The sequence below is a fragment of the Olleya sp. AS48 genome (genome assembly GCF_038900355.1).
GTDB lineage: Bacteria > Bacteroidota > Bacteroidia > Flavobacteriales > Flavobacteriaceae > Olleya.
In genome coordinates this window covers 57672-113899 of the sequence record NZ_JBBMRD010000010.1, presented here as the reverse complement: position 1 = coordinate 113899, position 56228 = coordinate 57672, and the positions used below count along the sequence as shown (strand labels likewise).

The window sequence follows — 56228 nt, the reverse complement described above, 5'->3', positions numbered from 1 at the left end:
TACTGTAGACAAACCAATATCACAAACCTTTATAAACAGAATGGCAAGTGGTATTTATCTAGAAGATTTAGATCGTACGACTAAAAAATGTTCGGTTAAAAAAATAGACTCACATACCTTCAGGATTATTTTAACACAAGGTTTAAATAGACAGATTAGACGTATGTGCGAATATTTAACCTATGAAGTAACCTCATTAAGACGTGTTAGAATCATGAATATTAAGTTGGATGTTCCTGTTGGAGAATACAGAGAATTTACAGAAAAAGAGTTAAAAACACTGCATTTGCTTTTAGAGGATTCGACCAAGATACACGAAGCTAAAACAGCAAAAGACAGTCCCTCTAGATCTGGTAGACCTGTTAAAGAGGCACCAACTAAAGACAGAGCCAAACCAAAAGATCAACCAAGTAGAGAATCGTTTAAAGGAGAGCGACCTAATCGTGAGCGACCAATAAGAAACAGACGCAAAGACCATTAAATAATGAGTAGAGTATCACCTTTTCATTTAGCCATTCCTGTTCACAATTTACAGGACTGTCGCGAGTTTTACAGAGATATTTTAAACTGCGAAGAAGGAAGAAGTAGCGACCAATGGGTAGACTTTAACTTTTTTGGTCACCAGTTAGTAATACATTATAAAGCAAAAACTAACGACGTTGAAACTGCTAACCAAGTGGATGGTAAACACGTACCAGTACCACATTTTGGTGTGGTTTTAGATTGGGACGCTTTCGCGGAATTTGAAGCACACTTAAAAAATAAAAATATTCAGTTTATTATTGAACCTTATGTAAGATTTGAAGGTTTAGTTGGCGAGCAAAAAACAATGTTTTTCAAGGACCCTTCTGGTAATGCTTTAGAGTTTAAAACATTTAGAGATCAGTCACAGTTGTTTGCAAAATAAATTTCACTGGCTTTAGTCAAGGCAAACCCAACTAGTATTATAAAATTTAGACCTCACAGATTTTAAAAACCTGTGAGGTCTTTTTTATACATTTAAACTTAACCAAAACTGACTATAAAAATTGTCAGTTTTAATAATTGTTAAAGTGGTTAGTATTTTAAGTCCAAACAAAATATTCGGTTTTTGTTATAAATCCAGACTCGTTTGTTTCTAAAACAAATGCACAACAATCACCAGACGGTTTAGTGTATATAATAGATTTTGTGCCATCAGTATTATTTCTAATTTGAAGTGGACCTCCTAGAATAGAATAGTGATTATTTATACTTATGCTAATACTTTTTATTTCAATAGAATTTGTTTTTAAATAGAATAACTCGGGATTAAATTCATCTGAGTTTATATTAGTAAAAACAAATTCTAAACTTGAATTAACCAATACTTTTTTTGTTCCTTCTCCATTTGAATCATCATTATTGTCAAAAAAAGTAATATCAGGACACAATACATGTGTTAACAACGTCTCATTTCCATTAGTGTTTTTAATATCAGTAAATAATACATCACCAATTTCTATTGATTCAAATTCCTCGATAGTCAGTTCATTGTTTTGTGCTACACCCTATTGTGCCCATTATCAATAGTATAATAAATAATAAATTTTTCATTTTAAGTAATATTAATATATGTTGTTATTGTTGTTTTTTGTCTTATAATATTTGTTAGACCAAAAAAAAGGTAAGTAAATCAGCAAAAACAATGGTAATAAAGCTAATTGGACTACAATTACATAGTTTGGCCAATCACCCAACAAATCCAGTACTGATCCAGAAAGTGGTTTATTATTTAAATAAGAATAGTTGGCATCCAACAGGTAGTTAATTACCATAATTATCAAAACATAAACCTGCAGTACTACAAAAGATTTAAATACACTTTTAAATTTTGGTCGCATTTTTAAGACCACTATAGCATAGGCTATAATTGTTAAAAGTCCAAGATGAACGATCCAATACCTTACATAATCATAACTAGGAAAACCTACCTCAATATCTGGTGTAATAACGCCTTGAGACGTACCTACTATGGTCCAAAAAAATAAGATTTCGAAGAGTAAAAATCGTCTTGTTAAAGTGAATATAAAAATAAACAAAGCCATAAAGCTACATAAAAACAAGGGTAAATCTGTTTGTAAACTGTAACCGCCTTGTCCAATTTTATACAAATGAAAAATAGCCATAAAAGCAGATACAAAAATACCTAAGCCTTTAAATACTTTAAACTTTAGATGATCTGATTGTGTTTTGATTTGATAAAATAAAAACCAACACAAAATTACAGCCACAACTATTGGCAGAAGATGCTCTAAACTTCCAAACTGAACACGAGATAGTATTTGCATAAAAAAACCTGAAATGATTAATTTCAGGTTTAAAAATAAGTAATTAATTTTTATTAGATTTTCTGTGACGTTCTCTAGCTAATAAGGTGTTTTTTAATAACATGGCTATAGTCATTGGTCCTACTCCACCAGGAACAGGTGTGATGTGACTAGCTTTTTTGCTAACATTTTCAAAATCAACATCACCAGTAATACGGTAACCTCTTTCTTTAGTGTCGTCCGGAACTCTAGTAATACCTACATCTATAATAACAGCATCATCTTTTACCATTTCTGCTTTTAAAAAGTTTGGTACACCTAACGCAGAAATTATAATGTCTGCTTGACTTGTAATTTGTGTAATATTTTTAGTGTGACTATGTGTTAAAGTTACTGTACTGTTACCAGGAAACCCTTTACGACCCATTAAAATACTCATAGGACGACCAACAATATGAGAACGACCAATAACCACTGTGTGCTTACCTTTAGTGTCTACGTTATATCTGTCTAATAATTCTAAAATACCAAATGGTGTTGCTGGGATAAAGGTAGACATGTCTAATGCCATTTTACCAAAATTCATTGGATGAAACCCATCCACATCCTTATCTGGATGCACAGCCATTAAAACTTTTTGTGTATCTATTTGGTCTGGTAATGGTAACTGAATAATAAAGCCATCAATATCAGGATTATTATTAAGCTCGTCAATTTTATCTAACAATTCAACTTCACTGGTTGTATTAGACAATCTAACCATAGTAGATTCAAAACCAACACGCTCACAAGCTCTAACCTTACTTCCTACGTAAGTCAAACTTGCTCCATCGTTACCTACAATAACTGCTGCTAAATGAGGAACTTTTTCGCCATTAGCTTTCATCTTGTCGACTTCAGCTTTGATTTCGTTTTTAATATCGTTACTGACTTTTTTACCGTCTAGAATTGTCATATTTTATAGTTGTGTGTGTTAGTTAATTATATAAAATAAAAAAACATGAGTTACCTCATGTTTTTCATTGCATTCATCATTGCTTTTCCTTTTCCACCTTGCATCATTTTCATCATCTTACTCATTTGATCAAATTGCTTAAGTAATTGGTTAACTTCTTGAACCGAAGTACCAGATCCTTTACCAATTCGTTTTTTACGACTAGCATCAATAATAGATGGATTAGTACGCTCTTTAACTGTCATCGAGTGGATAATAGCTTCGATACCTTTAAAAGCATCGTCGTCTATATCTATATCTTTCATCATTTTTCCAGCACCAGGAATCATTCCAATAAGGTCTTTCATATTACCCATTTTCTTGATTTGCTGAATTTGCTTTAAGAAGTCGTCAAAACCAAATTGATTTTTAGCGATTTTCTTTTGTAATTTTCTAGCTTCTACCTCATCAAATTGTTCCTGAGCTCGTTCTACTAAAGAGACAACATCTCCCATTCCAAGAATACGATCTGCCATACGAGAAGGATAGAATACATCAATCGCTTCCATCTTCTCTCCTGTACCAATAAACTTAATTGGTTTATTTACTACAGATTTAATAGATATTGCTGCTCCACCACGTGTATCTCCATCTAATTTTGTTAAGATAACACCATCAAAGTTTAAAACATCATTAAAGGCTTTTGCTGTATTTACAGCATCTTGACCTGTCATAGAGTCTACTACAAATAATGTTTCTTGTGGTTGTATTGCTTTGTGAATGTTAGAAATTTCTTTCATCATCGCTTCATCCACAGCTAAACGACCAGCTGTATCAATAATAACGACGTTATGTCCATTTTGCTTTGCATGTGCAATACCTGCTTGTGCAATAGCTACTGGATCTGTGTTTCCTTTATCACTATAAACATCAACTTTTATTTGATCTCCTACAACGTGTAACTGATCAACAGCTGCTGGACGATAAACGTCACATGCAACTAATAAAGGTTTTTTAGTTTTTTTGGTTTTTAAAAAGTTGGCTAATTTACCAGAAAAAGTAGTTTTACCAGATCCTTGTAAACCAGACATTAATATAATAGTTGGTGTACCAGACATGTTTATGCCTTCTACATCTCCTCCCATTAATTCAGTTAATTCGTCTTTAACGATTTTAACCATTAATTGTCCTGGTTGTAACGTTGTTAATACGTTTTGACCTAGTGCTTTTACTTTTACTCTATTAGTAAATTCTTTAGCAATTTTAAAGTTAACATCGGCATCTAAAAGTGCTCTACGTACTTCTTTTAGGGTTTCGGCAACGTTTACTTCTGTAATGCTACCATGTCCTTTTAGTACGTGTAACGCTTTATCTAACTTTTCGCTTAAATTATTAAACATAATTTTTTCTGTTTTTAAGAAGCACAAAAATAGCAATTTGAAGCGTATTTACGAAGTTTCATATATAAATAATTCCATAAAAAAAGGCTACTAAAATTAGCAACCTTTTAAACATGATAATAATTAACTTAATTAAAACTAAATTTTTAATAGTTAGACTATCTAATGACTATAATATAATTATGTGATTATTTAATTATGTGCAGTCTTCAACCGTTATAACTATTGTAAATATTTGATATATATCTGGATTACTATATTGCGCTACCCTAACATAAATGGTCTGCGGATTTGTAACATTTGTAAAGGTCGATGTCAATGAATTGGCGTTAATAACAGCATCATCATAAGATATATGATAACTAATACCAACATTACTTTGATCGCAATCTTGATAAAATTCATCTAAATTAAACGTCTCTATTAAATCTCCATCCGCATCACAAATAGTGAGATTTATATCTTCAAAACAGCTAAATGGGTTAGGACTGCAATTTTGGGTCAATATTAGTTCTAAATCTTCCTGTTCTAAAACTAATTGTTCTGATTCACATTGTACAACTTCCCACTGTCCATTATAATTGTCTAATCCGCTAATTGTAATAAACACATACACATTCCCTTCTATAGTCGTAATATCCCAAGCACCATTAAATAACATATCGCCTTCATATAAAACAGTTATGTTATTATCTTCCTGAAAATTAAAATGGGTCAAGTTAGGTGAAAGCCCATTTATTGTTGGCAACTGATCACAATCCATTAAATAATTAGCTATAGCTGTTTGGGTACAAGAATTGACACTGTCGCAACTACTACCCTCTAAGGTTATAATAGATTGTAAGGCTTGATTAGAATTTACTACAATTTGTTGCTCATCAGGTAAAACCATGGTGATAGGAAAGTTTAAACTAGCTACAATAGAGGTGTCTAAAGTTTGCAAAAACAAATATAATGCGTCATCATTATCTATAGTTACGATATCTGCTAACTGGAAATCTGCCTCATAAATGGAAACAGTCAATGGATATTCAAAATCCATACAATTAATGTCTTCATCCAATGCAATTGTGCTAATTAAATTGAATAATGTAGAGTTATACTCAAGTGTTTCACTTTGTTGATCAACACTATTAATAGTTTCATTTTGACAATTAAAAAACAAGCCAAACACTAGTAATATTCCAAAAAGAGGTTGTTTAATTTTCATTAATATTACATTTTTAATACACTAGTAGTCAGTATATGTTTTACATGGTTTCAAGTATAAAACAGTTGTTTATTTAAAATACCTACCTAATTATCAAAAAAAATAGTCCTATTTTGTAGTACTTTAATAAAATTATGTCAAAACAGTTATATAAAAATATTTGTGATAAATCCCGATTCGAGGCATTTTTTAAAAAGCACTCAAAAAGCTTACATAGCTTTTTATATTACAAGTTTGGAGACCGCTTAAATCCCGAAGACAAAACCCAAGAAGCTTTTATAAAGCTGTGGGAAAATTGTAAAAAAGTAAGTCCTGAGAAAGCTAAAAGTTATGTTTTTACAATTGCAAACAACTTAATGCTAAATGAGGTTGCACACCAAAAAGTAGTCCTAAAACACCAACAGACAAAAACAACACATCAAACAAATGTATCTCCAGAATTTTTAATGGAGGAAGATGAATACCGTAAAAAGCTAGAAAAAGCTATAGCTAATTTAACTGAGGCTCAACGGGTTGCCTTTTTAATGAATCGTGTGGAAGGTAAACGTTTTAAAGAAATTGCTGCACTTTTGGACATTAGTACCAAAGCTGTAGAAAAACGCATTTATGGTGCCTTAAAAAAATTAAGACAAGAGATAGATGGGTTATAAATTTTATTTTTTTACCTAAGGGTAGGAATTTTCCGGATGGTCTTGTTATATAGTTAGATTAAAGTTATGAATAAAGAAGTACTAATATTAAAATGGTTGGACAACGACCTAACTCCTCAAGAACTTGAAGCGTTTAAAGCGCTTGAGGACTATGAGGCTATAGTAAAATTATCTAATTACAGTCAAGGGTTTAAAGCGCCAGAGCTTAACACTGACCAGGCTTTAAAAACAATTCTTACCAGTATTGAACAACCACCAAAAAGACAAACTAATTGGCTATCTCCTTTACTTAAAATTGCAGCTATTTTAGCAATATGTTTTGGCGCCTATTATTATACCACAACGTTAGACACCACTATTAACACATATTATGCAGAAAAGTCATTAATCCAACTACCTGACAACTCTGAAGTTAATTTAAATGCGTTATCTAAAATCACCTATAATCCAAAACAATGGGCAGACAATACACGCAGTCTTAAATTAGAAGGCGAAGCCTTTTTTAAAGTTAAAAAAGGAAGCTCCTTTAATGTTGTTACAACATCAGGAATAGTAACCGTTTTGGGAACAGAATTTAATGTTAAGCAACGTCAAAATTATTTTGAAGTTACTTGCTATGAAGGCTTAGTTAATGTAACTTTTAACAGTGCTGAAACAAAATTAAAAGCAGGAGATTCCTTTTTAATAATTAACAATAAGCCTATTGAGCGGTTAACTTTAAATGCAAAAAAACCAGATTGGCTAAACAGTCTAAGTAGTTTTATTAGCGTACCTTTAAGCGAAGTTTTAGACGAGTTTGAAAGACAGTATAATGTAAAGATTGATGCTAAAACGATTAAACAAGACGAATTGTTTTCGGGTAAGTTTACACACAATGACATTAATATTGCATTACAGTCCATAACACAACCACTACAATTACGCTATAAAAAAGTTAACAAAACCATTATTTTAACGCGTGAATAAATCGTTAAAAAAGACTCTATTATTAATTATTGCATTAGCCTTTAGCTTTTCTTTTTATGCCCAAACTAAAAAACTCCCTTTATTAGATGTCCTATCTACAATAGAGTATCAGTATAAAGTTAGTTTTTCTTATGCAGACAAAGTAATTAAGGGTGTTTTTGTGACGTTTGACAGCAAGGATTCTTTGGATGATATGTTATCAAAAATAGAACTCCAAACTGATATAAAATTCAACAAATTAGACGACCATTTTATTACCGTTACAGGCAATATAAATGGTTTTTCTTTTCAAAAATTAGACGAAATTACTATCTCTAATTACTTAACCACTGGTATTGACAAAAACAAATCTGGTCATATAACCATATCACCAAAATCCTTTGAAATTTTACCTGGTTTAATTGAACCTGATATATTACAAACCATACAAGCCATACCTGGTGTTTTAAGTGTAGATGAAACCGTATCTAATATTAATGTTAGAGGAGGAACACATGATCAAAACCTTATTTTATATGATGGAATAAAAATGTATCAATCAGGACACTTTTTTGGATTAATCTCGGCTTTTAATCCGTATTTAACAAAACATGTCTCTGTAATAAAAAATGGAACAAGCGCACGATTTGGTGACGGAATTAGTAGTATGATTGACATGAAATTATCGGATAATATAGATGCCGATTTTAGCGCTGGAATAGGCATAAATATGATTACTGCAGATGGTTTTGCTATTATACCATTAACACCAAAAACACAACTACAATTAGCAACTAGACGCGCTATTACTGATATACTAAATACACCAACGTATAATCAATATTTTAAACGTGTGTTTCAGGACTCTGAAGTGTCTAACACAGAACATTCGTTTAAAGACAACCAAACCTTTAGGTTTAGTGATATCTCATTAAAACTCTTACACAATATTACAGAAAAAGATAAATTACGTTTTACATTATTAAATGTATTTAATCAACTAGATTTTGAGGAGTCCTCAAATAGTGATGCCTCAGTAAATAACAGTAATCAACTAAAACAACAAAACAGAGCATCTGCTATACAATATCAACATATTTGGAATAACAAATTCAACACCACAATTAAAGGGTATTACTCAAATTACGATTTAAGATCTTCGGATTATGATATGGCAAATAACCAACGTTTAATACAAGAAAATAAAGTAGTTGATACTGGTTTTAATATTGATGCTTACTATGATTTTAATACCTATTTTTCAATTAATGGAGGTTATCAATTTAACGAAGTTTCGGTAAGTAATTTAGAAGAAACAAATGACTCTTTTTTAGATGTTAACCTAAAGCGAAACTTAACTGCACATAGTGTCTATGCCGAAACGATATTACAATCCAAAAACAAAAAATCTTTAATTAAACTAGGGTTTCGTCATAATTACTTCAAAAATTTTAAAATAGGTGTGTTAGAACCAAGGTTACATATTAGTCAACGCTTTTTAAAACATTTTAGAGCCGAACTTTCAGGTGAATATAAAAGTCAAACCACTTCACAGTTAATAGATTTACAAAACGACTTTTTAGGTGTAGAAAAGCGTCGATGGGTTTTGGCTAACAATAATACCATTCCAATTCAAAAAAGTAAGCAGTTAGGTTTAGGGCTAACTTATAATAAAAACAAATTATTATTAAGTATTGAAGGCTATTATAAAACGGTTAATGGCGTGACTACCCGAAGTCAAGGATTGCAAAATCAATATCAATTTATTAATGTTAATGGAGGTTATAATGTTAAGGGTATTGATGTATTAGTTAACAAACAAATTAATCGTTTTAGTACGTGGATAGGCTATAGTTATAGCAATAATAATTATACGTTTAAAGACTTAAATAACAGTAACGCTTTCCCTAGTAATTTTGATATAAAACATCAAATTAATTATGGTAGTACGTATAGTTGGCAACAACTAAAATTAGCTTTTGGTGTCAATTGGCATTCTGGTAAACCTTACACGCAAGTCAATGACAATACGCCTATAATTAATAACACTATTAATTATAATGCACCAAACAGTAGTAGGTTAAGCTCCTATATTAGAGCAGACCTATCTGCTACATATCAATTTAAATTAGGCGAAAATAAAGCTGTTATTGGAGCGTCGGTATGGAATATTCTTAACAGAGAAAATATACTAAATACCTATTATACTATTGATAATAATCAAGTCACTACTATTGAAAACACATCATTAGGGATAACACCAAATCTTAGTTTTAGAGTTTCGTTTTAGTTTGACTTTCTGAAAAAAATCCTATAATTTCGTTAACTCTTATAATAGTCTCTATAATTTTATGAGGCTAGATAAACATTATAAAAACATATAGATACTAAAACAATTATGGAACATTTAAAAAATAGAAAAGCAATAATTACAGGAGGAAGTAAAGGTTTAGGTAAAGCTACTGCTATTGCTTTTGCTAAAGAAGGGATTGATGTTGCAATTACTGGAAGAAATGAAGCAGACTTGCAGGAAACCGTAACCCAATTAAAAGCATTAGGTGTCAATGCAATTTATGCTGTTTTTGATGTAGGTAATTACGAGGCTGTTAAAACCGGAATCAAAACTATTATAGACCAATTAGGAAAAGTAGACATTTTAGTTAACAATGCAGGAATAGCTGCTTTTGGATCTTTAAATGACATGGAGGTTGACCAATGGAGTAAAATTATTCAAACCAACGTCATGGGAATGTATTACGTCACTAAAGAGGTTTTACCATATTTAATAAACCAAAACGAAGGAGATATCATTAATATATCATCAACTGCTGGATTAAATGGTAACGCTAACACGTCTGCCTATTCTGCATCAAAATTTGCTGTGATTGGTATGTCTGAGTCCTTAATGAAAGAGGTTAGAAAAAATAACATTAGAGTTTGTACTTTGACACCAAGTACTATAGCTTCAGATATGTCTATTAACTTAGGCATTGCAGATAAAAACTCTGAAGATAGTGTTTTACAACCAGATGATTTTGCCGAATTAATTGTAGCTGGATTAAAATTACCTAGAAGAGCAATGCTTAAAAGTGCTGCGTTATGGTCTACAAATCCATAATATCTATTTTACTAAAAATAAAAAAAAAGCCTCTTTTAATTAAAGAGGCTTTTTATTTATAAATATTGTCTTTTAATCCCTAATTAAAGGCATTGTACTGCATCTTAGTAAACCTTCTTGTTTTGCTATTTCGGCATAAGGTACTTCTTCAACTGTAAATCCTTTGTCGCGCAACCAAGTATTAAGTCTAATAAAGTTTTTTTCTGAAATAATAACATCTTCAGAAATACTAAAAATATTACTATTCATATTAAACATTTCTTCTTTAGAAATAATAAAACAATTGTCTTTTCCAAAGTAATTTAACAACCATTCATACTCAGTTTGGTCTCTAAAACCTTCTTTATGTAAAATTGCTTTATTAGTGCCTATTGGTTGAAAACAACAATCTAAATGCAATGCATTATCATAAGCATTGGTTTGCGATTTATTTAAATCAAAACTTTTAACTTTTTTATGCGGAAACTGTTGTGTTATATAATCTACTCCTGCTTGATTTGTTCTAGCTACGATATAGTCTGAATAATCGTCACCTCTATAAGTTCCAATAAAGATATAGTCGTTGCATAGCATTACGTCTCCTCCTTCGATGTGTACTTCCACTGGTGGACGTATCACTTTTTTAGGATCTATTGTATCAATTAAGTATTGAATAGCATCTAATTCATTTTCTCTTTCGGGTAGTATGTTTGCTTTTACAAAAACATCATCAATTACAAAAGCAATATCTCTAGCAAAAATCTGATTGCAATCCTTTATTAATTCTGGTCTGTAAACTTTTACATCGTATTTTTCAAAAATCTTAGCTACAGACTCCATTTCATTGACCATATCTGCTTCAATTGGGTAAGTACCTGCTTTGATATGCAAATACGATTTTGGGTCGTATGCTTCTTCTAGTTTTGGTGTTGGACCATTACTAACTGCTGTTCCTAAAACGACTGCTCTTAATCTAGAGGTTTCGTTTTTTACGTTTAGTTTTAACATAAAGTAAAGATATAAAAAAGCTCCATAATGATTTATGAAGCTTTTTTTAATATTAATAATTGAAATCTATCTTTCAGAAATTGATTTGAAAGACCTTAAGTTTTCTCCAATATATATTTGTCTTGGACGTCCAATTGGCTCCTTACGGTTACGCATTTCTTTCCATTGTGCAATCCAACCTGGTAAACGTCCTAAAGCGAACATAACGGTAAACATTTCTGTTGGGATTCCCATACCTCTATAAATAATACCAGAATAGAAATCTACGTTTGGATATAATTTACGATCTACAAAATATGAATCGCTTAAAGCTTCTTCTGCTAATCCTTTAGCAATATCTAATACAGGATCATCGATTCCTAAATCTCCTAAAACTTCATCAGCAGCTTTTTTAATGATTTTTGCTCTTGGATCAAAGTTTTTATATACCCTGTGTCCAAAGCCCATTAAACGGAAAGGATCTTCTTTATCCTTAGCTTTAGCCATATATTTTTTAGTGTCTCCACCATCTTCCTTAATTGCTTCAAGCATCTCTAAAACTGCTTGGTTTGCTCCACCATGTAATGGTCCCCAAAGTGCTGAAATACCTGAAGATAAAGATGCAAATAAACCTGCGTGAGATGATCCTACTATTCTAACTGTAGATGTAGAACAGTTTTGCTCATGATCTGCATGTAAAATTAATAACTTATCTAAAGCATTAACTAGGATTGGATTTTGTGTATAGTCCTGATTAGGTTTTTTAAACATCATTTTAAGGATGTTTTCAACATATCCTAAGTTATCATCTCCATAATCTAATGGTAAACCTTTCTGCTTACGCATTGTCCATGCTACTAACACCGGAAATTTACCCATAATTTTACATACAGTATTGTACATATCCTCTTCTGAGTCTACGTTTACCGATGAAGGGTTAAATGCTGTTAAAGCACTTGTTAAAGAAGAAAGGACACCCATTGGATGTGCTGACTTAGGAAATGCATCTAAAATTTTCTTTACATCGTCATCAACAACTGACTGCTCCTTAATATCTTTTTCAAATTTACTAAGTTGCTCTTTAGTTGGTAATTCACCAAAAATTAATAAAAACGCTACCTCAAGGAAATCTGCTTTTTCAGCTAATTCTTCAATAGAATAACCTCTGTATCTTAAAATTCCTTTTTCTCCATCTAAAAAAGTAATAGCACTCTCACATGATCCTGTATTTTTATAACCTGGATCAATAGTTGTCACACCACCTGTAACAGCTCTAAGATTTTTGATATCTATTCCTATTTCATTTTCAGTACCTACAATTAAGGGAAATTCGTGTTTTTCTCCATTAATTTCAAGCGTTGCTTTATTTGACATGTATATTGATTTAATGTATGTTTATTAGAATTGTAAATTTACAAAAACTATAACGATTTAGAAAGGGTATTTATAATGGTTTTAACAATTTTAATATAGGTTTAATTTATCAATATGAATAAAACTAAAAAAGCCTTTCAACTTACGCTGAAAGGCTTTGTATTTAGAATAGTAAATTACTTATCTTTTAATCTTGAATGCTTTATCTTTTGGATAGTATGCTACTTCTCCTAATTCTTCTTCAATACGAAGTAATTGGTTGTATTTAGCCATACGATCACTACGAGATGCAGATCCTGTTTTTATCTGTCCACAATTAAGTGCTACAGCTAAATCTGCAATGGTATTATCCTCAGTCTCTCCTGATCTATGAGACATTACTGAAGTATAACCTGCGTTATGAGCCATATTTACAGCAGCAATAGTTTCGGTTAAAGTACCAATTTGATTTACTTTTATTAAGATAGAATTAGCTATATCTTCTTTTATTCCTCTTGATAATCTTTCTACATTGGTAACAAATAAATCATCACCTACTAATTGTACTTTATCACCAACTTGTTCAGTTAAATATTTCCAACCTTCCCAGTCGTTTTCATCCATACCATCCTCAATAGAAATAATAGGGTAATTTCTAGACAATTCTGCTAAGTAATCTGCTTGTTCTTTACTTGAACGTACTTTACCAGTCTCTCCTTCAAATTTAGAATAATCGTAGTTTCCATTAACATAAAATTCTGCAGCAGCACAATCTAGAGCAATCATTACATCGTCTCCAAGCGTATATCCTGCATTTTTAACAGCTATTGCGATAGTATCCAAAGCATCCTCAGTACCATCTAAAGTTGGTGCAAAACCACCTTCATCACCTACAGCTGTACTTAAACCTCTGTCATGTAATACTTTTTTAAGATTATGAAAAATTTCTGTTCCCATTTGTAATGCATGAGAAAAGTTTTTGGCTTTGACTGGCATAACCATAAACTCTTGAAATGCGATAGGTGCATCACTATGTGATCCTCCGTTAATGATATTCATCATTGGCACTGGTAATGTATTTGCACTAACACCTCCAATGTATCTATATAATGGCATCCCTAATTCTGCAGCAGCAGCTTTAGCAACAGCTAAAGATACTCCTAAAATAGCATTGGCACCTAACTTAGATTTATTAGGTGTACCATCTATTTTACACATTAATGTATCTACATAATTTTGTTCAAAAACATTAACTCCTAAAAGCTCTTCAGCTAGAATATTATTTACATTATCTACAGCTTTACTAACTCCTTTACCCATGTATTTAGGTCCTCCATCACGTAACTCTACAGCTTCATGTTCTCCTGTTGAAGCTCCAGAAGGTACTGCTGCTCTACCAACATAACCGTTTTCTGTTTCAACATCTACTTCTACCGTTGGATTTCCTCTGGAATCAAAAATTTGTCTTGCGTGAACATTAATTATAATACTCATATGTGTGTGATTTTAGTTTATTAATTTCAAATTTAACGTTTAATTTTCAGCTAGATATAGGATTTATAATAGAAATACATAAAATTTTATCTATAACGTTTTAGTAAAATAAAAAAGACAACGAAACTTTAAAATCGTTGTCTTTTTAATATTAATTATTTTTAATATTACTTATAAATTGGTCGAATAAATAGGATGAGTCATGTGGTCCTGGACTTGCTTCTGGATGATATTGTACAGAGAACACGTTTTTAGATTTCATCTTTAAACCTGCAACTGTATTGTCGTTTAAATGCACATGTGTGATTTCAATGTCTGGATGCGCTTCAGCCTCTTCCCTATTTACTGCAAATCCATGGTTTTGAGATGTAATTTCACCTTTACCTGTAATTAAGTTTTTAACGGGATGATTTATTCCTCTGTGTCCATTATGCATTTTGTAAGTAGAGATTCCGTTAGCTAGAGCGATTACTTGATGTCCTAAGCAGATACCAAATAATGGCAAATCTCTTTTTATGACTTCTTTAGCTAATGCTTGAGCCTCTATCAATGGTTCTGGGTCACCTGGTCCATTAGACAAGAAATATCCATCAGGATTCCATGAATTTAAATCTTCAAATGTTGCATTGTAAGGAAATACTTTAACATAAGCCTCTCTTTTAACTAGGTTACGTAAAATATTCTTTTTTATACCTATGTCTAATGCAGCTATTTTGATTGGAGCATTTTCATCACCAATAAAATATGGCTCTTTGGTAGATACTTTTGATGCTAACTCTAGTCCACTCATAGATGGTACATCTGCTAACTGTTGCTTTAAACCATCTATATTATCTACATCTGTTGATATAATAGCATTCATTACACCATTGTCTCTAATATAGCTAACTAAGGCTCTGGTATCCACATCAGAAATTGCAAGTAAATTGTGCTTATTAAGAAAGTCCTCTAAAGATCCGTTTGAGTCAACTCTTGAAAAATCATAACTAAAATTTTTACAGATTAATCCCGAAATTTTAATCGAGTCCGATTCGTTTTCGTTATCATTAACACCATAGTTACCAATATGAGCATTGGTTGTTACCATAAGTTGACCAAAATATGAAGGATCTGTAAAAATTTCTTGATATCCAGTCATTCCTGTGTTGAAGCAAATTTCTCCAAATGCTGTTCCTTCTTTTCCAACAGCTTTTCCATGAAAAATGGTGCCATCCTCTAATAAGATCAGAGCTTTTTTTAATCTTTGATATTTCATAATTCTAAAAGTTTCACAAAATTGCATAAAAAAAAGGATAATCTAAAATAGATTACCCTTTTTTAATGTCTTGCATCTTAATTAATGCTATAATAATTAAATATCTTGACAACATCTGCTTCCTCTTTGTAAGATAAATCATTATCGTCAACAAATTTTTCGACTAACTTTTTCTTGTCACCAAGTAATTTTAAAATTGATTTCTTTTTCAATTTAAACTCTTCCGTAGTTACTCCATCTTTTGAAACAGCATAACTGTCATTAACAACATATTTATCTGGAGATGTTTTTTGCTTAGTCATTACATTAATCTGACCATCTTTAATTATCGCTTCATATCTTTTTAAAAGCTTAACCGTAGCATGTGGCGTTAACTCAAAAAAGAATTTAGCTCTACTATCTTCATCTCTATAAATCTTAGCAACATACTTATCAAATTTAACAGACTCTATTGCTTTTGCGTCAAAAACAAAAGAAGAGTCTTTGGCAAAGTTTGAAACGATTTGGTTTGATTTAGCATTATAATTTCCGTTTGGTACTTTATAAACTTTACCTTCCTTTGAAGTAATTTCAATTGTAGCATCCTCAAATGCAAAAGGAGATCCTACAACAGCGCTTGATTTACCATTTGCTAAGTAAGCACCTTGGTAATTAACCGCATTAAACATATTTTGCTGACTATTATCCATAGTTGCAGATGATAAGTTTGAGCTAAAACCGTTACTACCTTGTGCAAAGGATAAGGTTGATAATAATAAAGTAAAAATAAATAAGTAGTTTTTCATGTGTGTTTTTTTGAATGTGTGTGTGTGTGTGTGTGTGTGAATTATATTTAATTTGATTTTGAAATAACACTATAATAATTTAGCATTCTTATAACGTCATATTCTTCTTTGTAAGATAAATTTTCATTTTTAACAAAGTCTTGAATTAACTTTTTATGACTAGACAATAGTTTTAAAACAGACTTTTTGTTAAGCTTAAATTCTGTTACTGTTTTATCATCAATAGTTATGCCATAGCTGTCTGATAAACTAAACATATCAGAAGACGTTTTTTGTTTTGTTAAAACATTAATTTGACCATCAATAACTTTAGCTGAATACTTTTTTAACAACCTGATAGAAGCATGAGGTGTTAATTCAAAATAGAAACTAATTTTACTAGTAGTATCACTATATGGCTTAGCAGTATATTTTTGAAACTTAACAGATTTAATAGTGTTAGATTGAAAAACAAAAGAAGAATCTTTAGCAAAATTAGAAACCACTTCATCTGTACTAGCATTATAATTACCATTAGGTACTTTATATGCTTTACCATCTGTAGTGTTAATTATAATAACAGCATCTTCAAAGGGAAATGGCGAGCCAGAAACATCAGGTAGACTAGCATTTGCCAAATAATAACCTTGATAGTTTACAGCATTAAATTTGTCTTGTAGTCTAGTATTAAGATCTACTAAAGGAAGATTAGGATGTTTAGCTTGACCTGTAGAAACTTCGTTTTTAATAACTTGTGCTGACACCGAAGTCATAACAATAAAAGCAATAAGTAAAAAGATAGGTTTCATATAAATATGTTTGCTTAAATGTAAAAAAAAAGAGATAAACTTATAAAGCTTATCTCTCTTTTAATAATAATTTAACAGCAAATTAAGAAACTATTCTTCTTCATTTGAAGCAACTGGAGGAGTAACAGTATTACTACTACCACCTCTACGACTTCTACGAGTAGTTTTCTTAGCTTTTTTATCTGCATTGTAGATTTCGTTGTAATCTACTAATTCAATCATTGCCATATCAGCGTTATCACCTAAACGGTTTCCTAACTTGATAATTCTAGTATATCCACCTGGACGATCACCAATTTTAGCAGCAACATCTCTAAAAAGTTCAGTTACAGCTTCTTTTTGACGTAATTTAGAAAATACAAGACGTCTGTTGTGCGTTGTATCATCTTTAGCCTTAGTGATTAATGGCTCAATAAATCCTTTTAAAGCTTTAGCTTTAGCAACAGTTGTATTAATACGTTTATGTTCTATTAAAGAACAACCCATATTTGCCAACATTGATTTTCTGTGAGCAGTTTTTCTACCTAAATGGTTTACTTTTTTTCCGTGTCTCATGACATTTGTTTTTAATCATCATCTTGCTCAAACTCTTTGTGAGGAGCAAAATATGATGTATTAGTCTTTATCTAGTTTGTATTTTGAAAGATCCATTCCGAAATTTAATCCTTTAACATTTACTAGCTCTTCAAGCTCTGTTAAAGATTTCTTTCCAAAATTACGGAACTTCATTAAATCATTTTTATTAAAAGATACTAAGTCTCCTAAAGTATCTACCTCTGCTGCTTTTAAACAATTTAGAGCACGAACAGAAAGGTCCATATCTACTAATTTAGTTTTAAGTAACTGTCTCATGTGAAGTGATTCTTCATCATAAGTTTCAGTTTGAGCAATCTCATCAGCTTCTAATGTAATACGCTCATCAGAGAATAACATGAAGTGGTGAATCAGAGTTTTTGCAGCTTCTGTTAATGCATCTTGAGGCGTAATAGAACCATCAGTCTGAATTTCGAAAACTAATTTTTCGTAATCCGTTTTTTGTTCTACACGATAATTCTCAATGCTATACTTAACATTTTTAATTGGTGTGTAAATTGAATCAGTAAAAATAGTCCCTATTGGTGCTGAAGCTTTTTTGTTTTCTTCTGCAGGAACATATCCTCTACCTTTTTCAACAGTAATTTCCATGTTGATATTTACTTTAGAATCTAAGTTACAAATCACTTGATCTGTATTTAATACTTGGAAACCTGAAATAAATTTCTGGAAATCTCCTGCTACAATTTTGTCTTGACCAGAAATTGAAATCGAAATAGATTCGTTATCAACATCCTCTATTTGACGCTTAAAACGAACTTGTTTAAGATTTAAAATAATTTCTGTTACATCTTCAACAACACCTGCTAATGTTGAAAATTCGTGGTCTACACTTTCTATTCTAACAGATGTGATAGCAAACCCTTCTAGAGAAGATAATAAAACTCTTCTTAAAGCATTTCCTACTGTTAGTCCATAACCTGGTTCTAAAGGTCTGAATTCGAATTTACCTTCGAAGTCAGTTGAATCAATCATTATTACCTTATCAGGTTTTTGGAAATTAAATACTGCCATAATTTTTTCTTCGTTTTAATTGTTATTTAGTTGCGCGGTTTATAAGTTTGAAGAAGTACAAATAAACCCTTTGGCTAAACACCAATGTTAATAATTTATTATTTAGAGTATAATTCTACGATGAATTGCTCATTAATATTTTCTGGGATTTGGATTCTAGCAGGAACAGAAACGTAAGTACCTTCCTTTTTCTCGCTATTCCAAGTAATCCACTCATATACATTGCTAGAGTTTGATAAAGATCTATCAATAGACTCCAAAGATTTAGACTTCTCTCTTACAGCAACAACATCTCCAGCATTAAGTTGGTATGAAGGTATGTTTACTAACTCTCCATTAACAGTAATATGTCTGTGAGATACAAGTTGTCTTGCTCCGCTTCTAGAAGGAGATAATCCCATTCTAAACACTACGTTATCTAATCTAGATTCACAAATTTGAAGTAATACTTCACCTGTGATTCCTTGAGCTGCAGTTGCTCTTTTAAACATGTTTCTGAATTGACGCTCTAAAATACCGTAAGTATATTTAGCTTTTTGCTTCTCCATTAATTGGATTGCGTACTCAGATTTTTTACCACGTCTTCTGTTGTTTCCATGTTGACCTGGTGGGTAATTTCTTTTCTCAAAAGACTTATCGTCTCCGAATATAGCTTCACCAAATTTACGAGCTATTTTAGTTTTAGGACCAGTATATCTTGCCATTTTTAAATTGATTTAAGAGTGATTATGAATTAAGGTCTAAATCTTATCCTTCGATAATCGTTAATCTCTTTGTTGATACTTGTTTTAAATTTTTAGTTTGCAAATTTATACAAAAAATTAATACCATCTGATAAACAGACGATATTAATTTTTATACTTGCTTAAGTAAAGTACTATGTAGTAAACTTATACTCTTCTTCTTTTAGGTGGACGACAACCATTATGTGGTAATGGAGTAACATCAATTATTTCTGTTACTTCAATTCCTGCATTATGAATAGATCGTATAGCAGATTCTCTACCATTTCCAGGTCCTTTAACATAAACCTTTACCTTTTTTAATCCAGCTTCTTTAGCTACTTCAGAAGCATCTTCTGCTGCTAATTGTGCTGCGTAAGGTGTGTTTTTCTTAGAACCTCTAAATCCCATCTTACCAGCAGATGACCATGAAATGACATCTCCCTTTTTATTTGTAAGTGAAATAATGATATTGTTGAAAGAAGCAGTAATGTGAGCTTCTCCAACAGCGTCAATAATAACTTTACGTTTTTTTGTGCTTTTAGCGTTTGTCTTTGCCATACTACTTATTATTTAGTTGCTTTTTTCTTGTTAGCAACTGTTTTTCTTCTTCCTTTTCTTGTTCTAGAGTTATTCTTAGTACGTTGACCTCTTAAAGGTAAACCAACTCTATGACGAATTCCTCTGTAACAACCAATATCCATTAAACGTTTAATGTTTAATTGTGTTTCAGAACGTAATTCACCTTCAATAGTATAAGTACCTACAGTTTCACGGATTGCTCCAATTTGATCATCTGTCCAGTCTTGTACTTTGATGTTTTCGTCCACTTTAGCCTCAGCTAAAATTTCTTGAGCTCTACTTCTACCTACTCCGTAGATATAAGTTAATGAGATCACTCCTCTTTTTTGTTTTGGTATGTCTACACCTGCGATTCTTGCCATAATTACCCTTGTCTTTGTTTGAATCTAGGATTCTTTTTGTTAATGACGTAAAGTCTACCTTTTCTGCGCACAATCTTACAATCTGCACTTCTCTTTTTAATTGATGCTCTTACTTTCATCGTATTAGTATCTATAGGTTATACGAGCCTTAGTTAAATCATAAGGACTCATTTCTAATTTAACTTTATCTCCTGGTAACAACTTAATATAATGCATACGCATCTTACCCGAAATATGTGCGGTCACAATATGACCATTTTCTAATTCAACACGGAACATAGCATTTGATAATGCTTCAATGATAGTTCCGTCTTGTTCTATTGCTGCTTGTTTTGCCATAGTTAAAATATTAAGCTACTGCTTTTCTGTTTTTACCAGTCTTCATCAAGCCATCATAGTGTCTATTTAACAAGTAACTATTTACTTGTTGCATAGTGTCAATTGCAACTCCAACCATAATTAATAAAGATGTACCTCCGAAAAATAAAGCCCAACCAGATTGAACGTTAAGTAACTTAACAATAAATGCTGGGAACACAGCTATTAATGCAAGAAAGATAGAACCTGGTAAAGTTATTTGAGACATAATTTTGTCTAGATATTCAGAAGTTTCTGATCCTGGACGAATACCTGGAATAAATCCTCCGCTTCGTTTAAGATCATCAGCCATTTTATTTGTAGGAACGGTAATCGCAGTATAAAAATATGTAAATATAATAATCAATAATGCAAATACTAAATTATACCAAAATCCGAAGATGTCAGAGAAATTAGATTGTAACCACAATCCAGAAGCAGTATCTTTTAATAAAGATGAACCACCAATTAAACCAGGAACAAACATAATCGCTTGAGCAAAAATGATTGGCATTACACCAGAAGCATTAAGCTTTAAAGGAATATATTGTCTTGATCCAAATACATTTTTCTCGTAACCTCCAGTTGCTGAACGCCTAGCATATTGTACTGCAATCTTACGAACTGCCATTACTAATAAGATTGAAAGAAGAATAATAACAAACCAAATAACGATTTCAAATAAAATCATCATTACATTATTACCCGTTTCTAATCTAGAAGCAGCATTTTGTAAGAAAGATTTAGGAAGTGTTGCAATAATACCCACCATAATTAATAGAGAGATACCATTACCAATTCCTTTATCTGTTATTTTCTCACCTAACCACATTGCAAAAATACAACCAGTTACTAATATAACTATTGATGAGAAATAAAACATACCACCTTGACCTAATAAAAAGGCCGAGTTTGGAATACCAAACATAGGTTGTAAACTAGCTAAATAACCTGGTGCTTGAACTAAGCATATTGCAATAGTCAACCAACGTGTTATTTGAGTAATCTTTTTCTGACCACTAGCGCCTTCTTTTTGTAGTTTTTGCAAATAAGGAATAGCAATTCCCATTAATTGAACTACAATAGAAGCAGAAATATATGGCATAATTCCAAGTGCAAATACAGAAGCATTAGCAAATGCACCTCCAGTGAAGGCATTTAATATCCCAAAAATACCTTCTGATGTTCCAGTTTGTAGGCTTTCTAATTGGGTTGCGTCAATACCTGGTAATACTACTTGTGCTCCGAAACGATAAACTAAAAGTAGACCTAGTGTAACTAGAATTCTATTTCTTAGTTCTTCAATTTTCCAAACATTTTTTAATGTCTCTATAAATTTCATGCGTTCGATTGTTCTTATAAAGTTACAGCTTCTCCTCCTGCAGCTTCAATAGCAGCTTTTGCAGTAGCAGTAAATTTATGAGCTGTGATACTTAATTTAGCTTTTAATTCTCCTCTTCCTAAAATCTTAACTAGCTCGTTTTTACCAGCTAAACCAAGACCTACTAAAGTATCAAAATCTAAAGTATCTTTAATTTTCTTATCGTCAACTAATTGTTGAATAACATCCAAGTTAACACCTTGATGCTCTATACGATTAATGTTAGTAAAACCAAACTTAGGTACTCTACGTTGAAGTGGCATTTGCCCTCCTTCGAAACCTACCTTCTTAGAATAACCAGATCTTGACTTAGCTCCTTTGTGACCACGTGTCGCAGTACCACCTTTACCAGAACCTTGTCCTCTTCCTATTCTTTTACCTTGATTTTTAACTGAACCTTCTGCAGGTTTTAAATTACTTAAATCCATTTTCAGTATTATTATTTAGTTTCTTCTACAGAAACTAAGTGGTTTACTTTTGCTACCATACCTAAAATATTAGGAGTAGCCTCATGTTCTATAGTTTGTCCAATCTTCTTAAGACCAAGAGCTAATAAAGTTCTTTTTTGTCTTTGAGTTCTGTTGATTGCACTTTTAACTTTTGTTACTTTTATCTTCGACATTGCTGTTGGGATTATCCGTTAAAAACTTTTTCTAAAGAAACACCTCTTTCACGAGCAATCGTTTTAGGGTCTCTTAATTGTAATAAAGCATCAAAAGTAGCCTTAACAACATTATGTGGATTTGATGAACCTTGAGATTTAGATAAAACATCATGTACACCTACTGCCTCTAAAACTGTTCTCACAGCTCCACCAGCAATAACTCCTGTACCAGGAGCAGCAGGAATAATATTTACTCTTGCTCCACCAAATTTACCTTTTTGTTCATGAGGTAATGTTCCTTTCATGATAGGGATACGAACTAGGTTTTTCTTAGCATCTTCTATTGCTTTTGCAATTGCACTAGCAACATCTTTTGATTTTCCTAAACCTTGACCTACAACACCTGCTTCATCTCCAACCACTACGATTGCAGAAAAACCAAATGCTCTACCTCCTTTAGTTACCTTAGTAACTCTTTGCACACCAACTAAACGATCTTTAAGATCTAATCCACTTGGTTTTACTAACTCTGCGCTTTTGTATTTTTGATACATAATTTCTTAGAATTTAAGTCCTCCTTCTCTAGCTCCTTCAGCTAACGATTTTACTCTACCATGATATAAATAACCACCTCTATCAAAAGCGATCGTTTCAACACCAGCCTTCAAGGCTTTTTCTGCGATAGACTTACCTACTAATGCAGCTAGTTCTACTTTATTTCCTTTTGCAGCAATATCTTTATCTCTTGAAGATGAAGCAGCTAATGTTTTACCAGTAACGTCATCTACTAATTGAGCATAAATTTCTTTATTACTTCTAAAAACAGCTAATCTAGGTCTTGCTTCTGTACCAGAAACAACCTTACGGATTCTGTTTTTAATTCTTATTCGTCTTTCGTTTTTTGTTAACGCCATAACTAATTATTATGCTGATTTACCTGCTTTTCTTCTTAATATTTCTCCAACAAACTTAATACCTTTTCCTTTGTACGGTTCAGGTCTTCTAAATCCTCTGATTTTAGCAGCAACTTGTCCTACTAATTGTTTATCATGAGAAGTTAATTTGATTATTGGATTCTTACCCTTATCAGAAACAGTTTCTACTTGTACTTCTGGTGCTAAACTTAAAATAATGTTGTGTGAAAAACCTAAAGCTAATTCAAGGACATTGCCTTGATTAGAAGCTCTATAACCTACACCAACTAATTCTAATTGTTTAGTCCAACCTTTTGAAACACCTTCAATCATATTAAAAACTAATGAACGGTATAAACCATGCTTAGCTTTTTGATCTTTAGTATCTGTAGAACGTGTTACTAATACATTTCCATCTTCAACTTTTACTTCAACAGTATCAAAATCTTGAGTTAACTCACCTAATTTTCCTTTTACTGTTATTGTATTGTTATCAACTGTTACAGTTACTCCTTCTGGAATGGCAACTGGATTATTTCCTATTCTTGACATTTTCTTCTGGATTTTAAATTAGTAAACGTAACATAAAACTTCACCACCAACGTTTTCTCTTTGCGCTTGCTTTCCAGTCATTACTCCGTGAGAAGTTGAAACGATTGCAATACCCAAACCATTAAGTATACGTGGTAATTCTGTAGAACTAGAATATTTACGTAAACCAGGCTTACTGATTCTTTGCAATTTTCTAATTACAGGTTCTTTTGTTTCCTTATTGTATTTTAAGGCAATTTTGATTGTACCTTGAACAGTAGAATCATCGAACTTATAACTTAAAACATATCCTTGATCGAATAATATTTTAGTAATGTCCTTTTTTAAATTTGAAGCAGGAATTTCTACAACTCTGTGATTAGCACGCACTGCGTTTCTAATTCTAGTTAAGTAATCTGCTATTGGATCTGTATACATATGTATTTATTTGCGGACTTGGTTTTCAGAATATCCCGAACCTAAGACCAATTAAAATTTTACCAACTTGCTTTTTTAACACCTGGTATTAAACCTTGATTTGCCATTTCTCTAAACATAACACGAGAAAGTCCAAAGGTACGCATATATCCCTTTGGTCTACCTGTTAATTTACATCTATTATGTTGACGTATAGGCGATGCGTTTTTAGGTAACTTTTGTAATGCTTGATAATCTCCAGCTTCTTTAAGAGCTTTACGTTTTTCAGCATATTTAGCTACTGTCTTCGATCTTTTAACCTCGCGGGCTTTCATTGATTCTTTAGCCATAACTTAGTTTTTTTGAAAAGGTAACCCTAATTCTGTTAATAATGATTTTGCTTCTTTATCTGTTTCAGCAGAAGTTACAAATGTAATATCCATTCCATCAATTTTATTAACTTTGTCAATATTTATTTCTGGAAAGATAATTTGTTCAGTAACTCCTAGATTGTAGTTACCTCTTCCGTCAAAACCTGTCGCTTTTATTCCGTTAAAATCTCTAACACGTGGAAGTGCAGAAGTTATTAAACGATCTAAAAACTCATACATTCTTTCTCCTCTTAACGTAACTTTAGCACCAATTGGCATCCCTTTACGTAATTTGAAAGTTGCAACATCTTTTTTAGATAAAGTAGATACAGCTTTTTGACCTGTGATAGTTGTAAATTCATCAACTGCATGGTCAACCAATTTCTTATCAGCAACTGCAGCCCCAACACCTCTAGATAATACTATCTTTTGTAGTTTTGGCACTTGCATTACATTACTGTATCCAAATTCTTCTGTAAGAGCAGCAATTACTTTGCTTTTATACTCTTCTTTTAGTCTCGGTGAATATTCCATAACTATATTACTTCATTTGATTTTTTAGAAAATCTGACTTTTTTATCACCTTCCATTCTAAATCCTACTCTAGTCTCTTCTCCTTTAGAAGTTAATAAAGATAGGTTAGAAATGTTGATAGATGCCTCTTTTTCTACAATACCACCTTGAGGATTTTGTGCACTTGGTTTAGTATGTTTCTTAACCATGTTTACTCCTTCAACTATAGCTTTGTTCTTCTCGATAAATACTTTTTGTACTTTACCTTCAGAACCTTTATGATCACCAGCTATAACCTTGACGATATCTCCTGTTTTTATTTTTAGCTTTGTCATTTTTTTATCAATTAAAGCACCTCTGGTGCCAATGATACAATTTTCATGAATTGTTTATCACGAAGTTCTCTAGCTACAGGTCCAAAAACACGTGTACCTCTCATTTCTCCCGTAGGATTTAAAAGGACACAAGCGTTATCATCAAATCTGATATAAGATCCGTCTGGACGTCTAACTTCTTTTTTAGTACGCACAACTACTGCTGTTGATACTGCTCCTTTTTTAATGTTTCCATTAGGAGTTGCATCTTTAACAGTGACAACAATTTTGTCACCTACAGAAGCATATCTTCTTTTAGTACCACCTAAAACACGGATAGTTAATACTTCCTTTGCTCCAGTGTTATCTGCTACTCTTAGTCTTGATTCTTGTTGTACCATAATTACTTCGCTCTTTCAATTATTTCAACTAATCTCCAACATTTAGATTTACTTAAAGGTCTTGTTTCCATGATCTTTACTGTATCTCCAATATTACAATCGTTTGTCTCATCGTGTGCAACATATTTTTTTGTTTTCAACACGAATTTTCCGTACATAGGGTGTTTTACTTTTTTAACTTCTGCAACAACAATTGATTTTTGCATCTTGTTACTAGTAACGATCCCGATACGCTCTTTTCTTAAGTTTCTTTTTTCCATCTTGTAAGCAGAATTATTTTAAATCTCTTTTAGTTAATTCTGTTGCAATTTTTGCAACCGTACGTCTTACTTGACGTAATTGAATAGGATTCTCTAAAGGAGAAACTGCATGAGCCATTTTTAAATCTGAATAGCTCTTCTTTGTTTCACTAAGTTTCTCTTGTAACTCAGCTACAGATAATTCTTTAATTTCTGATTGTTTCATAATATCAAATAAATTATGCTTCGTAATCTCTAGCGATTACAAACTTAGTTTTTACTGGTAATTTTTGAGCTGCAAGTCTTAATGCTTCTTTAGCTACTTCTAAAGGCACTCCTCCAACTTCAAAAAGGATTCTTCCTGGTTTAACAACTGCTGCCCAATATTCTACTGCTCCTTTACCTTTACCCATACGTACTTCAAGAGGCTTTTTTGTAATCGGCTTATCTGGAAATATTTTAATCCAAAGTTGACCTTCTCTTTTCATGTAACGTGTAGCTGCAATACGAGCTGCTTCTATTTGACGTGATGTTAAAAAATTAGAATCCAATGATTTTATTCCAAAAGTTCCGTTTGAAAGTAAGTGACCTCTACCAGAGTTCCCTTTCATACGTCCCTTTTGCATTTTTCTAAATTTTGTTCTTTTAGGCTGTAACATTTTTTCTGTTCTTTAAAAAATTACTTTCTACGACGTTGTTGTGGTTTACCACCTCCTTGACGTCCACCTTTTCCTTGCTTCTTAGCTAAGCCAACAAGAGGAGAAAGCTCTCTTTTACCATATACTTCACCTTTCATGATCCATACTTTAACCCCTAATCTACCGTAAGTAGTATGAGATTCAACTAAAGCATAATCAATATCGGCTCTAAAAGTTGATAAAGGAATACGTCCTTCTTTGTAGTGTTCTGAACGTGCCATTTCAGCTCCATTCAAACGACCACTAATCTGTACTTTAATTCCTTCAGCATTCATACGCATTGTTGCAGCAATAGCCATTTTAATTGCACGTCTATATGAAATTCTATTTTCAATTTGACGAGCAATACTAGTTGCTACTAAAAACGCATCAAGTTCAGGTCTCTTAATTTCAAAGATGTTAATCTGAACTTCTTTACCTGTAATTTTCTTAAGTTCTTCTTTTAACTTGTCTACCTCTTGTCCACCTTTTCCGATAATAATACCAGGTCTAGCAGTAGTGATAGTAACGGTTACAAGTTTTAAAGTTCTCTCAATAATTACACGAGATACACTAGCTTTAGATAAACGCGCGTGAACGTATTTTCTAATCTTATCGTCTTCGGCAAGTTTATCACCATAATCGTTTCCTCCGTACCAGTTAGATTCCCATCCTCTGATAATTCCTAAGCGATTTCCGATTGGATTTGTCTTTTGTCCCATATCTATCTTAGCTTTGTGTTTTATTATTAGCTCCAACCACGATAGTTACGTGGTTTGAGCGTTTTCTTATTCTGTGAGCACGTCCTTGTGGTGCTGGACGTAATCTTTTTAACATAGATCCACCATCTACTCTTATTTCTTGAACAAATAATTCAGCATCTTCGATACTTGCATCTTCATTCTTAGCTTGCCAATTAGCTATCGCAGAAAGTAATAATTTCTCTAAACGATTTGAAGCTTCTTTTTGACTAAACTTTAAAATATTAAGTGCCTTTTCTACGCGTTCACCTCTTACTAAATCGGCTACTAAACGCATTTTTCTTGGTGACGTAGGACAGTTATTAAGTTTAGCGAAAGCTATTTGCTTTTTACCCTCCTTAATAGCGTCTGCCATTTGTTTTTTACGACTTCCCATAGCTTACTTTTTACCTTTATTTTTAGCACCAGCGTGACCTCTAAAAGATCTTGTTGGTGAAAATTCTCCTAACTTATGTCCAACCATGTTTTCTGTAACGTAAACTGGAACAAACTGACGACCGTTATGAACTGCAATTGTTTGCCCAACAAAATCAGGTGTTATCATACTTGCTCTTGACCAAGTTTTAATAACAGTCTTTTTGTTAGCTTCCACATTGTCAGCTACTTTTTTCTCTAATTTATAGTGAACGTAAGGTCCTTTTTTTAATGATCTTGCCATGATTTCTTATTTCTTTCTACGTTCTACAATATATTTATTACTCGCTTTAGTTTTAGAACGTGTTCTATATCCTTTAGCTGGTATACCGTTTCTAGAACGTGGATGTCCACCTGATGACTTACCTTCACCACCTCCCATTGGGTGATCAACTGGATTCATTACAACTGGTCTTGTTCTTGGTCTTCTACCTAACCATCTACTACGTCCAGCTTTACCTGAAACAAGTAATTGATGATCTGAATTAGAAACTGCTCCTATCGTTGCCATACATGTAACTAAAATTAATCTAGTTTCACCTGATGGTAATTTAATAGTAGCAAACTTACCATCTCTAGCCATTAACTGAGCAAAAGCTCCAGCACTTCTTGCCATTACAGCACCTTGTCCTGGTCTTAACTCAACACATGAGATAATTGTTCCTAATGGAATATTAGCTAATGGCATTGCATTTCCAATTTCCGGAGAAGAACCTTCACCTGAAACAACAGTTTGACCTACTTGTAAACCATTTTGAGCAATGATATAAGTTTTCTCACCATCTTGGTAATTCAATAATGCGATAAACGCTGTTCTGTTTGGATCGTATTGTATTGATGCTACTTCAGCAGGAATACCTGCTTTAGATCTTTTAAAATCAATTATACGATATCTACGTTTGTGCCCACCACCTTTATAGCGCATGGTCATACGTCCTTGACTGTTTCTACCACCTGATCGTTTTTTCGGAGCTAATAAGCTTTTTTCCGGCTTGTCAGTAGTAATGGCGTCAAATCCGTTTACTACTCTAAATCGCTGACCTGGTGTGATTGGTTTTAATTTTCTTACTGACATTTGTCTTTAATTACATGTTAGTGTATAAATCAATCATTTCACCTTCCGCCAGTTGTACAATTGCTTTTTTCTTAGCATTTGTTTTACCATGTTGAATACCAGTTTTAGTAAACTTGGTACTTCTATCTGGACGGACATTTATAGTACGAACTTTTTCAACAGAAACTCCATAAGCAGCTTCCACTGCTTTTTTGATTTCTACCTTGTTCGCCTTAGTGTTCACAAAGAAACTATAGCAGTTGTTTAACTCGCTATTAGCAGTTGCTTTTTCTGTGATTATAGGTTTAATTAAGATATTCATTTTGCTTCTATTTACTTAAATTCGACTCAATTCCTTCTAAAGAGCTCTCTAAAAGGACAACTTGATTTGCATTTAATATTTTGTAAGTACTTAATTCTGAGGCGATTATGACTTCTGAGCCTTTCAAATTACGTGACGACAAATATACATTATTATTTGACGTACCCAACACAAACAGTGATTTTTTGTTTTGTAGGTCTAACGCATTTAATACAGCTGTAAAGTTTTTAGTCTTTGGAGCATCAAAATTAAAGTCCTCTAGGACGATAATAGACTTTTCATTTGCCTTAATACTTAAAGCTGATTTACGCGCTAAACGTTTTAAGCTTTTATTAAGTTTGAATGAATAGTTTCTAGGTCTTGGTCCGAACATACGTCCTCCACCTCTAAAAACTCCTGACTTAATACTACCTGCTCTGGCAGTACCTGTACCTTTTTGTTTTTTAATCTTACGTGTACTTCCAGTAATCTCAGCACGCTCTTTAGCTTTGTGAGTACCCTGTCTTTGATTTGCTAAGTATTGCTTAACATCCAAATATACAGCATGATTATTAGGTTCAATAGCAAAAACACCATCAGAAAGGTCTGCCTTTCTACCTGTTTCTTTTCCGTTTATATCTAAAACTGCTACTTTCATTATTTTCTGATAATTACATAAGCGTTTTTATGTCCAGGTACACAACCTTTAACAACTAGTAAGTTCTTTTCAGGAACTACTTTTAAAACTCTTAAATTTTCAACTTTAACTGAATCTGTTCCCATTCTACCTGCCATACGCATTCCTTTGAATACTCTTGCTGGATAAGATGCTGCTCCAATAGATCCTGGTGCTCTTAAACGGTTATGTTGTCCGTGAGTAGCTTGACCTACACCACCAAACCCATGACGTTTTACAACCCCTTGAAATCCTTTTCCTTTTGATGTACCTGATACATCAACAAATTCACCTTCTACAAAGTGCTCTACAGTGATTGCATCACCTAACTTGTACTCCGCATCAAAACCTTTAAATTCAACGATTTTGCGTTTTACAGAAGTCCCTGCTTTTTTAGCGTGACCTAAGTCAGCTTTAGTAGCACTTTTTTCTGTCGCGTCATCGAAACCAAGTTGCACAGCATTATAACCGTCAACTTCTTCAGTTCTGACTTGGGTAACGATACATGGTCCAGCTTCGATTACTGTACATGGTACATTCTTACCATTTTCATCGAAAATGCTGGTCATACCGATTTTTTTTCCAATTAACCCAGACATAATTATTATTTATTTATTATTACTATTTATTAAAAAATATTCAAGGCTGAAAATACGTTTCAGCCTTGAATTGTATTTTTACCGTTTTTCCTTCGCTCGAAGCTTAGGACATGTTTCGCTTAAAATCTTTAAACGAATAAATTACTTATACTTTAATTTCAACTTCTACTCCACTTGGTAATTCAAGTTTCATTAAAGCATCAATAGTCTTTGAAGATGAAGAGTAAATATCTAATAATCTCTTGTAAGAGCTTAATTGAAATTGTTCTCTAGACTTCTTATTTACGTGTGGGGAACGTAATACAGTAAAGATTTTTTTATGAGTTGGTAATGGAATTGGTCCAGTTACTACAGCTCCAGTACTTTTTACTGTCTTTACAATCTTCTCAGCAGATTTATCTACTAAATTGTGATCGTAAGATTTTAATTTTATTCTAATTTTTTGACTCATTTCTTTAAGATTTACGATTCAACGCCTTTAGCAGCTTTAATTACTTCTTCTGAAATATTAGAAGGAGTTTCAGCATAATGTGAAAATTCCATTGTAGAAGTTGCTCTACCAGAAGATAATGTTCTTAATGTTGTAACATAACCAAACATTTCAGATAATGGCACAGTAGCTTTAATTGTCTTAGCTCCAGCACGATCACCCATACCTTCCATCATACCTCTTCTTCTATTTAAATCTCCAACAATGTCACCCATATTTTCTTCAGGAGTAATTACCTCAAGCTTCATGATAGGCTCCATTATTACAGCTTTAGCAGCTTTAGCACAATTTTTAAATCCTAGCTTAGCAGCCAACTCAAAAGATAATTGATCAGAATCCACATCATGGTAAGATCCATCTTTTAAAGTAACTTTCATTGAGTCGATTTCATAACCTGCTAATGGACCGTTAACCATTGCCATCTTAAATCCTTTTTCAATTGAAGGGATAAATTCCTTAGGAACGTTACCACCTTTAATTACAGATTCAAACTGTAATCCAACAACACCTTCGTCTGCTGGTTCAACAGTAAATACGATATCGGCAAATTTACCACGTCCACCTGATTGTTTCTTATAAACTTCTCTATGATCTGCCGATGCAGTAATAGCTTCTTTATATTCAACTTGAGGTTGACCTTGATTAACTTCTACTTTAAACTCACGTCTTAAACGATCTACAATTACATCTAAGTGAAGCTCTCCCATTCCAGAAATAATAGTCTGACCTGAAGCTTCATCTGAACGCACTGTAAACGTCGGATCTTCTTCTGCTAATTTAGCTAAACCAATACCTAATTTATCAACATCAGCTTTAGTTTTAGGCTCAACCGCGATACCAATTACTGGATCTGGGAAGTCCATAGACTCTAAAATGATTGGATGATCTTGGTCTGATAAAGTATCTCCTGTTTTGATAGATTTAAATCCAACAGCAGCTCCAATATCTCCAGCCTCGATAAAATCAATTGCATTTTGCTTGTTAGCATGCATTTGATAGATACGAGAGATACGTTCTTTTTTACCAGAACGATTATTTAACACATAAGAACCTGCATCTAAACGACCAGAGTAAGCTCTAAAAAATGCTAAACGTCCTACGAAAGGATCCGTTGCAATTTTAAACGCTAATGCTGCAAAAGGTTCGTCAACACTTGGCTTACGTAATTCTTCTTTTTCAGTATCTGGATTCATCCCTTTAATACCTTCCTTGTCCATTGGAGAAGGCAAGTAACGACATACAGCATCTAACAAGAATTGTACACCTTTATTTTTAAAAGCTGAACCACAAATCATAGGAATGATTGCCATATCCATTACAGCAGCTCTAAGTGCAGCATGCACTTCTTCTTCTGTAATTGAATCTTCATCTTCCATGAATTTTTCTAAAAGATTCTCGTCATAACTTGCTACTTCTTCAATTAAAAGTGCACGGTATTTACGAGCTTCTTCTTTCATATCCTCAGGAATTTCGATAACATCGAAAGTTGCTCCTTGAGTTTCATCGTGCCAAACAATAGCACGGTTTTTTACTAAATCTATGATACCTTTAAAATCTTCTTCATCACCAATGTTTAAAACAATTGGCACTGCGTTAGACTTTAACATATCTTTTACTTGTTGACAAACAGCTAAAAAGTCAGATCCTTGACGGTCCATCTTATTAACAAAACCAATTCTTGGTACTTTATAATTGTCTGCAAGTCTCCAGTTAGTTTCAGATTGAGGCTCAACACCATCAACTGCACTAAACAAGAATACTAAACCATCTAATACACGTAAAGATCTATTTACCTCTACAGTAAAATCAACGTGACCTGGAGTATCAATAATATTAAAGTGATAATCCTTTGTTGTTGGTGTAGGTTCTGCATTTTCTAATGGGAACTTCCAAGTACAAGTTGTAGCTGCAGACGTAATAGTAATACCACGTTCCTGCTCTTGCTCCATCCAGTCCATTGTAGCAGCACCATCATGCACTTCTCCAATTTTATGCGAAACACCTGTATAATAAAGAACACGCTCTGTTGTTGTAGTTTTACCTGCATCAATATGAGCTGCAATTCCAATGTTTCTTGTATATTTTAAATCTCTAGCCATGTCTTATTAAAATCTAAAGTGAGAGAATGCTTTGTTTGCTTCAGCCATCTTGTGAGTATCTACACGTTTTTTAACTGCTGCTCCTTCTTCTTTAGCTGCTGCTAAAATTTCTGATGCTAAACGCAATGCCATAGATTTTTCGTTTCTCTTACGAGAATAACTAATTAACCATTTCATTGCAGTTGAAACCTTACGATCTGCACGTATTGGATTAGGTATTTGAAATGTTGCTCCTCCAACTCTACGACTACGCACTTCTACGTGAGGCATAACGTTTGATAACGCATCTTTCCAAATTTCTAAAGCTGTTTTTTCTTCGTCTGTCTTCTTTGTATCTACGATGTCAATAGCATCATAAAACACTTTAAAGGCTACAGACTTCTTTCCGTCCCACATCATCATGTTAACAAATCTAGTTACTAACTGATCGTTAAAGCGAGGATCTGGTAAAAGCGGTCTTTTTTTCGCTGCTCTTTTTCTCATGTCTTCTTCTTAAGTTTTTAATTAACTTTTAGGGCGTTTTGCACCATACTTAGATCTACGTTGTGTTCTTCCTGCAACACCTGCTGTGTCTAAAGCACCACGAACGATGTGATATCTAACTCCTGGTAAATCTTTTACCCTTCCACCTCTAACCAATACTATCGAGTGCTCTTGTAAATTGTGACCTTCTCCACCGATGTATGCATTTACTTCGTTTCCGTTTGTTAAACGAACCCTTGCCACCTTACGCATTGCTGAGTTAGGTTTTTTAGGTGTCGTTGTATAAACACGAGTACACACACCACGTCTTTGAGGACACGAATCTAAAGCAGCCGATTTACTCTTCTTGGTTATTTTGGCTCTTCCTTTTCGTACTAATTGTGAAATTGTTGGCATATAACTTTAATATAATTTTATGTTACCTCTCTTTAAGAGGGGTGCAAATGTAGTGATTATATTTAATTAATCAAATCATAACACATTAATTTTCAATAGAATTTAAAAATAAATCACAGCACCATATTATATAGTAAGAATTTTGCGTTATTTTATCCTCTAAAACATAATTATCACATCTTGAATCTAAAAACAGCAACATCAATACTTTTTATTCTTCTATTTCAATTTAGTTGGAGCCAAGAATTAGTTTTAAATATTTCTGGAGTTGATTCAAATGATGATAAAATAATTTCATTTTATGATTACACTAAAAAACACGAAACCTTACAGTCTTTAGAGGATGAAATAACACTATTTCAAAATAAACTTAAGAAGAACGGTTATATTAATAACACACTTTTTAGTATTACAGAAAATAAAGACTCAGTTTTTTCAGTTTTACTACAATTAAATAACAAAATAGAATTTTTAGCTATAACACTAGATAGCTCTATTACTGAGCAAACCTATTATTCAAAATTGAATTTAAAAATAACTAAAGACAACGAGGTTATAATTCCCTATAGCAATATAGAGAACGAACTTATAAAGTATAATAAAATAATAGCCTCAGCAGGCAACCCCTTTTCCACAATAAAACTAAGCGACATTATTAGTCGTGATCAAAACACATTAACAGCTAAACTTATAATTAGTGATGACGACAATAAAAGAAGTCTTGATAAAATAGTAATTAAAGGATACGAAAAATTTCCGAAGTCCTTTTTAAAACGTTTTTTGAAAATTAATAAAAACAAGATCTTCAATATTGAGGCCATTAATAAAAAAACAAAATCACTAAACAATTTAAGTTTTGCAAGACAATCAAAAAGTGCAGAAATATTATTTACTAAAGATTCAACTCACTTATACCTTTATTTAGAAAAACTAACCAGCAATAATTTTGATGGATACATTGGATTTACCACCAACGAAAACACAAATAAAATTGAATTTAACGGATACCTTGATTTAAGCTTAAATAATAATTTAAATTACGGAGAAACCTTGTACCTAAATTACAAGAGCGATGAAAGTGACCAAAAAAATTTCAATCTTACAACCACTCTACCTTACATATTTTCATCGCCAATAGGCATTGAAGCATCGTTACAAATCATAAAACGAGACTCCTCTTTTATAAATACAAAACAAAAAGGAAACCTTTACTACCAATTAAACGACGCTAATCGCATATATGCAGGGATTGAATCCACCGAATCGAGCAACTTATCAAACACCGAAGATTTTACTAACATCACCGACTTTAATAGCCAACTTTTTACCATAAAACATCAATACAAAACATTACAAAACGCAGAAAGAATTTTCAAAACAAAAACCGATTTAAGTTTAGAGTTTGGAACAGGCTCAAGAAAAACAACCACAAACAACACTAAGCAAACCTTAATAACCATTATTGGAGAGCACATATTTAAATTAAATCACACCAACAGTATTTATACTAAAGCACTAATACATAGACTTGAATCTGACAATTATTTTGACAACGAACTATATAGGTTTGGAGGAATAAATAACATTAGAGGTTTTACAGAAAACAGCCTAAGTGCAAACAGCCTTAATATGCTAATGACAGAATATAGGTACACGTTAAGCGAAGGCGTGTTTGTAAATACAGTTTTAGACTATGCCAACTTTAAAAACCAACTACTAAACCAAAATGAAAATATTATAGGTTTTGGCTTTGGATTTGGCGTATTAACAAACAGCGGATTACTACGTTTTATATACGCTAATGGTAAGACAGAAAATGAAACAGTAAAATTCTCAAATTCTAAGATACACCTAAGTTTAACTGCTAATTTTTAGGTAAAACTTATGTTATTATTGAATATTTCAAAAAAAAAATGAAATTTTAACCAATAAATATTGTTTAATTAACTTTTTATTATGATTTTTGGCATAGACTAATTCAAATAAATTATAAAATGAAAACAAAGTTTAGTGGAATTTTAACGCTATTTCTAGCGTTTGTTGTGCAACTATCGTTCGCACAAGACAAAACAGTTTCAGGAGTTGTTTCTGACGAAAATGGGTTGCCTTTACCTTCGGCAACTATTGTAGTTAAAGGAACTTCTCAAGGAACGACAACAGATTTTGATGGTAATTACTCTATTGGTGTAACAACTGGTGGTGTTTTAACATTTAGTTATGTTGGTTACGGTACTAAAGAAGTAAAAGTTGGTGCTAGTAACAGTATTAATGTAAGCCTTGAGCCTGATAATGCTCTTGACGAAGTAGTAATTACCGTTTTAGGTATTGAAAGAAAAGCGGATGAGCTTACTGCTGCTACTGAAACTGTAGACGCAGAAGTGCTGACACAGGCTTCTAACCCTAACGTAATACAGAGTTTAGCTGGTAAAGTATCAGGATTAAAAATTAACACGACTAATAACGGTGTTAATCAATCAACTCGTATTGTATTAAGAGGTAACAGATCGTTAACAGGTAGTAACGAGGCGTTAATTGTAATTGATGGAGCGATTTCTTCAGCAAATACTTTAGCAAATCTTTCGCCTGAGATCATTGCATCTACAAACGTTATTAAAGGAGCTGGAGGTAGTGCACTTTACGGTTCTCAAGGAGCAAATGGTGTAATCATCGTTACTACTAAAAGAGGAACTAGTGATGAAAAAATCAAAATTGATTTTAACAGCTCAATTCAATTTGAGTCAGTTTCTTTCTTACCAAAAAGACAGACTAAGTACGGTCAAGGTTGGAATGGTGGTCACGTAGCATATGAAAACGGAGGATGGGGTCCAGAATTTGATGGATCAATAATGCCTGTAGGTTTAGCGCAAGCTGATGGATCTTACATTATGGCACCATATTCTGCTATTGAAGACAATATTAAAGATTTCTTTAAAACAGGTACAATTAAGCAAACAGGAGTTTCTATCTCAGGTGGAGATGCAACATCTTACGCTTTATTATCTGTTAACAGACAAAACACTGATTTTGTTGTAGATGGAGATGAATTAGGTAGAACAAACATCTTATTTAAGGCTGGTAAAACAATCGGAAAATGGGAATTAGGTGGTAACATTAACTATGTTAACTCTAAAACAAGTACTACTACTTCTGCTTTATTTACTGAGTTACTACAAACTGCAACTAACATTCCTGTTGGACAGTTTTCTCAACCTTTAAATCAATACCACTGGACATCATATTACAGAAGTCCATACTGGATGAGAGATAACATCAGAAACAATGATGAGTCTGATCGTTTTAACGGTATCATCAATTTAAAATACCAAATTAACGATAACATTAACGTAAGTTCTCTTTCAAGTTTAAGAACTTTTAGCAGCAACTTTTTAGGATATACTAATGGATATACTGACCTTTTAGGTGTTGGTGGTGGAGATCACTCTACTGTATCTAACTTTAGTACAAACAATCAAGAATCTAAGAATATCTATAACGATATCTTCTTAAACTTTGATTATATGTTAAATGATGATGTTTCATTAAAAGCAACATTAGGTAACAACATACAAGATAACTTATCTACATTCACAAGTGTTGCAGGTAGTAACTTAACTATCCCTGGTTTTTATAACATTGACAACATTACAGGAACACCAACAGTATCTAACAGTACTTCTAGAAACAGAAGTTATGCTGTATTTGCAAGTGTGGATTTAGGATATAAAGATTTCTTATTTGCTACTTTAACAGGTAGAAATGACTGGACTTCAAGATTAAATAGTGATAACAACTCTTTCTTCTACCCAAGTGCAGGTTTAGCATTCATTCCAACTAAAGCATTCCCAGAATTAAAAGGAGATGTTTTAAACTACGCTAAAATATCAGCTAACTACGCAAGAGTAGGTAATGATCGTGTAGGAACTTATGAAATCAACAATACTTACAACCAAGTTAGTGGATTCCCTTTTGGAGGTCTTAACTCTTTTGGTGTAGACACAAGTGTAGCAGATCCAAACTTAGTTAATGAGTTTATTACAAACAAAGAGATAGGTTTAAACTTAGCATTCTTTAAAGGAGACCGTGTAACAATTGGAGCTTCTTACTATGTAACAAATAACACTGACTTAGTAACAAACGTTACTTCATCTACAGCTTCTGGATTAACTCAATCTACAATTAACATTGGAGAAACAGAAACTAAAGGTTACGAAGTTGATTTAGGTATTACACCAATCAGAAATGATAACTTTAGATGGGACTTAAACTTTAACATTGCTTCTGATGAAACAATCGTTAAGAAAGTATCTGATAACACTGATGAAGTTTCATTAGGAAACGGAAACGCAGATGTAGGTATCTTCGCTACAGTAGGTGAAGCTTTCCCTTTAATTAAAGGTACAGGTTACCAAAGAGATCCTAATGGACGTGTCTTAATTGACCCTTCTACAGGAAACCCATTAAAAACGTCTGAGTTTATTAATTTAGGAGTTGCAAACCCTGATTATGTATTAGGTTTAAGTACTTCTTTAACTTATAAAGGATTTAGATTAGCTGGTGTATTTGATTACAGAACAGGAGGTCAATTCTGGGCTGGTACTAAAGACTGGTTATCATGGAGTGGACACTTAGTAGAATCTGCTGAAAACGGAAGAAGAGGATTTATTTTCCCTAACTCTGCTATCGAAACTTCTCCAGGAGTTTATGCTGCTAACACAAACGTTGTTACAGGTGGAACAACTTACGCTAACTACTTAGATTATTTCTCTAATGAATATAGAGATGTATCTGAAAACTTTGTATTAGATGCAACTGCATTTAAAGTAAGAGAGCTTTCATTAAGTTATAGCCTTAACCAAAAAGCATTAGATGCTATTGGATTTAGCTCAGTAAGAGTAGGTGTAAATGCAAGAAACCCGTTTGTTGTATTACCTAAAGAAAACAGAGGATACGCTGATCCAGAATTCTCTAACACTACAGGAAATGCTCAAGGTTTAAGTGTATCTGGACAATATCCAGCAACTAGAAGTTACGGACTAAGTGTTAATTTAACTTTTTAATAAAATTCAAAGATGAAAACAAAATTTAATATTATATTATTAGTAATTCTTACAATTACTATGTCATGTAGTAATTATTTGGATATCAATGACAATCCAAATAGTCCATCTGCAGATGTTGTAACGCCTGATTTAGTATTAGCAGGTGCATTAGCATCAACATACAGACAACAAGCTAGAAGAATGAACATTCTAGGAAACGTAATGATGAACAGATGGGGAGCTAACGTAAATGCTTTTACAGGTGGTTTCTCTGAAGAATTCTCATTAGCGATCGATAATGGATTTTACGATGACATTTACGATGGTCTTTATTTAACGACTGCTAATTTTCAAGCAATCATAGATTACGATGGTAGTGAGTATAACAATCATAAAGCGATTGCTAAAATTATGAAAGCATATTACTTTCAGTATTTAGTAGATTTATATGGTGATATTCCTTACACAGAAGCACATAAAGGTATTGATAACTTAACACCTTCTTATGATGATGATGCTACGATTTACAGATCTTTAGTAACTGAAATTGATGAAGCAATTGCTTTAATAGCTTCTTCTGGATCAGCAACAGCTGTAGGATCAGAGGATATCGTTTACGGTGGAGCAATGTCAAATTGGGCTACTTTAGGTAACACAATTAAATTAAGACTATTATTAAGACAAGCAACTAAAGCTTATACTTTAGGAAATGATGCTGAATTAGCAACGTATTTAGATGCACAATTTGCTGCACTAGATGGTAGTAACTTTATTGCAGTTGATGCTGTAATTAATCCAGGATATTCTGATGGACAAGTTGCACAACAAAATCCATTTTACGCTTTAATGTTCTCTAATGATGAGTCTACTTCAGTAAATTATAATTTTTACAGAGGATCTGATTACGCAATTGAATTCTTAAAAGGTAACTTCCCAGGAGCTGTACCAGATGCAAGATTAACTGCACTTTACGGATTAAACGATGATGACCAATACGTTGGACATACTCAAGGTTTTGATGGTACTCAATCTCCAGAAAGTCTTTCTCCAATTGGACCTGGTTTAGTAATAAACTCTGCTCAAGATGGTTATTTAATGACAGCTGCTGAATCTTTCTTATTACAAGCTGAAGCACAATTATTAGGTAAATTAAGTGGTGATGCTCAAACATCTTTCCAAGCTGGTATTGATGCGTCTTTCAACTTATTTGGATTAGATTCTTCTACTTATAACCCAACTGCTCCAACTATTGGATGGGCTGGAACAGATGCTGAGAAAACTGAAGCTATCATGAGACAAAAATGGGTTGCTTTAAATGGAATTAATGGTTTGGAATCTTATATCGAGTTTACAAGAACTGGATATCCTTCAGGAATACCTTTAGCTACAACAGCGCAATCATCAACTAGACCAAAAAGATTATTATATCCTTCGTCTGAGTTAATATCAAATGCTTCTAATGTTCCTCCAGTAAGCAGTGCACAAGCATTTGCAACAGGACCATTCTGGGCACAATAAACTATAAAAAAGAAAAGAAATGAAAAATTTAAGAACTTATTTGTTAGCAGTTTTAAGCTGCTCGCTTTTAGCATCATGTATCGTTGATGACGAAATTGATGTAGACAATGAAACATTTAACGGTCCTTTAGTAGTTGGTTTTAAAACTGACGATAACTTAGGGAACTTTGTTGAAGAGCCAGGTGCTCAGTTTGATTTTGATATTCCTGTTCACCTTATTGGTGGACAATCAGGACAACCTTCAGGATCAACGATCACTATGTCTTATGAAATTGGAACATTTGCAGATTTAAAAATATCTGACGATGAATTAGCTGATTTAGAAACAATGTTAGATATTAATAATACACCACTTGATCCAAGTGATGATGTTAGAAAATATCCTATAGCTGTTCCTGGAACACATTTCGACTGGGTTGATACAACTTTAGAAACAACTATACCTGCTAACTCAACATTTGATTTAATTCCAATTAAAGTTAATAACGATGCTTTAGATAATGCAAAAACTACTGTTTTTGTAGTTAACCTAAAAACATTAGTAACAGTAGATAACGTAGTAATTTCTGAGCAATTAGAATCTACTTTAGTAAGATTACAATTATGTCGTACTGATTTAGCTGGAACGTATAGTGTAAACTATGCAACACCTGCTAACCACACGATTGTACACTTAGGAGCTGGTAACTATGAATTAAATAGTATGTTTGGATGGCCAAACAACACTTACAAGTCTTACTTCTATGCTTGTGCTGGTAACTTAATCTTTACTGAATGGCAATTTTCTAACGAAATTATCCAAGGTAGTCCAGGTTATGTTGACCAAGCTACAGGACAATTAGTATTCCCTGAATTTGGTATTGGTGGATCTGCTGGACCTATATATTCTGGAAGTACTTGGATATTAACTTTACAATAAAAAATATAAGACGATGAAATACATTAAAAATATATTATTATCATGTACTGTTGTAGCGCTTACATCATGTGTTAATGATGATGTAAATTACACTACTACAGATAAGCCTACTGTATCTATGACAGGGCAATCTGCTACTAGTATAATGGAAGGAGAAACAATTACTGTTTCTTTAACAACAGATGCTACTTATAAAGAAGAAATGGACTTTAAACTAGAATTAGTTTCTGGTGGTTCTAACTCTGACTATATTGTTAGCGATGCTGACGGATTAGCTACTGGTGCAACATCTGTAGATGATGGTTTTGGAGCGTTTGGTTACAAAATTGAATTTCCTGCATATGCAGAAAACCATACTTTTAACATTACTGCTGTACAAGACGTTTTAAAAGAAGGTACTGAAAATTTAAGATTTAAATTAACAAGTGCTGATAACAAAAATGGATTAGCTGCAGGTGGAGCTATCTTTATTGACTTAGAAGTTACTAACTATGTTAGTGATGAGTTAGTTGCTGTAATGGATTTTGACAAAACAGTAAGTTATGTTACTATCGAGCAAAAAATACTTGAAACTGATTTAGATGACGAAACTGTTGATCATACTGACTCATTATGTAACTTAATAGATTACGATTTTTACTTAGGTTCTTGGTTCTCATGGGCAAGTTGCCCAGAAGAAATTAGTGCTGCAAACGCAGCTGCTAATCCAGGAAACACAACAGCTCCAGGAGGTCCTTTAGCTGATGGTGATTACGTAATCGTTGCTGACTTATATGAAGTAGATTTAGGTTTAGATGCAGACGAAAATGAAATCTTAGATGGAGATTTTGCTTTACCATTTACTTTAACTATAAATCACGTTGGAACATTCAATGCTAGCATTGATTTCCCTGCAACTTACTTTTCTAACAGCCCACAAAGTGCTGCTGGTGGGAATGGTCAAGTATTACTAGGAACATTAAGTGTTGTTGGTGGTAAATACATATTAAAAAATGCAGATGATGAGGTTGTTGCTGCAGAGTAATTAAACCTTAATTAATAAATTTAAAAGAGCCTGATTTATATCAGGCTCTTTTTTTATACCTTTGCGACATGGATAAAACAACTCAGATATTTGGACTTAGAGCTATTATTGAAGCTTTAAATGCTGGCGAACATGTAGATAAAGTCTTTTTACAAAAAGGACTAAAAGGCGACTTGTTTCAAGAATTAGAAACAGTATTAAAGGACAAGAGAGTTAACTCATCTTACGTTCCTGTTGAAAAATTAAATAGATTAACAAAAAACAATCACCAAGGTGCTGTTGCACAAATTGCTCCTGTTAAGTTTTATGATATTGAGGAATTGTTTGACATGGTGTCTAAAAAAAATACAACTCCGCTTTTTTTATTATTAGATCAACTTAGTGATGTTAGAAACTTTGGTGCTATAATACGTACTGCAGAATGTACTGGAGTAGACGGAATAATAATACAAAGTAAAGGTGCGGCTCCTGTAAATGGTGATACTATTAAAACAAGTGCTGGTGCAGTATTTAAAGTGCCTATTTGTAGAGTGGATCACATTAAAGACGCTGTGTTTTTTCTGCAAGCGTCAGATATTAAAGTTATTGCTGCGACAGAGAAAACGGATAATACATTATTTGATGTTTCGTTTAAAGAGCCCTGTGCTATTATAATGGGATCTGAAGGTCGTGGTATAAATCCATCTATATTAAAAATAGCTAATGAGAAAGCTAAACTACCTTTATTAGGTGAAATAGAATCTTTAAATGTTAGTGTTGCTTGTGGTGCCTTTTTATATGAAGCGGTAAGACAACGTCTATAACTCTTTATTTTTTTTATAAGTATAACTAATAGTAACAGGAAGCGTTACTTCTGGAAGATTATTTTCAGGTAACTCCTCCTCTACTGTGGTTTCGATAAAATTACCGTTTTCATCAAAATGTTTTAAAAACTCGTCATCGTCTTCGTTGTAATCGGGTTCTTCCCAAACATACCTTTTCGGTTTTGCTATTTGTTTTCTAAAAAATAAAGCAAATACTAATCCCACGATTAAACCACTTAAATGACCTTCCCAAGAGATACCTTCCTCCAAAGGAATAGTATTCCATATCATACTACCATATAAAAAAGCGACTAGTAAGGACAATGCAATTAGCCTATAGTGTTTGGCAAAAACACCTTTAAAAAAAACAAAACTAGCTAATACATATATTAATCCGCTTGCTCCTATGTGGTAAGATGGTCTACCAATGCACCAAGTTAAAAAACCAGATAATAGTATGCCATACAACAGTACTTTAAATGCGATAGGTCTATAAAAATAAAACAAGGCTGTACTTAACACAAATAAAGGTATGGTATTATGCCATAAATGGGAAATCCCAGAATGTATAAACGGACTGCAAATCACGCCTATTAACCCTGTTATTTTTTGAGGATAGATGCCTAAAAAATTAAGGGAAAATCCAAACCTAATTTCGATAGCAAAAATTAACCATAGCAATATTACAAACCCTATTGGATAAGCAATAACGTCTATGGTAAACTTAAAAGGTTCTTGTTGTTTCATTTGCAATACATATAGCAAATAGTTAACCACTTTTAATGTCTTGCAATAATGTCAGTCGGTTACTGCGTGAAGGATTACTCATGAATACTATTTAGAAAGAAATCGTGATGACTTCGTAATTGAATGATTTGTCTAAAATCCTTTTTGCCTTAGCAAAAAGATTGAGTAATGAAAGCCAGACTTTTTTGTTAAGAATGCGCAAAAAAGACACGCCTAAACAAAATTTAATTTAATTTTACAGTTATGAACACGCCTTTAGCAGAACGATTACGTCCACAAACTTTAGACGACTATATAAGTCAGTCACATTTAGTAGGTCCAAACGGGACTTTAACCAGTCATATTAATCAAGGCATTATACCTAGTATGATACTTTGGGGACCTCCTGGTATTGGAAAAACAACGTTGGCTAATATTATTGCGCAAACCTCTAAGCGTCCTTTTTATACTTTAAGCGCAATTAGCTCTGGTGTTAAAGATGTGCGAGAGGTTATTGAGAAGGCTAAAAATAGTGGTGGTTTATTTACTGCTAAAAACCCAATTTTGTTTATTGATGAGATTCATAGATTTAGCAAATCACAGCAAGATAGTTTATTACAAGCTGTAGAAAAGGGTTGGGTAACGCTAATTGGTGCAACGACTGAAAATCCAAGTTTTGAGGTAATATCGGCATTATTGTCACGCTGTCAGGTTTATATTTTAAAAGCTTTTGAAAAAAGTGATTTAGAGGACCTTTTAAAGCGTGCGATTGAAAAAGACGAGTACTTATCTAAAAAGACTATAAAACTTAATGAAACGAGTGCCTTATTGCGTTTGTCAGGTGGTGATGCTAGAAAACTTTTAAACATCTTTGAACTGGTTGTTAATAGTGAGGATAAACCTATTATTACAATAACAGATGCTATGGTTTTAGACAAGGTACAAAATAATACTGTGCGTTATGATAAAACTGGAGAGCAGCATTATGATATTGTGTCTGCTTTTATAAAATCCATTAGAGGTAGCGACCCAAATGCTGCTGTGTATTATTTGGCTAGAATGGTTGAAGGTGGTGAGGATGTAAAATTTATTGCTAGACGTATGCTAATTTTAGCTAGTGAAGATATTGGTAATGCTAATCCAACTGCATTGGTTATGGCTAATACAACGTTTCAGGCTGTAAGCACGATTGGTTACCCTGAGTCTAGAATTATATTAAGTCAGTGTGCCACTTATTTAGCAAGTTCGCCAAAAAGTAATGCTGCTTATATGGCTATTAACCATGCTCAACAATTGGTTAAACAAACTGGAGATTTAAGTGTGCCTTTAAATATTAGAAATGCACCAACTAAATTAATGAAAGAGATTGGTTATGGCGAAGACTACAAGTACAGTCATAATTATGAAAATAATTTTGCTAGTCAAGAGTTTTTACCAAAAGAGGTTAGTAATACTAAGTTATACGACCCAGGAAATAATGCTAGGGAAAATGCCCAACGCGACTTTTTAAGGTCACGTTGGAAGGAAAAATATGGTTACTAAAACTTAATATTAATTGCCTTTATCTGTAAGTCATTATTAACGTAGTGTGCCAATACCCATTGATTATTCATTTTATAGATTAAAGCGTCTTGTCCTTTTACAATGTAATAATCCTCTTTACCTGAAAATAGAATAGTATAAACAACAGTGTTATTTGCGTCTAATAGATTATAACTAAATACAGATCCTGTTATTAATTGGGCTTTTAAGGTGTTATCTGCTGTAGTAGCTACCTCTAAATTACTATTGGATTTGACAGCTGTATTGGTTGCTTTAACAACCTCATCTTTAGTTTTATCTATAGTTGTTACTTTAGGACTCTCTTCAGTTACTTTATTAGCTTTTAAGGTTTCTATTTCTTGTTTTAGCGCTTCCACTTGCGTTGTTGTACTATTTTCTGTTGTCGCTTTATAGGTGTGCTCAAAACTTGAAAAGGTATTAAATGCATTACGTGTTGCTTCGTTATAGGCTACGATGTACTTTTTATCTCTAGACTCGCCAATATCCGAAGCAAAGACAATTTCTTTTTTACAGTTTTCAAATTGGATGTTTACTTTGGTCTTAAATAATGAAGATGAATTTTTTAATGTTGCATACAATACTAAACAACCATTTGCTATAGCATCGTCTGGTAAAACATCGGTATTACTAAATACAGTGAAATTTTGTTTTTGTAATAAAAACGTAGTCAAACCATTTAATCTATATTGATCAGGTTCTGACTGAAAATCAAATTGATTAGCAACTACAACATACTTGTAATTATTTAACTTGTCTTGTGCGTTGACACTTGTTAGTAAGCTTACTAACATAATAACAATTACACTTACTTTATTTGAAATTTTCATAATTATAAATATTTTTTAATGTCTAATAAATGATTAACAACCTTAATTTCTGGACTAATTTCTGCTTTGTGGTAATTAAAACAAATGGCATCCAATCCAATATCTAATGCGCCTAAAATATCTGCTTCATAATTATCTCCTATCATGATACTGTTAGCCGAATTGGCATTAGCTAACTTTAATGCAAAGTTAAAAATTTGAGGGTTAGGTTTTTTAACACCTGCAACCTCTGCACTTGTAACTGTAGTAAAATAATGATCTAACTTAGATCCTTTTAATTTATTGTTTTGTGCTTCCTTAAATCCATTTGTAATAATATGTAAATTATATTTGGTTTTAAGGTAATCCAACAACTCTATAGTGCCATCAAATACATGATTAAAACTGCTTAGATGGTTAATATAATCTTCAGATATTGTGTTAATCAAATCATCTTCAATGCTAAATTGTAAAGCATCGAAGGTTTCTTTTAATCTATTGTAACGCAAATTGTCTTTAGATACTTTTTCATCTCTATATAATTTCCAATATTTAAGATTTATGGGTTCGTAAAATTTTAAAAAATCGGCTAATTTAGTATTAACCTCATATTTCTTAAAAAGAAAATCAAAGGTTAAAGCAGAGTTTTTGTCGAAGTCCCAAAGCGTGTGATCTAAATCAAAAAATATATGTTCTACTTTATTTTTTTTTAACATCTAAAATAATATTGAATAAGGTTTTAAAGTGTTTCCAACGTTCTTGTTTATTAAAGGTGTAGTTATGAAACACAGGTACAAAAGTACCATTTACATTTTTGATACTTTTAATTAATCTTTTTAAAGATTGTTGTTTATCTAATAACGAGTGATATTTTAAAAATGCAAAATCTAATGCTTGATAAGGGACAATTTTAAGCGGTGTTTGCACTTCAAAATCTACATCATAAAATAAAAATGGAGTACACGTTCCGGCTCTAAACCCTAAATGATTAACGTAACCCATGGTATAGTCTTCAGGAATTTCTAACTCGACTAAATTACGATATGATTCTGGCAAATTAACTTTAGAAAACGAGTGTCTAGAACCCACTATAGCATTGTTTATAATACCCTCCATTCTTGTTTTCTCTTCTTTTAATAAATCCAAATTTGTTAAAGCAAAAAAAGAGGTCTTGATACCTATTTTGCAATAATCTGCAATGTGTTTGATTAACGAAATAAACTTTTGCTTTTGAGGATTGATATTTTTATCATAGGTTGAAAAATCGCCTAATAAAAAGAAAAACACAAACTTATATTTTGAAGCTTTTTGCTTATTAATAATATACTTGTAATTATCCAATGGATCACGCTTAAAACCGGTTAAAACCGAATAACGCTCGTACAAGCGTCTAAATTTAAAAGTAAAAAAATCTTTAAACGTACCTCCTACAGTGCGCATTATTCCTTTTAATTTATACTCGTAAGCCATAGGAACATCAATAACAGGAATTACAGTATACTTTTGTTCTGGAAAGCTAAAATCTGGATAAGTGGCTTGTAAAATAGCTTTAAATTTGTATGCCCAAATATCTACTACAGGTTGGTCTAAAAAATTGTTTTTATATGCTAAACTCTCTTCTGCTGTGTAGCGTCCAAACTCGTCTTTAAGATGTGGTAAATATTCTTCATACCTACTAATTAAATAAAAAGAGGCTGCAAAAATATCAAATGGTACTGCACTTTTATCTCCTGTTGGAAAAAAACATTTTGTGTCTTCCCAAGGTAAGACTGTTATGTCAATATCTGATAATCCTTGCTCAAATAGCAACTCATTGCTACGCACAAAAATCTCGTTACTTAAAGGCTGTCTTGTATAAGACATTTTTAAACTATCATGTGCAATAAACTCTTCAATAACAGTAGTAAAACTAACAGGCACTCCTAAAATTCTAGTACAAATTTGTTTAAAAACATACTTTACTCTAGGTGTTATTTTATGTGTATAAACTAATAGCATATTACAGTATAGATTGATCTGCAAAGCTAAAATAACTTTGCTCTGTAATGATTAAATGATCTAAAACTTTTATATCTAAACTTTGTGCTGCTAATTTTAATTTTAAGGTCACATCCTTATCTGCTTGACTAGGTTTTAAAGTTCCTGAAGGATGATTGTGTGTTAATATTAAGCCTACTGCTCCAACCTCTAAAGCTGTTTTTAAAACCAATCTAGTGTCTACTAATGTACCTGTTATTCCACCTTTACTTAGTTGGCTTTTGTGAATTACTTTATTTGAATTATTTAAATAAATTATCCAAAACTCTTCATGTGGTAACTCGCCAATAATAGGTTGCATCAATTCAAATACAGATTTACTAGAGGTTATCTTCTTTCTTTCTAGTGCTTCTCCTCCTCTACGTCTACGTCCTAGCTCCAAAGCTGCAATAATAGTTATTGCTTTGGCTTCCCCAATTCCCTTAAACTCCATTAATTGTTTTATGGTCAGTTTTCCTAATTGGCTTAAATTATTGTCTGTAGACGCCAGAATACGCTTACATAAAGCAACAGCACTTTCTTGTCTATTACCAGATCCTATTAAAATGGCAACCAACTCGGCATCACTTAAGGCGACTTTACCTTTGTAAAGTAGTTTTTCTCTAGGTTGATCGTCCTGAGACCAGTTTTTTATTGAAAATGAAGTACTTTTATCAGACATTTTATAAATCTACACAATATTTAGTAAATTTTAAATGAAATAAAATACTTTGAACTTATAACCTTATAAATCTATTGTATCCTCCAGCAAAACATCAAGAAAATGATAAAGGACACTTATTAGAAGTGATAAAAACATATCCTTTAGCAACTATTATATCTGTAAAGGATAACACTCCTTTAATTACACATTTACCATTAATATATCGTGAAACTGATGGTAAATTAATTGGCCACATTGATATATATAATCCACAGACTAATCTTTTAAAGGATGAAAACGAAGTCACTATCCTTTTTTATGGCCCACAATGCTATATATCGCCTAGCGTATATACAACTACTCAATTACCAACTTGGAATTATATTAGAGTACATTTAACTGGAAAAGTGACTAAAATTGAAAGTACTGAAGCTTTAAAACAATCTTTGATTACCATGACTGAATTTTTAGAAGCTCCAGAACACAACTATGTTTTGGAGTCCAACAATCCTAGATTAGATAAAAATTTAGAGTATATTAAAATGTTTGAAATCACAATAGACACTTGGGAAGGTAAGTTTAAATTGTCTCAGGATAAAAAACCAAAGGATAAGGAAAATGCACGCGAAGCCTTAATAAAAGCTAACCAAGAAAGCATTAAACAATTTTTAGATTCAATTTTTTAAAAAGATAATTATGGATATACTATTAAACCTTGTTATTGGATTTGTAACGTTATTACACGTATACTTTTTATATTTTGAAATGTTTGCTTGGGAAACTACAGGTCGTAAAGTTTTTAAAAGTTTTCCAAAAGCGCTTTTTAAACCTACTAAAAGCATGGCTGCCAACCAAGGTTTGTATAATGGGTTTTTAGCTGCTGGATTATTATGGACTTTTTTTATAACTGATCAATACTGGCAATCCAATATTAGAATGTTTTTTTTAAGTTGTGTCGCTATTGCTGGTATTTATGGAGCGATGAGTGTTTCTAAAAAAATATTTTTTGTACAAGCACTTCCTGCTATAATAGGCATCCTATTGGTACTATTTATTAATTACTAAAAATACTCACTATACTGCATGACCCTAAAATCAAAAGTATTAAAACTTGGGTCTTTAGCTTTTAACTGCTTATATAATGGATTGCTACCAATAGCGATATTTGCTGCTCCAGATCCTGAGGTTAATGATACAGTTTTAATTAATCGCTCTTTTTTATTACTGAATAAATCAGCTTTAATGTTATCAACTGTGTTTACAGCATTTGGTAGCATAAATTGATGAATTTTAGGCGTGATTTTGGATACCAACTTAAAAGAAATATTATAGTCTTTAATATGTTTTCTAAAAAAATATTCAGGTCCATTTTTGCTGTTACCTCCTGTAAATAATAAGGTGTCAATATTTGGATACTTTAGTAAATAACCAATTAAATCGCGTAGATGTATATTGGTCATGCCTAGGTCTGAAGCATCTATTTTTTCTCGTTCTGCACTAGCTACAATATCACAAACACCAATTTTATTTTGAATTAAAAAACGCTTTCGTTGTTGGATGGCTTCATGAGAGTTATCATAACGTAAACCTAAACTGTGAATTTTATCAATATATAACCATAAACTGTTATAATAGCTTCCATAGCAAAAGTCTACATCTTTTTCTAATAACTGTCCAGTAGTAAAACGTGGTGGTGGTAAAGTACCGACTATTAGCTTAGTGGTATCTTTTTTAATAAACGGTGGATATGGATGTATATGTTTAAACATCGTATAATTTAAGTATAAAATAAAGTCCAAATAAATTTTATAACAACTTTAATAATATAACCTTGTTTAAAAATAGTGCTTTTACTACCTTATACTATAATTTTAAAATAAAAAAAAAAATGGGTAAAGGAGATAAAAAATCCAAACGAGGAAAAATTAACAGAGGTACATTTGGTACTAGACGTCCACGAATTAAAAAACGTGTAAAACCGGAAACCAAAATTAATGTGGACAAAAAAGATACGGTTAAACCTTAAACCGTTCTCCTATTTTTTTACCAACTACATAAGCACCATAAATTGCTAAAATCAATATTACTATAGTACAAAAAATATACAGTGGATATAGTATAAAGTTATGCTCTGAATTTAAACAGATAGTGTCTGTTATACAAACAGTAATTACCTGATCGTATAATTTAGGCAACACAAAGCTAACTAACAATAAAGCTGCTATTACAGAAAGTAAATACGTTACATTCTTATTTTTTTTTGGCTTCCCTGTTGCTTTAAATAAATCGCGTTCTGATTGAGTACGTTTATTATCTTGTAAAGACCAAGTCTTTTTGGGTTGAGAGGTTTCCATCAAATTGATAATTATTGTAGTTAAACTGTTTTAAATCTTCTATGGTTTGAGCGTTAGTATCAATAACGTATTTGGCCATTAAACCTCTAGCCTCTTTGGCATAAAACGATATTATTTTAAGTTTACCGTTTTTAAATTCTTTAAAATTTGCTGTTATGACTGGTACTTTAAGTGCTTTTGTATCTACTGCTTTAAAATACTCGTTACTGGCTAAATTAAGAAACACTTCGTCGTCTTCTAGTTCTTGGTTTAAGGCTTTGACTATATCTTTTTTCCAAAATTCATATAGATTTTTATTGCTTCCTACTGGCATTTTTGTTCCCATTTCTAATCTGTAGGGTTGTATTAGGTCTAACGGTTTTAAAACACCATATAAACCAGATAAAATCCTGATAGTATCTTGGGCAAGGTCTAACTTGTCTGCTGCAATATTATAAGCGTCTAACCCTTTATACACATCTCCATTAAAAGCATACATTGCAGGTCTAGCATTATCCTTTGTAAAAGGTAGTGCCCAATCTTGATTACGGTTATAATTTAATTGTGCTAAATTATCGCTAATACTCATTAATTGAGATAGGTCTTTAGGCTTTTGCTTTTTTAATACCTTATTTAGTTTTGTGGATTGCTCTAAAAAAAGAGGTTGTGTCGCTTTTACTGTAGGTAATTTGCTTTCAAAATCAAGCGATTTTGCTGGAGATATAACTAGTTTCATTGTGTTTTTATTTCTGATATAAAAATACAAATTATATGACCTTTATAAAAGCTGAAACTATAGTAATTTTATATATTAAAATGTGTGTTTACTATCGCTAGTCTTTGCGTTAGCGATAGTAATGACATCCTTTTTTTGCTGCCATATATGGCAAAAAAAGATATAATGGATAGCGCGACCCTTGTGGTAACGCCCAAATTATATTTTATAACTTATTCCATGTGTTTGGAATAGCCTCTCCACTTTTCAATACATTCCTGAATATCGTCTGGAATTTCAGACTCAAAACTCATAAATTTATTTGTTGTAGGATGCACAAAGCCAAGTGTTTTTGCGTGTAGTGCTTGACGTGGTAATACTTTAAAACAGTTGTCTACAAATTGCTTGTATTTGGTAAACGTGGTTCCTTTTAGTATTAGGTTTCCGCCATAACGCTCGTCATTAAACAAGGTGTGTCCAATATGTTTCATGTGGACGCGTATTTGGTGTGTGCGACCTGTTTCTAGCTTACAGCTGACTAAAGTTACATAGCCTAAACGCTCTAAAACCTTATAGTGTGTTACTGCTGGTTTACCTTTGTCTGCATCGTCGTCTAAGTATACTGTGTTTTGCAGTCTGTTTTTTGGGTGACGTCCAATGTTACCTTCTATGGTACCTTCTTCCTCATCCATGTTACCCCAAACTATTGCGACGTATTCACGCTCACTTGTTTTAGCTTTAAACTGTGCTGACAAATGTGCCATAGCAACTTCCGTTTTTGCTACAACTAATAAACCTGATGTGTCTTTATCTATCCTATGGACTAATCCTGGACGATCGCTAGAGTTGTTAGGTAAATTATCAAAATGAAATATTAATGCATTGATTAATGTCCCAGAATAATTACCATGTCCTGGATGAACAACCATACCTGCTGGTTTGTTAACGACTAGTAATTGGTCGTCTTCATAAACAACATCTAATGGTAAATCTTCTCCTACCAATAGGTTTTCATGTGGTGGATGCTCAAAACGCACTGCAATAACGTCTTCCGGTTTAACCTTATAATTAGATTTAACTGGTACGTCGTTTACAAATATGCTTCCGTTTTTGGCTGCATCTTGTATTTTATTACGTGTTGCGTTTTCTATTTTGTTCATTAACCATTTGTCTATACGTAATGGTTTTTGACCTTTATCTGCTGTAAAAGAATGATGTTCAAATAATCCATCTGCATCTTCCTCTTGTAATTCTGGTGTGTAGTCCTCCATAATTTAATTGCCTCCAGGACGGTTACCGTTACCTAACACGACATCTATTACTGCTGTTTTAGGCAGTTTTGTATTAGGTTTTAATGTTTCTCCTTTATGACGTAATTCTCTAACCATATCTTTACCAATATGGTCAACATATATTGTTTTTCCTATTTTAAAGCCTAATGCTTCAATTGTTGGTTTTGCTTGTCTAAAACTTTTATGACTTAAATCAGGCACTGCTATTTTACGGTATCCTGACGGATTTAATGTAATGTATATTTTGCGGTTTTCTTTAACTTTAGCGCTTGCTTTTGGGTCCTGCTCTATTACAGAAAACTTTGGGTAATCGGGATTAAAATTAGCCGAGTCCTGAATTTGCATTACCAAGTTGTTTTTTTCTAACTCTATTTTTGCAACTTCTATCGATTTTCCTGTCAAATCCGGAACCGTTTCAAACTCGTTATTATTTGTAGTAATGTTTAACCACTTAAGCATTAAAAACACTAAAACAACCACAGCGACTACTGCTATTGCTAATTGCTTAAAAAACACTTTACTTTTAAGAAAATTGATGACACTCATTTAACTAATTTTTGTAGGCAAATATATAAAAACTAAAAGGTTTTATCTTCGGAATAAAATAAATGATATTTTTACAAAACGAATATTTTAATGGTTTATTGAATATCTGAAATAATTTAGATTTAAATGAAAAAAAACATTGCCATAATAATGGGAGGTTATTCTAGTGAATATAAGATCTCTCTTACCAGCGGAAACGTGGTATATCAAAATTTAGATAAGGTTAAATATAATGCCTATCGCATACATATCTTTAAAGACAAATGGGTTTATGTAGACGATGCAGATCAAGAATTTGCTATTGATAAAAACGATTTTTCTGTAACTATAGATAATAATAAAATTACTTTTGATTGTGTTTTTAATGCTATTCATGGTAGTCCTGGAGAGGATGGTTATATGCAAGGCTATTTTAAATTACTAAACTTACCGCATACCAGTTGTGGGATGTATCAAGCTGCTGTTACTTTTAACAAAAGAGATTGCTTAAGTATTTTAAAGCCTTACGGTATTTTAACTGCTGAAAGCTATTACCTAAATTTAGGTGATCCCGTAAATGAGGAGGATATTATTACTAAAGTTGGATTACCCTGTTTTGTAAAGGCTAATAAAGCTGGAAGTAGTTTTGGTATTACAAAAGTGCACAAAAAAGAAGACCTACAACATGCAATTAACCATGCCTTTAAAGAAGATGACGAAATAATTATAGAGTCTTTTTTAGATGGTACTGAGGTATCTGTGGGTGTTATTACTTATAAAGGCGAAACTAAAGTTTTACCAATTACAGAGATTGTTAGCGAAAATGATTTTTTTGATTACGAAGCTAAATACCTTGGTAAATCTCAAGAAATTACGCCTGCAAGATTAACTAAAACACAAGAAGCCAAAGTAAATACTGTAGCTAAAAAGGTCTATGAGGTTTTAAGAATGACTGGTTTTTCTAGAAGTGAATTTATTTTTAAAAATAACGAACCTCATTTATTAGAAATGAATACCATTCCTGGTCTTACTAACGCTAGTATTTTACCACAACAAGCGCAAGCTGCAGGAATTAGTATGCCTGATTTATTTGGAAATGCTATTGAAGAAGCTTTAAAATAAATAGCCTATATTTAATAATTAACCAAATCCCCAAACACTATGGTTTTTTACGGAAGTAAAGCTAGCAAACTTAAAGAAGGTCAACTTATAAATGTAAAATGTCCCAATTGCACAGAAGGACAAACCATGCATTATGCTATTTATGGTAAATATGCTTACGTATATTGGATCCCTTTATTTCCTATAGGTAAAACTTATGTTTTAGAATGCAACCATTGTAAACGCACGTACAGCCTAAAAGAACTACCTGAACAAATAAAACAAAAGTTTGAACTAGAAAAAACAGGCGTTAGGTTTCCGTTTTGGTATTTTAGTGGATTGATAATTATTACTCTTGCTATTTTAGTTGCAACATACTTAAGTAAAAAAGATGACGAAAATGACACCTTGTACATTAACAATCCTAGGATTGGAGATGTGTATTCCGTTAAGGCATCACAAACTGGATATTACACATCTATGAAGGTTACTACAATCACATCAGATAGTATTTACGTCATTTTTAATGATTATGAAATAGATAGAAAATCTAAAATTTATAAAATAAATAAAACAGAAAATTATACCACAGAGCTAGATGGCTACTCAAAACAGGAAATAAAAACCCTTTTTGAGCAAGAGTACATTTACGAAGTGGATAGAGATTAAACTAAGATAATTATGAAACGAGCACTTTTTCCTGGATCCTTTGATCCTATCACATTAGGTCAT

The 56228-nt window shown here is 32.5% G+C and carries 72 protein-coding genes (2 of these 72 cut by a window edge); 19 read left to right on the top strand and 53 right to left on the bottom strand.

The annotated features are described in order from the left end of the window. Positions 1 to 481 carry the 3' portion of a 23S rRNA pseudouridine(2604) synthase RluF gene (gene rluF, locus WNY60_RS12775; protein ID WP_342862586.1) on the top strand. 413 nt of this gene lie to the left of the window's left edge, so the window shows 481 of its 894 coding nt (coding positions 414-894); its start codon lies beyond the left edge, outside the window; its stop codon occupies positions 479 to 481. Positions 482 to 484: 3 nt separating this feature from the next. After that, a complete protein-coding gene (locus WNY60_RS12770) occupies positions 485 to 907 on the top strand; it encodes a VOC family protein (protein WP_342862584.1) in 423 nt (140 codons plus the stop codon). A 157-nt stretch (positions 908 to 1064) separates the two neighbouring features. Here the strand turns inward: WNY60_RS12770 and WNY60_RS12765 are convergent, their stop codons facing one another. The 5 genes from WNY60_RS12765 to WNY60_RS12745 form a co-directional block, all read right to left on the bottom strand. Further along, the gene (locus tag WNY60_RS12765; protein WP_342862583.1) at positions 1065 to 1427 is read right to left on the bottom strand and encodes a hypothetical protein; all 363 of its coding nucleotides are present in this window, start codon (positions 1425 to 1427) and stop codon (positions 1065 to 1067) included. A 159-nt stretch (positions 1428 to 1586) separates the two neighbouring features. Then, positions 1587 to 2309, bottom strand: coding sequence for a TIGR02206 family membrane protein (locus WNY60_RS12760; RefSeq protein ID WP_342862582.1), 723 nt, complete (start codon positions 2307 to 2309; stop codon positions 1587 to 1589). A 43-nt stretch (positions 2310 to 2352) separates the two neighbouring features. Next, positions 2353 to 3243, bottom strand: coding sequence for a bifunctional 5,10-methylenetetrahydrofolate dehydrogenase/5,10-methenyltetrahydrofolate cyclohydrolase (locus WNY60_RS12755; protein ID WP_028283907.1), 891 nt, complete (start codon positions 3241 to 3243; stop codon positions 2353 to 2355). A gap of 50 nt (positions 3244 to 3293) precedes the next feature. Then, positions 3294 to 4622 carry a signal recognition particle protein gene (gene ffh / locus WNY60_RS12750; protein ID WP_342862581.1) on the bottom strand — a complete coding sequence of 443 codons (1329 nt, stop codon included), beginning with the start codon at positions 4620 to 4622 and terminating at the stop codon, positions 3294 to 3296. Positions 4623 to 4818: 196 nt separating this feature from the next. Beyond that, positions 4819 to 5832: a hypothetical protein gene (locus WNY60_RS12745; RefSeq protein ID WP_342862580.1), complete on the bottom strand. Its 1014-nt coding sequence runs from the start codon at positions 5830 to 5832 to the stop codon at positions 4819 to 4821. Between the two features lie 134 nt (positions 5833 to 5966). Here WNY60_RS12745 and WNY60_RS12740 point away from each other — a divergent pair, with 134 nt between their 5' ends. The 4 genes from WNY60_RS12740 to WNY60_RS12725 all read left to right on the top strand — a co-directional run bounded on the left by WNY60_RS12740 (position 5967) and on the right by WNY60_RS12725 (position 10545). Next, entirely contained in the window at positions 5967 to 6482 is a 516-nt protein-coding gene (locus WNY60_RS12740) for a sigma-70 family RNA polymerase sigma factor (protein ID WP_342862579.1), read from the top strand. Positions 6483 to 6548: 66 nt separating this feature from the next. Beyond that, positions 6549 to 7448: a FecR domain-containing protein gene (locus WNY60_RS12735; RefSeq protein WP_342862578.1), complete on the top strand. Its 900-nt coding sequence runs from the start codon at positions 6549 to 6551 to the stop codon at positions 7446 to 7448. Next, positions 7441 to 9717, top strand: coding sequence for a TonB-dependent receptor plug domain-containing protein (locus WNY60_RS12730; protein WP_339808454.1), 2277 nt, complete (start codon positions 7441 to 7443; stop codon positions 9715 to 9717). The genes WNY60_RS12735 and WNY60_RS12730 overlap by 8 nt, the downstream gene beginning before the upstream one ends. A gap of 108 nt (positions 9718 to 9825) precedes the next feature. Next, positions 9826 to 10545, top strand: coding sequence for a 3-ketoacyl-ACP reductase (locus WNY60_RS12725; RefSeq protein ID WP_028283901.1), 720 nt, complete (start codon positions 9826 to 9828; stop codon positions 10543 to 10545). Positions 10546 to 10617: 72 nt separating this feature from the next. Here WNY60_RS12725 and WNY60_RS12720 read toward each other — a convergent pair whose 3' ends face one another. The 38 genes from WNY60_RS12720 to rpsL form a co-directional block, all read right to left on the bottom strand. After that, the gene (locus tag WNY60_RS12720) at positions 10618 to 11532 is read right to left on the bottom strand and encodes an arginine deiminase family protein (RefSeq protein ID WP_342862576.1); all 915 of its coding nucleotides are present in this window, start codon (positions 11530 to 11532) and stop codon (positions 10618 to 10620) included. 66 nt (positions 11533 to 11598) lie between these two features. After that, complete coding sequence (locus WNY60_RS12715; RefSeq protein ID WP_145000881.1) at positions 11599 to 12885, bottom strand: citrate synthase; 1287 nt, start codon at positions 12883 to 12885, stop codon at positions 11599 to 11601. A gap of 180 nt (positions 12886 to 13065) precedes the next feature. After that, on the bottom strand, positions 13066 to 14358 hold the full coding sequence (eno, locus tag WNY60_RS12710) for a phosphopyruvate hydratase (protein ID WP_099570092.1): 1293 nt from the start codon (positions 14356 to 14358) through the stop codon (positions 13066 to 13068). A gap of 151 nt (positions 14359 to 14509) precedes the next feature. Beyond that, positions 14510 to 15613: a glutamine-hydrolyzing carbamoyl-phosphate synthase small subunit gene (gene carA, locus WNY60_RS12705; protein ID WP_342862574.1), complete on the bottom strand. Its 1104-nt coding sequence runs from the start codon at positions 15611 to 15613 to the stop codon at positions 14510 to 14512. Positions 15614 to 15690: 77 nt separating this feature from the next. After that, positions 15691 to 16398 carry a hypothetical protein gene (locus WNY60_RS12700; RefSeq protein ID WP_145000885.1) on the bottom strand — a complete coding sequence of 236 codons (708 nt, stop codon included), beginning with the start codon at positions 16396 to 16398 and terminating at the stop codon, positions 15691 to 15693. 47 nt (positions 16399 to 16445) lie between these two features. Further along, complete coding sequence (locus tag WNY60_RS12695) at positions 16446 to 17186, bottom strand: hypothetical protein (protein WP_342862573.1); 741 nt, start codon at positions 17184 to 17186, stop codon at positions 16446 to 16448. 90 nt (positions 17187 to 17276) lie between these two features. Then, a complete protein-coding gene (rplQ, locus tag WNY60_RS12690; protein ID WP_145000889.1) occupies positions 17277 to 17741 on the bottom strand; it encodes a 50S ribosomal protein L17 in 465 nt (154 codons plus the stop codon). A gap of 60 nt (positions 17742 to 17801) precedes the next feature. Next, the gene (locus WNY60_RS12685) at positions 17802 to 18794 is read right to left on the bottom strand and encodes a DNA-directed RNA polymerase subunit alpha (protein WP_342862571.1); all 993 of its coding nucleotides are present in this window, start codon (positions 18792 to 18794) and stop codon (positions 17802 to 17804) included. A 98-nt stretch (positions 18795 to 18892) separates the two neighbouring features. After that, a complete protein-coding gene (gene rpsD, locus WNY60_RS12680) occupies positions 18893 to 19498 on the bottom strand; it encodes a 30S ribosomal protein S4 (RefSeq protein ID WP_145000891.1) in 606 nt (201 codons plus the stop codon). A 186-nt stretch (positions 19499 to 19684) separates the two neighbouring features. Further along, positions 19685 to 20077, bottom strand: a complete 393-nt coding sequence (rpsK, locus tag WNY60_RS12675; RefSeq protein ID WP_028283891.1) for a 30S ribosomal protein S11 — start codon at positions 20075 to 20077, stop codon at positions 19685 to 19687. 8 nt (positions 20078 to 20085) lie between these two features. After that, complete coding sequence (gene rpsM, locus WNY60_RS12670; RefSeq protein WP_028283890.1) at positions 20086 to 20460, bottom strand: 30S ribosomal protein S13; 375 nt, start codon at positions 20458 to 20460, stop codon at positions 20086 to 20088. Positions 20461 to 20462: 2 nt separating this feature from the next. Further along, the gene (gene ykgO / locus WNY60_RS12665) at positions 20463 to 20579 is read right to left on the bottom strand and encodes a type B 50S ribosomal protein L36 (protein WP_010519235.1); all 117 of its coding nucleotides are present in this window, start codon (positions 20577 to 20579) and stop codon (positions 20463 to 20465) included. A gap of 4 nt (positions 20580 to 20583) precedes the next feature. Next, a complete protein-coding gene (gene infA, locus WNY60_RS12660) occupies positions 20584 to 20799 on the bottom strand; it encodes a translation initiation factor IF-1 (protein WP_007094967.1) in 216 nt (71 codons plus the stop codon). A gap of 10 nt (positions 20800 to 20809) precedes the next feature. Continuing rightward, positions 20810 to 22159 (bottom strand): preprotein translocase subunit SecY, encoded by a 1350-nt coding sequence (gene secY, locus WNY60_RS12655; protein WP_145000893.1) that lies wholly within the window; start codon positions 22157 to 22159, stop codon positions 20810 to 20812. Positions 22160 to 22173: 14 nt separating this feature from the next. Next, positions 22174 to 22626, bottom strand: coding sequence for a 50S ribosomal protein L15 (gene rplO / locus WNY60_RS12650; protein ID WP_090841251.1), 453 nt, complete (start codon positions 22624 to 22626; stop codon positions 22174 to 22176). A gap of 11 nt (positions 22627 to 22637) precedes the next feature. Beyond that, entirely contained in the window at positions 22638 to 22820 is a 183-nt protein-coding gene (gene rpmD / locus WNY60_RS12645; protein WP_028283887.1) for a 50S ribosomal protein L30, read from the bottom strand. Positions 22821 to 22831: 11 nt separating this feature from the next. After that, entirely contained in the window at positions 22832 to 23356 is a 525-nt protein-coding gene (gene rpsE / locus WNY60_RS12640) for a 30S ribosomal protein S5 (protein ID WP_099570084.1), read from the bottom strand. A gap of 6 nt (positions 23357 to 23362) precedes the next feature. After that, positions 23363 to 23716 carry a 50S ribosomal protein L18 gene (gene rplR, locus WNY60_RS12635; RefSeq protein WP_145000895.1) on the bottom strand — a complete coding sequence of 118 codons (354 nt, stop codon included), beginning with the start codon at positions 23714 to 23716 and terminating at the stop codon, positions 23363 to 23365. Positions 23717 to 23725: 9 nt separating this feature from the next. Continuing rightward, on the bottom strand, positions 23726 to 24268 hold the full coding sequence (gene rplF, locus WNY60_RS12630; protein WP_342862570.1) for a 50S ribosomal protein L6: 543 nt from the start codon (positions 24266 to 24268) through the stop codon (positions 23726 to 23728). Between the two features lie 18 nt (positions 24269 to 24286). After that, positions 24287 to 24685, bottom strand: coding sequence for a 30S ribosomal protein S8 (gene rpsH, locus WNY60_RS12625; protein ID WP_145000899.1), 399 nt, complete (start codon positions 24683 to 24685; stop codon positions 24287 to 24289). A 59-nt stretch (positions 24686 to 24744) separates the two neighbouring features. Then, positions 24745 to 25014, bottom strand: coding sequence for a 30S ribosomal protein S14 (gene rpsN, locus WNY60_RS12620; RefSeq protein WP_028283882.1), 270 nt, complete (start codon positions 25012 to 25014; stop codon positions 24745 to 24747). Between the two features lie 3 nt (positions 25015 to 25017). Beyond that, the gene (gene rplE / locus WNY60_RS12615) at positions 25018 to 25569 is read right to left on the bottom strand and encodes a 50S ribosomal protein L5 (protein WP_145000902.1); all 552 of its coding nucleotides are present in this window, start codon (positions 25567 to 25569) and stop codon (positions 25018 to 25020) included. Positions 25570 to 25571: 2 nt separating this feature from the next. Next, the gene (gene rplX, locus WNY60_RS12610) at positions 25572 to 25883 is read right to left on the bottom strand and encodes a 50S ribosomal protein L24 (protein ID WP_292946130.1); all 312 of its coding nucleotides are present in this window, start codon (positions 25881 to 25883) and stop codon (positions 25572 to 25574) included. 11 nt (positions 25884 to 25894) lie between these two features. Beyond that, complete coding sequence (rplN, locus tag WNY60_RS12605) at positions 25895 to 26263, bottom strand: 50S ribosomal protein L14 (RefSeq protein WP_028283879.1); 369 nt, start codon at positions 26261 to 26263, stop codon at positions 25895 to 25897. A gap of 2 nt (positions 26264 to 26265) precedes the next feature. Beyond that, on the bottom strand, positions 26266 to 26523 hold the full coding sequence (gene rpsQ / locus WNY60_RS12600) for a 30S ribosomal protein S17 (RefSeq protein WP_028283878.1): 258 nt from the start codon (positions 26521 to 26523) through the stop codon (positions 26266 to 26268). 13 nt (positions 26524 to 26536) lie between these two features. Then, the gene (rpmC, locus tag WNY60_RS12595) at positions 26537 to 26728 is read right to left on the bottom strand and encodes a 50S ribosomal protein L29 (protein ID WP_028283877.1); all 192 of its coding nucleotides are present in this window, start codon (positions 26726 to 26728) and stop codon (positions 26537 to 26539) included. Between the two features lie 13 nt (positions 26729 to 26741). Beyond that, a complete protein-coding gene (rplP, locus tag WNY60_RS12590) occupies positions 26742 to 27161 on the bottom strand; it encodes a 50S ribosomal protein L16 (protein WP_028283876.1) in 420 nt (139 codons plus the stop codon). Between the two features lie 20 nt (positions 27162 to 27181). Further along, positions 27182 to 27901 carry a 30S ribosomal protein S3 gene (gene rpsC, locus WNY60_RS12585; RefSeq protein WP_028283875.1) on the bottom strand — a complete coding sequence of 240 codons (720 nt, stop codon included), beginning with the start codon at positions 27899 to 27901 and terminating at the stop codon, positions 27182 to 27184. A gap of 7 nt (positions 27902 to 27908) precedes the next feature. Next, a complete protein-coding gene (gene rplV, locus WNY60_RS12580) occupies positions 27909 to 28316 on the bottom strand; it encodes a 50S ribosomal protein L22 (protein ID WP_145000908.1) in 408 nt (135 codons plus the stop codon). Between the two features lie 3 nt (positions 28317 to 28319). Continuing rightward, positions 28320 to 28598 carry a 30S ribosomal protein S19 gene (rpsS, locus tag WNY60_RS12575; protein ID WP_028283873.1) on the bottom strand — a complete coding sequence of 93 codons (279 nt, stop codon included), beginning with the start codon at positions 28596 to 28598 and terminating at the stop codon, positions 28320 to 28322. A 6-nt stretch (positions 28599 to 28604) separates the two neighbouring features. Then, the gene (rplB, locus tag WNY60_RS12570) at positions 28605 to 29429 is read right to left on the bottom strand and encodes a 50S ribosomal protein L2 (RefSeq protein ID WP_145000910.1); all 825 of its coding nucleotides are present in this window, start codon (positions 29427 to 29429) and stop codon (positions 28605 to 28607) included. A gap of 10 nt (positions 29430 to 29439) precedes the next feature. After that, positions 29440 to 29730: a 50S ribosomal protein L23 gene (gene rplW / locus WNY60_RS12565; protein WP_028283871.1), complete on the bottom strand. Its 291-nt coding sequence runs from the start codon at positions 29728 to 29730 to the stop codon at positions 29440 to 29442. A gap of 7 nt (positions 29731 to 29737) precedes the next feature. Further along, complete coding sequence (rplD, locus tag WNY60_RS12560) at positions 29738 to 30367, bottom strand: 50S ribosomal protein L4 (protein ID WP_145000912.1); 630 nt, start codon at positions 30365 to 30367, stop codon at positions 29738 to 29740. Continuing rightward, positions 30367 to 30984 carry a 50S ribosomal protein L3 gene (gene rplC / locus WNY60_RS12555; RefSeq protein ID WP_028283869.1) on the bottom strand — a complete coding sequence of 206 codons (618 nt, stop codon included), beginning with the start codon at positions 30982 to 30984 and terminating at the stop codon, positions 30367 to 30369. The genes rplD and rplC overlap by 1 nt, the downstream gene beginning before the upstream one ends. 145 nt (positions 30985 to 31129) lie before the next feature. Then, on the bottom strand, positions 31130 to 31435 hold the full coding sequence (gene rpsJ / locus WNY60_RS12550; protein WP_010181931.1) for a 30S ribosomal protein S10: 306 nt from the start codon (positions 31433 to 31435) through the stop codon (positions 31130 to 31132). An 11-nt stretch (positions 31436 to 31446) separates the two neighbouring features. Continuing rightward, positions 31447 to 33573 (bottom strand): elongation factor G, encoded by a 2127-nt coding sequence (fusA, locus tag WNY60_RS12545; protein WP_145000914.1) that lies wholly within the window; start codon positions 33571 to 33573, stop codon positions 31447 to 31449. Positions 33574 to 33579: 6 nt separating this feature from the next. Beyond that, a complete protein-coding gene (rpsG, locus tag WNY60_RS12540) occupies positions 33580 to 34056 on the bottom strand; it encodes a 30S ribosomal protein S7 (protein ID WP_028283867.1) in 477 nt (158 codons plus the stop codon). Between the two features lie 21 nt (positions 34057 to 34077). Further along, positions 34078 to 34452, bottom strand: a complete 375-nt coding sequence (gene rpsL / locus WNY60_RS12535; RefSeq protein WP_028283866.1) for a 30S ribosomal protein S12 — start codon at positions 34450 to 34452, stop codon at positions 34078 to 34080. Positions 34453 to 34632: 180 nt separating this feature from the next. Between rpsL and WNY60_RS12530 the strand changes: the two genes are divergently transcribed. The 6 genes from WNY60_RS12530 (at position 34633) to rlmB (ending at position 43755) form a co-directional block, all read left to right on the top strand. Next, the gene (locus tag WNY60_RS12530) at positions 34633 to 36327 is read left to right on the top strand and encodes a hypothetical protein (protein WP_342862569.1); all 1695 of its coding nucleotides are present in this window, start codon (positions 34633 to 34635) and stop codon (positions 36325 to 36327) included. A gap of 119 nt (positions 36328 to 36446) precedes the next feature. Further along, positions 36447 to 39509 (top strand): SusC/RagA family TonB-linked outer membrane protein, encoded by a 3063-nt coding sequence (locus WNY60_RS12525; RefSeq protein WP_292942486.1) that lies wholly within the window; start codon positions 36447 to 36449, stop codon positions 39507 to 39509. 12 nt (positions 39510 to 39521) lie between these two features. After that, positions 39522 to 41009: a SusD/RagB family nutrient-binding outer membrane lipoprotein gene (locus WNY60_RS12520; RefSeq protein WP_342862568.1), complete on the top strand. Its 1488-nt coding sequence runs from the start codon at positions 39522 to 39524 to the stop codon at positions 41007 to 41009. A gap of 19 nt (positions 41010 to 41028) precedes the next feature. Next, on the top strand, positions 41029 to 41928 hold the full coding sequence (locus WNY60_RS12515) for a hypothetical protein (protein ID WP_145000926.1): 900 nt from the start codon (positions 41029 to 41031) through the stop codon (positions 41926 to 41928). 13 nt (positions 41929 to 41941) lie between these two features. Then, the gene (locus tag WNY60_RS12510; protein WP_342862566.1) at positions 41942 to 42952 is read left to right on the top strand and encodes a hypothetical protein; all 1011 of its coding nucleotides are present in this window, start codon (positions 41942 to 41944) and stop codon (positions 42950 to 42952) included. Between the two features lie 68 nt (positions 42953 to 43020). Beyond that, positions 43021 to 43755 (top strand): 23S rRNA (guanosine(2251)-2'-O)-methyltransferase RlmB, encoded by a 735-nt coding sequence (gene rlmB / locus WNY60_RS12505; protein WP_191100506.1) that lies wholly within the window; start codon positions 43021 to 43023, stop codon positions 43753 to 43755. Here rlmB and WNY60_RS12500 read toward each other — a convergent pair. Next, positions 43750 to 44502: a rhomboid family intramembrane serine protease gene (locus tag WNY60_RS12500; protein WP_145000932.1), complete on the bottom strand. Its 753-nt coding sequence runs from the start codon at positions 44500 to 44502 to the stop codon at positions 43750 to 43752. The two genes, rlmB and WNY60_RS12500, sit on opposite strands and share 6 nt — an antisense overlap. Positions 44503 to 44745: 243 nt before the next feature. On the opposite strand from WNY60_RS12500, the gene WNY60_RS12495 reads away from it, so the two are divergent. Next, on the top strand, positions 44746 to 46023 hold the full coding sequence (locus WNY60_RS12495; RefSeq protein ID WP_145000934.1) for a replication-associated recombination protein A: 1278 nt from the start codon (positions 44746 to 44748) through the stop codon (positions 46021 to 46023). Here the strand turns inward: WNY60_RS12495 and WNY60_RS12490 are convergent. The 4 genes from WNY60_RS12490 to radC are packed head-to-tail and all read right to left on the bottom strand — an operon-like array spanning position 46020 to position 49548. After that, positions 46020 to 46871, bottom strand: coding sequence for a hypothetical protein (locus WNY60_RS12490; protein ID WP_342862565.1), 852 nt, complete (start codon positions 46869 to 46871; stop codon positions 46020 to 46022). The genes WNY60_RS12495 and WNY60_RS12490 overlap by 4 nt on opposite strands. A gap of 2 nt (positions 46872 to 46873) precedes the next feature. Continuing rightward, the gene (locus tag WNY60_RS12485; protein ID WP_342862564.1) at positions 46874 to 47566 is read right to left on the bottom strand and encodes a YjjG family noncanonical pyrimidine nucleotidase; all 693 of its coding nucleotides are present in this window, start codon (positions 47564 to 47566) and stop codon (positions 46874 to 46876) included. Beyond that, on the bottom strand, positions 47550 to 48848 hold the full coding sequence (locus tag WNY60_RS12480) for a polysaccharide deacetylase family protein (RefSeq protein ID WP_339808467.1): 1299 nt from the start codon (positions 48846 to 48848) through the stop codon (positions 47550 to 47552). Before WNY60_RS12480 ends, WNY60_RS12485 begins: the two co-directional genes overlap by 17 nt. Before the next feature lies 1 nt (position 48849). After that, positions 48850 to 49548 carry a DNA repair protein RadC gene (gene radC / locus WNY60_RS12475; RefSeq protein ID WP_145000942.1) on the bottom strand — a complete coding sequence of 233 codons (699 nt, stop codon included), beginning with the start codon at positions 49546 to 49548 and terminating at the stop codon, positions 48850 to 48852. Positions 49549 to 49622: 74 nt separating this feature from the next. On the opposite strand from radC, the gene WNY60_RS12470 reads away from it, so the two are divergent. Together WNY60_RS12470 and WNY60_RS12465 are read left to right on the top strand one after the other, a co-directional pair. Further along, complete coding sequence (locus WNY60_RS12470) at positions 49623 to 50216, top strand: FMN-binding negative transcriptional regulator (RefSeq protein ID WP_342862563.1); 594 nt, start codon at positions 49623 to 49625, stop codon at positions 50214 to 50216. A gap of 10 nt (positions 50217 to 50226) precedes the next feature. After that, complete coding sequence (locus WNY60_RS12465; protein ID WP_342862562.1) at positions 50227 to 50595, top strand: DUF1304 domain-containing protein; 369 nt, start codon at positions 50227 to 50229, stop codon at positions 50593 to 50595. Here WNY60_RS12465 and WNY60_RS12460 read toward each other — a convergent pair. After that, positions 50592 to 51299: a uracil-DNA glycosylase family protein gene (locus tag WNY60_RS12460; RefSeq protein ID WP_342862561.1), complete on the bottom strand. Its 708-nt coding sequence runs from the start codon at positions 51297 to 51299 to the stop codon at positions 50592 to 50594. The two genes, WNY60_RS12465 and WNY60_RS12460, sit on opposite strands and share 4 nt — an antisense overlap. 119 nt (positions 51300 to 51418) lie before the next feature. On the opposite strand from WNY60_RS12460, the gene WNY60_RS12455 reads away from it, so the two are divergent. Continuing rightward, positions 51419 to 51556 (top strand): 30S ribosomal protein THX, encoded by a 138-nt coding sequence (locus tag WNY60_RS12455; protein ID WP_145000950.1) that lies wholly within the window; start codon positions 51419 to 51421, stop codon positions 51554 to 51556. Here WNY60_RS12455 and WNY60_RS12450 read toward each other — a convergent pair. From WNY60_RS12450 to WNY60_RS12435, 4 genes are all read right to left on the bottom strand, one after another. Continuing rightward, the gene (locus WNY60_RS12450; RefSeq protein WP_145000952.1) at positions 51546 to 51884 is read right to left on the bottom strand and encodes a hypothetical protein; all 339 of its coding nucleotides are present in this window, start codon (positions 51882 to 51884) and stop codon (positions 51546 to 51548) included. The genes WNY60_RS12455 and WNY60_RS12450 overlap by 11 nt on opposite strands. Then, positions 51841 to 52599, bottom strand: a complete 759-nt coding sequence (gene yaaA, locus WNY60_RS12445) for a peroxide stress protein YaaA (RefSeq protein ID WP_342862560.1) — start codon at positions 52597 to 52599, stop codon at positions 51841 to 51843. Before yaaA ends, WNY60_RS12450 begins: the two co-directional genes overlap by 44 nt. 212 nt (positions 52600 to 52811) lie before the next feature. Next, entirely contained in the window at positions 52812 to 53849 is a 1038-nt protein-coding gene (locus WNY60_RS12440; RefSeq protein ID WP_145000955.1) for an RluA family pseudouridine synthase, read from the bottom strand. Between the two features lie 3 nt (positions 53850 to 53852). Further along, the gene (locus WNY60_RS12435; RefSeq protein WP_145000957.1) at positions 53853 to 54416 is read right to left on the bottom strand and encodes a PASTA domain-containing protein; all 564 of its coding nucleotides are present in this window, start codon (positions 54414 to 54416) and stop codon (positions 53853 to 53855) included. Between the two features lie 126 nt (positions 54417 to 54542). Between WNY60_RS12435 and WNY60_RS12430 the strand changes: the two genes are divergently transcribed. The 3 genes in view from WNY60_RS12430 to coaD are tightly spaced (at most 39 nt apart) and all read left to right on the top strand, a layout consistent with a single transcriptional unit that may run on beyond the window. Then, positions 54543 to 55517: a D-alanine--D-alanine ligase gene (locus WNY60_RS12430; protein ID WP_145000959.1), complete on the top strand. Its 975-nt coding sequence runs from the start codon at positions 54543 to 54545 to the stop codon at positions 55515 to 55517. Positions 55518 to 55556: 39 nt separating this feature from the next. Continuing rightward, complete coding sequence (locus tag WNY60_RS12425; protein ID WP_342862559.1) at positions 55557 to 56165, top strand: zinc-ribbon domain-containing protein; 609 nt, start codon at positions 55557 to 55559, stop codon at positions 56163 to 56165. Positions 56166 to 56177: 12 nt separating this feature from the next. Then, positions 56178 to 56228: the 5' end (the start) of a pantetheine-phosphate adenylyltransferase gene (gene coaD / locus WNY60_RS12420; RefSeq protein WP_145000963.1), read on the top strand. Its footprint extends 405 nt past the window's final position; the window shows 51 of its 456 coding nt (coding positions 1-51); the start codon lies at positions 56178 to 56180; its stop codon lies beyond the right edge, outside the window.

Bases quoted from the DNA above. Each gene is read 5' to 3' on its own strand.
- rpsQ (WP_028283878.1), bottom strand. From the start codon at position 26,523: ATGGAAAAAAGAAACTTAAGAAAAGAGCGTATCGGGATCGTTACTAGT.
- WNY60_RS12435 (WP_145000957.1), bottom strand. From the start codon at position 54,416: ATGAGTGTCATCAATTTTCTTAAAAGTAAAGTGTTTTTTAAGCAATTA.
- rpsC (WP_028283875.1), bottom strand. From the start codon at position 27,901: ATGGGACAAAAGACAAATCCAATCGGAAATCGCTTAGGAATTATCAGA.
- eno (WP_099570092.1), bottom strand. From the start codon at position 14,358: ATGAGTATTATAATTAATGTTCACGCAAGACAAATTTTTGATTCCAGA.
- rpsK (WP_028283891.1), bottom strand. From the start codon at position 20,077: ATGGCAAAGACAAACGCTAAAAGCACAAAAAAACGTAAAGTTATTATT.
- rplR (WP_145000895.1), bottom strand. From the start codon at position 23,716: ATGGCGTTAACAAAAAACGAAAGACGAATAAGAATTAAAAACAGAATC.
- WNY60_RS12465 (WP_342862562.1), top strand. From the start codon at position 50,227: ATGGATATACTATTAAACCTTGTTATTGGATTTGTAACGTTATTACAC.
- WNY60_RS12770 (WP_342862584.1), top strand. From the start codon at position 485: ATGAGTAGAGTATCACCTTTTCATTTAGCCATTCCTGTTCACAATTTA.
- rplD (WP_145000912.1), bottom strand. From the start codon at position 30,367: ATGAAAGTAGCAGTTTTAGATATAAACGGAAAAGAAACAGGTAGAAAG.
- WNY60_RS12715 (WP_145000881.1), bottom strand. From the start codon at position 12,885: ATGTCAAATAAAGCAACGCTTGAAATTAATGGAGAAAAACACGAATTT.
- rpsM (WP_028283890.1), bottom strand. From the start codon at position 20,460: ATGGCAAGAATCGCAGGTGTAGACATACCAAAACAAAAAAGAGGAGTG.
- carA (WP_342862574.1), bottom strand. From the start codon at position 15,613: ATGAAATATCAAAGATTAAAAAAAGCTCTGATCTTATTAGAGGATGGC.
- rplX (WP_292946130.1), bottom strand. From the start codon at position 25,883: ATGACAAAGCTAAAAATAAAAACAGGAGATATCGTCAAGGTTATAGCT.
- rpsH (WP_145000899.1), bottom strand. From the start codon at position 24,685: ATGTATACAGATCCAATAGCAGATTACTTAACTAGAATTAGAAACGCA.
- WNY60_RS12515 (WP_145000926.1), top strand. From the start codon at position 41,029: ATGAAAAATTTAAGAACTTATTTGTTAGCAGTTTTAAGCTGCTCGCTT.
- ykgO (WP_010519235.1), bottom strand. From the start codon at position 20,579: ATGAAAGTAAGAGCATCAATTAAAAAGAGAAGTGCAGATTGTAAGATT.
- rplW (WP_028283871.1), bottom strand. From the start codon at position 29,730: ATGAATATCTTAATTAAACCTATAATCACAGAAAAAGCAACTGCTAAT.
- ffh (WP_342862581.1), bottom strand. From the start codon at position 4,622: ATGTTTAATAATTTAAGCGAAAAGTTAGATAAAGCGTTACACGTACTA.
- rplP (WP_028283876.1), bottom strand. From the start codon at position 27,161: ATGTTACAGCCTAAAAGAACAAAATTTAGAAAAATGCAAAAGGGACGT.
- WNY60_RS12700 (WP_145000885.1), bottom strand. From the start codon at position 16,398: ATGAAAAACTACTTATTTATTTTTACTTTATTATTATCAACCTTATCC.
- WNY60_RS12740 (WP_342862579.1), top strand. From the start codon at position 5,967: ATGTCAAAACAGTTATATAAAAATATTTGTGATAAATCCCGATTCGAG.
- rpsD (WP_145000891.1), bottom strand. From the start codon at position 19,498: ATGGCAAGATATACTGGTCCTAAAACTAAAATAGCTCGTAAATTTGGT.
- rpmD (WP_028283887.1), bottom strand. From the start codon at position 22,820: ATGTCGAAGATAAAAGTAACAAAAGTTAAAAGTGCAATCAACAGAACT.
- WNY60_RS12455 (WP_145000950.1), top strand. From the start codon at position 51,419: ATGGGTAAAGGAGATAAAAAATCCAAACGAGGAAAAATTAACAGAGGT.
- WNY60_RS12745 (WP_342862580.1), bottom strand. From the start codon at position 5,832: ATGAAAATTAAACAACCTCTTTTTGGAATATTACTAGTGTTTGGCTTG.
- WNY60_RS12510 (WP_342862566.1), top strand. From the start codon at position 41,942: ATGAAATACATTAAAAATATATTATTATCATGTACTGTTGTAGCGCTT.
- WNY60_RS12735 (WP_342862578.1), top strand. From the start codon at position 6,549: ATGAATAAAGAAGTACTAATATTAAAATGGTTGGACAACGACCTAACT.
- WNY60_RS12725 (WP_028283901.1), top strand. From the start codon at position 9,826: ATGGAACATTTAAAAAATAGAAAAGCAATAATTACAGGAGGAAGTAAA.
- rplE (WP_145000902.1), bottom strand. From the start codon at position 25,569: ATGGAATATTCACCGAGACTAAAAGAAGAGTATAAAAGCAAAGTAATT.
- rpsL (WP_028283866.1), bottom strand. From the start codon at position 34,452: ATGCCAACAATTTCACAATTAGTACGAAAAGGAAGAGCCAAAATAACC.
- rpsS (WP_028283873.1), bottom strand. From the start codon at position 28,598: ATGGCAAGATCATTAAAAAAAGGACCTTACGTTCACTATAAATTAGAG.
- rplV (WP_145000908.1), bottom strand. From the start codon at position 28,316: ATGGGAAGTCGTAAAAAACAAATGGCAGACGCTATTAAGGAGGGTAAA.
- WNY60_RS12720 (WP_342862576.1), bottom strand. From the start codon at position 11,532: ATGTTAAAACTAAACGTAAAAAACGAAACCTCTAGATTAAGAGCAGTC.
- WNY60_RS12520 (WP_342862568.1), top strand. From the start codon at position 39,522: ATGAAAACAAAATTTAATATTATATTATTAGTAATTCTTACAATTACT.
- fusA (WP_145000914.1), bottom strand. From the start codon at position 33,573: ATGGCTAGAGATTTAAAATATACAAGAAACATTGGAATTGCAGCTCAT.
- rplQ (WP_145000889.1), bottom strand. From the start codon at position 17,741: ATGAGACACGGAAAAAAAGTAAACCATTTAGGTAGAAAAACTGCTCAC.
- secY (WP_145000893.1), bottom strand. From the start codon at position 22,159: ATGAAATTTATAGAGACATTAAAAAATGTTTGGAAAATTGAAGAACTA.
- yaaA (WP_342862560.1), bottom strand. From the start codon at position 52,599: ATGAAACTAGTTATATCTCCAGCAAAATCGCTTGATTTTGAAAGCAAA.
- WNY60_RS12695 (WP_342862573.1), bottom strand. From the start codon at position 17,186: ATGAAACCTATCTTTTTACTTATTGCTTTTATTGTTATGACTTCGGTG.
- infA (WP_007094967.1), bottom strand. From the start codon at position 20,799: ATGGCAAAACAAGCAGCAATAGAACAAGACGGAACTATCATTGAAGCA.
- rlmB (WP_191100506.1), top strand. From the start codon at position 43,021: ATGGATAAAACAACTCAGATATTTGGACTTAGAGCTATTATTGAAGCT.
- WNY60_RS12500 (WP_145000932.1), bottom strand. From the start codon at position 44,502: ATGAAACAACAAGAACCTTTTAAGTTTACCATAGACGTTATTGCTTAT.
- WNY60_RS12755 (WP_028283907.1), bottom strand. From the start codon at position 3,243: ATGACAATTCTAGACGGTAAAAAAGTCAGTAACGATATTAAAAACGAA.
- WNY60_RS12480 (WP_339808467.1), bottom strand. From the start codon at position 48,848: ATGCTATTAGTTTATACACATAAAATAACACCTAGAGTAAAGTATGTT.
- WNY60_RS12460 (WP_342862561.1), bottom strand. From the start codon at position 51,299: ATGTTTAAACATATACATCCATATCCACCGTTTATTAAAAAAGATACC.
- WNY60_RS12525 (WP_292942486.1), top strand. From the start codon at position 36,447: ATGAAAACAAAGTTTAGTGGAATTTTAACGCTATTTCTAGCGTTTGTT.
- WNY60_RS12760 (WP_342862582.1), bottom strand. From the start codon at position 2,309: ATGCAAATACTATCTCGTGTTCAGTTTGGAAGTTTAGAGCATCTTCTG.
- WNY60_RS12495 (WP_145000934.1), top strand. From the start codon at position 44,746: ATGAACACGCCTTTAGCAGAACGATTACGTCCACAAACTTTAGACGAC.
- rplC (WP_028283869.1), bottom strand. From the start codon at position 30,984: ATGTCTGGGTTAATTGGAAAAAAAATCGGTATGACCAGCATTTTCGAT.
- rplN (WP_028283879.1), bottom strand. From the start codon at position 26,263: ATGGTACAACAAGAATCAAGACTAAGAGTAGCAGATAACACTGGAGCA.
- WNY60_RS12685 (WP_342862571.1), bottom strand. From the start codon at position 18,794: ATGGCAGTATTTAATTTCCAAAAACCTGATAAGGTAATAATGATTGAT.
- rplO (WP_090841251.1), bottom strand. From the start codon at position 22,626: ATGGATTTAAGTAATTTAAAACCTGCAGAAGGTTCAGTTAAAAATCAA.
- WNY60_RS12485 (WP_342862564.1), bottom strand. From the start codon at position 47,566: ATGTTAAAAAAAAATAAAGTAGAACATATATTTTTTGATTTAGATCAC.
- radC (WP_145000942.1), bottom strand. From the start codon at position 49,548: ATGTCTGATAAAAGTACTTCATTTTCAATAAAAAACTGGTCTCAGGAC.
- WNY60_RS12430 (WP_145000959.1), top strand. From the start codon at position 54,543: ATGAAAAAAAACATTGCCATAATAATGGGAGGTTATTCTAGTGAATAT.
- rpsG (WP_028283867.1), bottom strand. From the start codon at position 34,056: ATGAGAAAAAGAGCAGCGAAAAAAAGACCGCTTTTACCAGATCCTCGC.
- rplB (WP_145000910.1), bottom strand. From the start codon at position 29,429: ATGTCAGTAAGAAAATTAAAACCAATCACACCAGGTCAGCGATTTAGA.
- rpsE (WP_099570084.1), bottom strand. From the start codon at position 23,356: ATGTATCAAAAATACAAAAGCGCAGAGTTAGTAAAACCAAGTGGATTA.
- WNY60_RS12440 (WP_145000955.1), bottom strand. From the start codon at position 53,849: ATGGAGGACTACACACCAGAATTACAAGAGGAAGATGCAGATGGATTA.
- rpmC (WP_028283877.1), bottom strand. From the start codon at position 26,728: ATGAAACAATCAGAAATTAAAGAATTATCTGTAGCTGAGTTACAAGAG.
- WNY60_RS12425 (WP_342862559.1), top strand. From the start codon at position 55,557: ATGGTTTTTTACGGAAGTAAAGCTAGCAAACTTAAAGAAGGTCAACTT.
- rpsN (WP_028283882.1), bottom strand. From the start codon at position 25,014: ATGGCTAAAGAATCAATGAAAGCCCGCGAGGTTAAAAGATCGAAGACA.
- WNY60_RS12450 (WP_145000952.1), bottom strand. From the start codon at position 51,884: ATGGAAACCTCTCAACCCAAAAAGACTTGGTCTTTACAAGATAATAAA.
- rpsJ (WP_010181931.1), bottom strand. From the start codon at position 31,435: ATGAGTCAAAAAATTAGAATAAAATTAAAATCTTACGATCACAATTTA.
- WNY60_RS12490 (WP_342862565.1), bottom strand. From the start codon at position 46,871: ATGAAAATTTCAAATAAAGTAAGTGTAATTGTTATTATGTTAGTAAGC.
- rplF (WP_342862570.1), bottom strand. From the start codon at position 24,268: ATGTCAAGAATAGGAAATAATCCAGTTGCCATTCCAGAAGGAGTAACT.